Below are 56986 nucleotides of genomic sequence, written 5' to 3'. Positions count from 1 at the left end.
TCGACCTCGTTGACGATGTCGATCGCCTCGTCCAGCGTGCGAGCGGTCATGATGCCGAGGATCGGCCCGAAGTACTCCGTGCGGTGGAAGGCCGACCCGCGGCGGACACCGTCACGGACGCCGGGGCTCCAGAGCATGCCGGAGTCGTCGAGCTTCGCGGGCTGCACCGCCCACGACTCCCCCGCGCCGAGCGTCGTCAGGCCGTCCAGGAGCTTGCCGGCGGCGGGCTCGATGACCGGCCCCATCTGCGTGGTGGGGTCGGTCGGGTAGCCGACGGTCAGCGACGACACCGCGTCGATGAGCTGCGACCGGAAGCGCCGCGAGGTGGCGACGGAGCCGACGAGCACGACGAGGGACGCGGCCGAGCACTTCTGCCCCGCGTGCCCGAAGGCCGAGGCGACGACGTCCTTCACGGCCAGGTCGAGGTCGGCGGACGGGGTGACGATTATCGCGTTCTTGCCCGAGGTCTCGGCGAGCAGCGGCAGGTCGGGCCGGAAGGACCGGAACAGCGAAGCGGTCTCGTACGCCCCGGTGAGGATCACCCGGTCGACGAGCGGGGACGCGACGAGCTGCTGCCCGAGGTCGTTCTCCGACACCTGCAGGAACGCGAGCACGTCGGCCGGGGCGCCCATGGCGTCGAGCGCGGTCTCGATGATCGACGCGAGGACGGCACCGGAGCGCTCGGCGGGCGGCGCGGGCTTCAGCACGACGGCGGACCCGGCGGCGAGCGCGGCGAGGGTGGACCCGGCGGGGATCGCGACCGGGAAGTTCCACGGCGGCGCGACGAGCGTGAGGGCGGCCGGGGTGAAGGACGCGCCGTCGATCTCGTCGAGCTCGGACGCGAGCGAACCGTAGAAGTGCGCGAAGTCGATCGCCTCGGACACCTCGGGGTCGGCCTGGTCGATGGTCTTGCCGGTCTCGGACGCCATCACCTCGACGAGGGCCGCGCGGTTCGCCTCGAGGGCGTCGCCGACGGCGTGGAGTACCGCGCCACGCGCGGCACCGGACCAGGTCCCCCAGACGGCACCGGCTTCCCGGACGCGACCGAGCGCGGTGTCGAGCGCCGTGGCGGAGTCGACCCGCGCCTCCTGGACGGCACGGACGCCGAGCGTCGACGACGCGACCCGGTCCGTGATCGCCGCACCCCACGACCGCACCGCGGCGACCGACGGGTCGCTGTCCGGCGTGTTCTCGAAGTGCCCCGGGCCGGGGCGACCGACGGCTGCGTAGCGGTCCGCGACGCGGTGCGATGCGGGGGCGTCGAGCCCACCGGGCAGTGCGAGGGGGGCGAGCGACGTGCGGAAACGCTCCTCCTCGCGGGCGAACAGGGCGGGCGAGGACACGAGGGAGAACACCGCGGACATGAAGTTCTCCTGCGACGCGCCTTCCTCGAGGCGGCGGATCAGGTAGGCGATCGCAACGTCGAACTCCTGCGGGTGCACGACGGGCGTGTAGAGCAGGAGCGATCCGACGGTGTTCTTGACCGCAGAAGCCTGCCCCTGCGCCATGCCGAGCAGCATCTCGAACTCGATGCCGTCCCGGACGCCGCGCTCCCCGGCGAGCAGCCAGGCGTGCGCGACGTCGAAGAGGTTGTGGCCGGCGACCCCGACGCGGACGTTCTCGATGCGCGACGGCGTCAGCGCCCAGTCGAGCACGCGCTTGTAGTTGGTGTCGGAGTCCTGCTTGGTGTGCCAGGTGGCGAGCGGCCAGCCGTGCACCGACGCCTCGACCTGCTCCATCGGCAGGTTGGCGCCCTTGACGAGGCGGACCTTGATGCCGGCACCGCCGCGGGCACGGCGGGCGGCGGACCACTCCTGCAGGTGCTCCATCGCGGCGAGCGCGTCGGGCAGGTACGCCTGGAGCACGATGCCGGCTTCGAGGCCGAAGAACTCCGGCTCGTCGAGGAGCTTCGTGAAGACCGCGATGGTGAGGTCGAGGTCCTTGTACTCCTCCATGTCGAGGTTGATGAACTTCGCCGGGGACGCCGACGCCGCACGGCGGAACAGCGGCCGGAGCTTCTCGATGATGTCCTCGACCGCGTGGTCGAACGCCCACGGGGAGTGCGGGTGCACGGTGGAGGAGACCTTGATCGACACGTAGTCGACGTCGTCACGGGCGAGGAGCTTGTGCGTGCCCTCGAGTCGGCGGGCCGCTTCGCCCTCGCCGAGGACGGCCTCGCCGAGCAGGTTGACGTTGAGCCGGACGCCGTCGCGCTTGATCTTCGCGATGGCCGGCCCGAGCTTGGCGTCGGTCGCGTCGACGATGAGGTGGCCGACCATGTCGCGGAGCACGCGGCGGGCGATCGGGACGACGACGCCGGGCAGTGCCGGTGCCATCCCGCCGCCGAGTCGGACGAGCCCGCGGAGTGCGGCGGGCAGGAAGCCGGGCGCTCCGGGCGCGATCGCGCGGAGCTTGCGTGCGGCGACGCCGAGGTCCTCGGGGCGGACGACGCCGTCGACGAAGCCGACGGCGAAGTCGAGGCCGGCGGGGTCGGCGAGCACTCCGGCGAGCTGCTTCGCCGAGCCGTCGACCGGGTAGGTCTCGGCTTCGGCGAGCCACTGTCGCACGAGCGCGACGGACTGGTCCGCGAGGGCGTCGTGGTCGGTGGCGGGGTGCTCGTGCAGGGTCGTCATGGCATCAGTGTGGAGCCCGCCATGCTGAAGCGGAAGCAATGTTTCGTGACGGATACCCATCAGCGACACTAAAGTGTCGGCATGCTCGACGTCCGCCGCCTGGTCCTCCTCCGGGAGCTCTCGATCCGTGGCACGATCGCCGCCGTGGCCGAGGCCGTGAACTTCACGCCGTCGGCCGTCTCGCAGCAGCTCTCCGCCCTGGAACGGGAGGCCGGCGTCCCCCTGCTCCGCAAGGCCGGACGGCGGCTCCAGCTCACCCCGCAGGCCGAGGTGCTCGTCCAGGCTGCGGGGCACGTGCTCGACGTCCTCGAGCGGGCGCAGTCCGAGGTCGAGGAGACCATGCCGACCGTGCAGGGTCGGATCCGGGTGGCGGTGTTCCAGTCCGCGGCGCTCGCCCTGATGCCGAACGCGCTGCACGCGATGGCGACCGAGCACCCGGACGTCCGCATCGAGATGGTGCAGCGCGAGCCGGAGACCGCACTGCACGAGACGTGGATCCGGGACTTCGACATGGTCATCGCCGAGCAGTACCCGGCGCACGCGGCACCGCGGCTTCCCGGACTGCAACGCGAGGACCTCACGACCGACGCCGTCCGGCTGGCGTTGCCCCCGGTCGAGACGGCCCTCGCGCCGGTGTCGTCGATCGAGGACGCCGCGGCGCTGCCGTGGGTGATGGAGCCTCGAGGGACCGCGTCGCGGCACTTCGCCGAGCAGGTCTGCCGTCGCTGGGGCTTCGAGCCCGACGTGCGGTACGAGACCGCCGACCTGCAGACGCAGATCCGGCTGGTCGAGTCCGGCAACGCCGCGAGCCTCATGCCGGACCTCATGTGGACGGGGCGGACGACGACGTGCCGGTTGGTGGAGCTGCCGGAGCACCCGCGGCGGACGATCTTCACGGTGGTCCGCGCGGCCGGGTCCTCGTCGCCGGCGGTCCGCGCCCTCCGCTCGGCCCTCGAGCGCGCTGCCGCGGCCGTCGGCGACTGACCGTCGGCGACTGACCCAGCGCGGCCGACCCGAGCGCGACCGACCGGTCGCTCCGTCGCCGTTACCGGACCGAGACGTACCGGGTCGTCAGGATCGTCGGCGCCGCGACACCTCCAGGATGAGGGCACCTCCCGGTGCCCCGCACAGCATCCAGGGGGATCCCATGAAGCAGTCCTGCACCGCCAGTGTCCGACGTGGCGCCGCCATCGGCGCAGCCGTCGCCATCGTCACCGCCTCCTCGGCGTTCGGCATCGGCGCGACGAGCGCGATGGCCGACGAGGCTCCGACACCGCTCACGCCCGCCACCACCGTCACGACCGGCACGTCCGACGGCTCGGGAGGCGCGGCGAGCGACCCGACGTCGGCCACCGCCGACGAGACGGGGACGACTCCCCCCGTGGTCACCGACGACCCCGCCGAGTCGCCCGAGCCGGCCCCGACGTCCGACCCGACCACGGACCCGACCACGGACCCGACAGCAGCACCGGAGCCGTCCGCTCCCACGACCGCACCCGCGGCGAGCGCGCCGGCCGAGGAGGCTCCGGAGCAGTCCGCCGCCGCGGCCCTCGCCTTCCCCGAGGGCACGAGCGCCGACGCCCCGCTGGTCCTCACCGCGACGGTGGGCGACACCGTGTCCCGGACGTTCACCGCGACGGGCGGGTCGGGCACCGTGACGTACAAGGTGCGCGGCGCGAACGGCAGCCCGGTGATCGGCCAGGGCGACTTCAACAGCGACTTCTCGTTCGACGGGACCACCGGCACGCTGTCCGGGTCGCCTCGGTACGCCCTGCGGACCTACACGTTCCAGGTCATCGCCACGAGCGGCTCCGAGACCGCCGTCGAGTACGTCGAGCTCACGGTGAAGCCCGGTGCCCCGGTCGGCGTCACCTTCTCGGTCTCCGCGCAGCAGTCCTCCGGCCTGTGGCAGGTCGAGCCGGACGGCACGATCTGGGAGGAAGCAGTCGGCAAGGGACGAGTCCGCGTCGTCTCCGACGTCCCCGTCGCGACCGGGACGACCCTCTCCCTGGCTGGTCTCGCGGTCGACGCCTACGGCAACCGCGTGACCGGGAGCGACCAGGACGACGACTACCCCCGGTCGACCGTCACGAGCACCGTGGCGTCCGACCGTGCGGTGTGGGACCCGGCGGGTGCGAACCTCGTGACCTTCACCGAGGCGGGCACCCGCACGGTGACCGTCTCCGAGGGCGGCGTGTCCACGTCCTTCACGGTCGTGGTCACCGACGAGCCGTTCGCGTTCGTCGACCCGTCGTCCGCCGACGCCCCGATCGCCATCGCCCCGACCGCGGGCGAGCAGTTCACGCGGACGTTCGACGTGTCGGGAGCGACCGACCCGTCGGACCTCCGCTACGAGCTCCGCGGGGTCCAGGGCGAGCCCTTCGACGACACGTACGCCCGGAACGGGCTCGACCTCGCCATCGACCCGACCACGGGCGTGCTGACCGGGACCGGCACGGCGGCGACGTCGTTCCGCTTCCAGGTCGTCGCGACGAGCGGCGGGCAGGAGGCCGTCGCGAACGTCGAGGTCACCGTCTCGCCCGCGGCCTTCGCGAAGCTCGTCGTCGCGGTCCTGCCGTCCGACCGGGACCCGGAGTCGGAGACCTGGTCGGTCGACGGCGACACGATCACGCACATCACCCCGGACGGCCGTTCGGAGGTCGTCGACGCCGTCCCCGCACGGCAGGGGCGGCGCATGCTCGTGCTCGCGGTGCCGGTGGACGCCTACGGGAACGCGGTCGCCGACCACGACGACCTGACCATCACGAGCGACGTCGCGAGTGACCGGATCGCCTACGACCCGAGCACCGCCGCGACCTGGGTCACGTTCGAGCACGCCTCGTCGCACGTCGTGACCGTCGCGTACCAGGACCGCACGCAGGACATCCGGTTCGACGTCACCCCGACCGCGGCGACGGCGGGAGCCACCACGAACACGGGCTCCGGCCGTCTCGCCTACACCGGCGCGGAGACCTCGGGTCCCCTCGCCTGGGCGCTCGGACTGCTCGCCGCCGGCGGCGGTCTGCTGGTGCACCGGCTGCGTCGCCGTCGCGCCTGAGCCGCGACCACCTGATGGACGGGGGCGCGGTGCCAGATGGCACCGCGCCTCCCGTCACCCCCGGCCCGTCTGTGAGAAACCCCAGGTCAGGACCTGAGTGAACCGGAATGCTTCCGTGATCGAACCGCAATACGGAAGCCACCCGGAGGACGGCCGGCGGACGTACGGTCGTCGCTGACAGGAGCGGATCGCCGCCCTGCACAGAACGACCAGGGGATCTCATGAACACCACCACTCCGTCGCGCCGTCGCGCGGCGTTCGTCACCGCCGCCGCGACCGTCGCCGTCGTCACCGCCGGATGCGGCGCCGTCTTCGGCGTGAGCGCCGCGACCGCGTCGACGCCGTCTCCGACGCAGCACGTCGCCGCCGCGACGCCCGCGCCGCTCGCCTTCACGCAGAGCTCGTCCGCCGCCCACCCGATCGCGCTGACCGCGACCGCCGGCAAGGCGTTCGCGCACACCTTCACCACCAACGCGAAGGCGGGGTCGGTCGCGTACGCGATGGACGAGCCGGCCGGGCTGACGCCGGACTCGCCGCGCGCGTCCGACCACTTCTCGGTGAACACGAACACCGGCGTCCTGTCCGGCACGGGGGTCGAGAGCGGTATCTGGGACTTCCAGGTCGTCGCCCTCCGCAACGGCGTCGAGGCCCACGCGTACGTGCAGCTCACCGTGCTCCCGGGAGCAGCGGTCGGCGTGCGGACGTACGTCTCGCAGCCGAACACGACCGCGCCGATCTGGTACATCGCGCCGAACGGTGTCATCCGGCAACGGCTGACCCCCACGAGCAAGGCGACGGTCGTCAAGACCGTCCCGGCGGTCCGGCTCGAGCAGCTCATCGTCACCGGGGTCGCGGTCGACGCCGAGGGCAACGTCATCAAGGCTCCCGACGAGGGCGGCGACGTGTCCACGGTCACGAGCAACGTCACGTCGGACCACGTCACCCGGACCGGCGCCCAGGACACGATCACGATCAGCGGTGCGTGGTCGCACCGCCTCACCGTGACCCAGGAGCACGCGCACACGTCGTTCACGGTCTCGGTGGCGCACGCCGCGCACTGAGTCGACCACGGGGAGCCGCGGGTGGCGCGCTGAGCAGCACGCCACCCGCGGTTTCCCGCACGCACCCCCAACCCAGGTCACATTTCGTGCTCGGTGCTCCCGATCACGCGCGCGTAACCCTACGATCCGATCAGGCCGAGGATTCTCGGCAGATTCTTACGATCCGGCACCCGACCGGACCTGAACACCTGGGGGAACACGTGCGCCGCAGCACTTCCACCGTCCGACGCGCCTGCGCGCTCGGGACCACCGCCGCGCTCATCGCGCTGACGACCGGTCTCGGCATCGCGACCGCGACGGCAGCACACGCCGAGGGCGCCGACACGTCGGTCCCGACGCAGACCGCGCCGGCCGACCCGACGCCGACCGACGCGCCGACGGACACCACGCCGACGGACGCGCCGACCGACACCGCGACGGACGCGCCGACGAGCACGCCGACGAGCACCACGGCACCGTCCGCTCCCGCACGGAACCAGACACCGTCGGCCGCGTCGTCGGACGCACCGGTCACGCCGCTGGCCGCCGACCCCGCCGTCACCGTCTCCGGCGACACCAAGGTGGGCTCGCAGCTCACGGCGGACACGACCGGGTTCGACGAGGACGGCTCGTTCAAGTACGTCTGGACCGAAGCCGACGCCGGCCCGACGCCGACGACGATCGCCAAGACCAAGACCTTCACGGTCGACCAGACCGAGGCGGGCAAGCAGCTCGTCGTGACCGTGACCGGCGACCTGCCGGGCGGCGGCAAGGAGACCGTGACCTCGGACCCCTCTGCGGTCATCACGCAGGACCCGGTGTTCGTCGACGCGGACGGCAAGCCCATCACCGAGGGCACCGAGGCGGACGTCGACGTGCTGCCCCTCGAGGCCACCGCCGGTGACCCGTTCTCGTACACGTTCCGCGCCCAGGGGTACCCGGCGCCGACGTACAAGCTGGACTGGTACTACGGCGACGAGGAGGACTCCGCCGACTCGATCGTCGAGTCGAAGTCGCAGGCCGACTCCATCGCGATCGGGTACGGTTTCGAGGAGGACGACGACTTCACCGTCGACGACCAGCTCCCCGAGGGCATCACGTTCGACCCGACCACGGGCGAGCTGAGCGGCACCGCCACCCTCGCGTCGTTCTACGACTTCGCCGTCACGGCCACGAGCGGCGACGTCTCGACCACGCAGTACGTCGAGCTGACCGTCGACCACGCCGCCGCGTTCGGCATCACCGCGTTCACGACCGACGAGAAGTCGATCACCGCGCGGGACAAGCGCATCTGGCTCATCCAGCCGGACGGCTCGATCTACACCGTCGACCTGTCGACCGACGAGGACGGCTTCCCCGAGGAGCTCACCCTCACCCCGACCGGCCGTCCCACCGTGGCGCAGGGCGGCACACTGATCGTGTCCGGCTCGCCCGTCGACCGCTTCGGCAACGACGCGTCGGACTTCGACGACGAGGGCAACCCGACGTTCGTCCCGACGGTGACCTCGGACGTCGCCACCGACGTGGTCGCGCCGTACGAGGAGAACGGCGCCGAGGGGCAGGGCGTCTTCGGCGTCACGTTCCCGCACGCGTCGATCCACACCCTCACGGTCGCGAGCGGCGCGCTGCAGCCGCTCTCGTTCGCGGTCGACGTGCGTCCGACCACCCCGACGGTGGCCGTCGTCACGCCCACCACCGCGAAGGGCCAGCTCGCCTACACCGGTTCCGACGCGACGGGTGCCCTCCCCTGGGCCCTCGCGCTCGTCCTCGCCGGCGCCGGTCTGATCGGTGTGCGCACGCTGCGCCGCCGTCACGCCCAGCGCTGACGCCCAGACGCCTCCCGCCAGTCGCGTGCCCGCGTGACTGACGGGAGGCCCACCTCGGCCCCGCCTCGCCCCTCACCGGCGCGGCGGGGCCGTTCCCGTCATCCGGCGGGTGTCGGTCGGTAGCGTGGGGGCCATGCCCACGCTCCTGCACATCGACTCCTCGGCCGACCTCGCGCACTCCCGCTCCCGCGCCCTCACCGCGGCCTTCGCGGACGCCTGGCGTGCACGTGGCCCGGAGTACACGGTCGTCCGCCGCGACCTGCACGTCGACCAGCTCCCCCACCTCGAGACCTCGGCGCTGCACTGGGCCGCCGCGGACCGCACGGACGACGAGGTCGTGGCCCCCGAGGCCGACGCGCTCCGGCAGGAGGTGATCGACGAACTCCTCGGCGCCGACGTCGTCGTGGTCGGTGCGCCGCTGTACAACTACACGGTGCCGTCGACGCTCAAGGCGTGGATCGACCGCATCCACGTGCCGGGTGTCCTCGCCGGTGCCGTGCAGCCGCTCGCCGGGCGTCCGGTCGTCACCGTCGTCAGCCGGGGTGCCACGTACGACGCCGGGACCCCGACGGAGGGCTGGGACCACGGCTCACCGGTCCTGCAGCTCATCCTCGGGACCGCGCTCGGCATGAAGCCGTACCCGATCACCGTGAGTGCGACCCTGGCGGACCGGCTGCCCGACCTCGCGCCGCTCGCCGACCACGCCGCCGCCGAGTTCGCCGACGCGAAGACGACGCTGGAGCGCCTCGCCGCGACGCTCGGCTGACGCGGTCCGCGGCGGCCCGCGGCGGTCCGCGTCGGTCCGCACAACCGAAGTCCATCCGCGCCGCGGCGATCCACGGCGCGGATGCACTTGCGTTGTGCGACGGCGGCGCGAACCACGGCGCCGCGGCCGGCGACGCCGGCGGGGTCAGGCGGGGCGGACCTCGTCCGCGCGACCGAGCAGCGCCGCGTGGAACGCCGTCTGCGTCAGCGCGCTGGCGAGCAGGAACCCCGTCATCGACTCGATACCCCCGCTGAAGGGCACCCGGGACGCCACCTCGTAGAGCGTCGGCGAGGACAGGGCGTCGAGCGCCTCGGCGACGTGCCGCGACCGTTCCTCGCGGTGCCGCGCCAGGGTGCGGGCACGGCCGACGACGTCGCGGAAGCGGTACTCGTGGCCGGGGCAGACCTCGAGGTCGGCGTACCCGTCGAGCCGTCCGAGCGAGGCCAGGTAGTCGCCGAGCGGGTTCGTGGCTGTTCGGCCCCCGAGCCCGATCCCGGAGTTGATGCGGGGCAGGACGTGGTCGCCGGTGAACAGCAGGCCGCCCTCCGCGTCGACGAAGCAGCAGTGCCCGGCGGTGTGCCCGGGGGTCCACAGCGTGCGGATCGTCCGACCGGCGACCGGGAGCACGTCGCCGTCCTCGAGCAGGAGGTCCGCGAAGGGCTCCGCCGTCCGACCGAGCCCGATCCGTCGCCCGCTCCCCCAAGCCTCGACCACGCCGGCGCGCAGGTGCTCCGGCAGCCCCCACGCCGCGATGTCGGCGTCGTTCGCCGCGGCGTCCGCCCGCTCCCGGTGCAGCGCCTCGACCTCGAGCCGGTGCATGGCGACCCGGGCGCCGGTGGCCCGTCGGATCGCCGCCGCGGCACCGAGGTGGTCCGCGTGCAGGTGCGTCACGACGACCAGCCCGACGTCGTCGAGCGACCGGCCGATCGCCGTGAGGCTGTCGCGCAGCACGTCGAGACCGTCGTCGGCGGTCCACCCGGGGTCGATCAGCGCGAGCGAGCCGTCGGAGCCCTCGACGACGTACACGAGCGTCGCGTCGGGCACCCCGAAGCGGAACGGCACGGCGAGGGTCCAGATGCCCGGCCGGACCTCCTCCACGGGCGGCAGGACGCCATCGCGGAGCGCGGCGGCCTGCACGGGGCTGATCGGTTCCGGTGCCGGCGCTGCCGGCGGGGGCACGGTCGTCACGCGACCACCCTACTGAGGTGCGGGTCGCGACCGGGCCGAGCCGCGCCTCCAGGGCCACGGCCACCCGACGACGGAGCGACACCTGCCGGACGGACGCGGCCGCCCGAGTAGACAGGACGCATGGAGATCGCACCGATGCTCGCCAAGGCCGTCCCCACCGTCCCCGAACCCGACAGCGTGCGCGGCGGACTCCGGTACGAGCCGAAGTGGGACGGGTTCCGCGGCATCGTGACCATCGACGGCGACGACGTGGAGATCGGCAGCCGCGGTGCGAAGCCCCTCACCCGGTACTTCCCCGAGCTCGTCGAGGCCTTCCGCGCACAGTTCGGTGGCCGCGAGCACCCCGTGGTCCTCGACGGCGAGGTGATCCTGCGCTCCGGGGACGCCGGCGCGGAACGGCTCGACTGGGAGGCGCTGTCGCAGCGGATCCACCCCGCGGCCTCGCGGATCGCGAAGCTCAGCGCCGAGACCCCCGCGCAGTTCGTGGCGTTCGACCTGCTCGCGGTGGACGGCACGGAACTCCTGGACCTGCCGTTCGACGAGCGTCGGTCGCGCCTGGACGCGCTGTCGCAGGACATGTCCGACCCGCTGTTCGTCACGCGCACCACGCTCGACGTCGACCTCGCCCGCGAGTGGCTGACCACGTTCGAGGGCGCCGGGCTCGACGGTGTCGTCGCGAAGCCCCGGGCGAAGCCGTACGAGCCGAACAAGCGCACCATGCTCAAGGTCAAGCACCACCGCACGGCCGACGTCGTCGCGATCGGGTACCGCGTGCACAAGAGCGGGACCGGCGTCGGCTCGCTGCTCGTCGGGTTGTACGGCGACGACGGCGAGCTCCGGCAGGTGGGCGGCGTGTCCGCCTTCTCGGACAAGCGACGGGTCGAGTTGGTGGACGAACTCGACCGGGTGGTCCTCCGGGATGCGGACGGGAGGCCCGTCACCGGTGACGGGGAACGCTCGCGGTTCTCGTCGGGTCGCGACACGTCGTTCGTCCGGCTGGCGCCGTCGCTGGTCCTGGAGGTGCGGTACGACCAGATGGAGGGCGACCGGTTCCGGCACACGGTCCAGTTCGAGCGGTGGCGTCCCGACCGCGAGGCCGCCTCGTGCGGCTTCGACCAGCTCGAGGTCCCGGCGGCGTACGACCTCGACGCCGTGCTGCTGTCCGATTGACGCTCGACGATTGATGTAGTTAGGCTAACTAGGTAACTTCTTCCATGCGGATGCATCCGCATCGAGCAGACGGGAGCGGGACATGATCATCGACGGCATCAGCGACGCCCACCGCGGGACGTGGTCCCGGTTGACGCGTCTGCACACGGCGAGCGTCTCGCTCCCGACACACACCACGCGCGTGGCCGAGCCCGAGGGCCGCGCCGAGGACTGCGCCGCCGTCTGACCCGTTCAGGGCTTCTTCGCGCGTGACGGTTGCACGCGCGGCGGCTCCCCCGGCATCTTCGGGAAGTCCGGTGGGAAGGGCAGCTCGCCCTCGCCGTTCTCCAGGTCGCGCTCCCACCACGCCAGCAGCGGCGTGATGCTCGCGGGCTCGTCGTGCATCGCCTGCCACGGGTCGCCCGTGGTCCGCAGCCGCTCGGGCACCGACCGGATCGTGAACGCGGTGGGATCGGCGTCGTCGAGTTCGTCCCACGCGATCGGTGTCGACACGGCCGCGTGCGCGAGGGCACGGGGACTGTAGGCACCCGCCATCGTCCGGTCGCGGTTCGCCTGGTTGAAGTCGACGAAGACACGCTCCCCGCGCTCCTCCTTCCACCACGCGGTCGTCACCCGGTCCGGCATCCGTCGCTCGAGTTCGCGCGCGGCGGCGATCACCGCGTGCCGGACGTCGAGGAACTCGTACTCGGGCAGGATCGGCGCGAAGACGTGCAGCCCACGGTTCCCGCTCGTCTTGATCCACGCCGTCAGCCCGACCTCGTCGAGCACCTTCCGGAGCTCGTGCGCCACGGGGACGGTGTCGTGGAAGTCGGTGCCGGGCTGCGGGTCGAGGTCGATGCGGAGCTGATCCGGGTGGTCGGGGTCCCCGGCGCGCGAGGCCCACGGGTGGAACACGACGGTGTTCATCTGCGCCGCCCACACCGCGACGGCCGGCTCGTTCACCACGAGCTGCGGGTGCTGCCGGCCGCTCGGGTACGTGACGGTGACCGCGCGGACGTACTCGGGCGCGCCCTTCGGCGGGTTCTTCGAGAAGAACTGCTCGCCGTCGACGCCACCCGGGAACCGCTGCAGCGAGATCGGGCGGTCGCCGTTCGCCCGGACGAACGCGTCACCGACGGCGACGAGGTACTCCGCCAGGTCGAGCTTCGTGATGCCGGGCTCGGGCCAGAGCACGCGCGAGGGGCTGCTGATCCGGACCTCCCGGTCGCCGTCCGGCCCCGGGACCGTCAGCGTCGTCGCTTCGCTCGCCATGCAGCGGACCGTACACGGGCCGCTGGTAGGGCGCGCCAGGTCCGGCTACATCGTGTTCCAGTGCAGGCGGCCGTTCGCGTCCGGCCCCTTGCCGCCGCACTGGTACGACCGCCCGTTCGCCGCCTGGGCCACAGCGCCGTTCTGCGCGTCGGCGCACAATGCGCCCGGCGTGATCAGGCCCTGCTGTTGGGTCGACGGTGCTGGTGCGGCCGGAGCCTGCTGGGCAGGCACCGGAGCGGTCACAGGGGCGGGCGCGACGTACGTGCCGACTGTCGTGACCTCGGTGACGGGAGCCCGGTTCAGTGCTTCGCGAACCTGCTCCCGCTTCGTTTCGACACCGTCGACCGTCGTAACCCGGTAGACGGTGGTCTTCGCGCCCATGACCCCTGCGGTCGTGACGTGCGACTCGCCCTTCGGCAGCGTCGCGTCCTCGACTGTCGTCCGCGCGAACGGGACGTCCGTCCGTTCGGAGACCTCGGTGACGACGGTCTCCGGCGTCGGGGTGGCGGTCGGCGTCCGGGTCGGCTCGGTCGTGCGGCTCGGCGCGGGCGTCTGCACGAAGCGCTGCGCCTCGGCCGTCGCAGACGGACCGGCAGCGGGCGCGTTCGACACCGCCGCGCTCACCAGCGCTCCGGCGGAACCCACCCCGCCCACCCACACGACTGCAGCGATCGCCACCACCAGGGTGGCCTTCGCCTTGGTCGTCATCGTTCCCCAACGCATCTCGAGTCCCTCTCCGATCGATCCGACGTCCGGTTTTGCGGGAAGGGGACACGCCACCCGTACCCCCAGAACGGGATCGCCGCGCTGCGGGGACACCATGCCGCCGGGTGCACGATGGACGGGTGAACGCGTACCTCGGGGTGGACCTGGCATGGGGACTCGGCACCGCGACCCGCGCACCGAACGAGACCGGACTCGTCGCGATGGACCCCGACGGAGCGATCACCGACGCCGGCTGGGCCCGGGGCGTGGACACCGTCACCGACTGGATCGCCGGACACCTCGGCGAGCGCTCCCTCATCGCCGTGGATGCCTCACTCGTCGTGACGAACCCGACCGGCATCCGCGAAGCCGAACGGCAGGTGGGCCAGCGCTACGGCCGGTGGAAGGTCGCGGCGAACCCGACGAACCTCGCGTCGGCGGCGAGCGCCGGGGCCCGACTGCTCGAGCGGCTGACGGCCCTGGGCGTCGGGTACGTGTCGTCGACCGCGGCGATGCGGGAGCGCACCGGTCCGGCGGTGTTCGAGTGCTACCCGTACACGACCCTCGTCGGGGTCGAGGAGCTCGGCTACGACGTCGAGCGGCCGCGGTACAAGCGTCTCGACCTGCACGTCCCGCCGGCGACGGCCCGGGCACGACGGGCGGAGGCGTTCGACGAGCTCGTGCGTCGGTTGCGCGAGACGCCGCTGGACCCACCGCTCCGGCTCGACACGCATCCGCTCACCCGGGCGCTCGCCGAGCCCTCCGGGATCCACGGGCCGACGCACAAGCACCGGGAGGACCTGCTCGACGGGGCCCTCTGCGCCTGGACGGCCGCGTTCTGGGAGCGGCACGGCGACGACCGCGTGCAGATCCTGGGAGGCGATCCGTGCCTCCCGTCCGACGCCGTGGACGAGGCTGGCCGCCGGCCCGTCGTGGTGGCGCCCGCGCGCCCGTCGCAGCGGCCGACGCGCGGATAGGCTTGCGCGGTGAGCACCACCACCGAACCCCTGCGCATCGGGTTGGTGTCGCTGCACACCTCCCCCGGCGACGAACCCGGCTCCGGCGAGGTCGGCGGCATGAACGTCGTCGTCCGTCACCAGGCCGAGGCCCTCGCGGACCGCGGCCACCACGTCGACATCATCACGCGCCGCTCGTCGCCGACGCAGCCGGACTCGGTGTCGCTCGTCCCGGGCGTCTGCCTGCGGTTCCTGTCGGCAGGGCCGGCCGAGCCGGTGCCGAAGGGCGAGCACGACGCGTTCATCGAGCCGTTCCGCCACGAGCTCGAGCACCTCGGCCCGTTCGACGTGCTCCACTCGCACCACTGGTTCTCCGGCGCGGCCGCACTGCCCGTGGCCCGTGAGCGGGGCATCCCCCACGTGCAGTCCTTCCACTCGATCGCCGCCGACAGCGACACGCCGCTGTCCGAGGGCGAGCGTCCGGAGTCCGACGGGCGGATGGCCGGCGAGCGCATGCTCGCGCACGAGTCCGACGCGGTCGTCGTCGTGTCCTCGGCCGAGGCGGACACCGTCCGCACGCGGCTCGGCGGCGAGACCGGGCGCATCTGGATCGTCCCGCCGGGCGTCGACGGGTCGGTGTTCCGTCCGTCCGCCGCCGGCGCCCGCCGCGCGGACGTCCCGTACGTGGTCGCCGCGGCGCGGGTGCAGCCGTTGAAGGGGCTGGACCTCGCGATCGAGGCGATCGCCGGCATCAGCCAGGAGGCGCGACCCACCCTCGTCATCGCCGGGGACGCCTCGAGCGAGGCGGGTGACTACGTGGACGAACTGCGTCGGCTGGCGGCCCGCCTCGGGATCGCCGACCGCGTGACGTTCGTCGGTCCGCAGTCGCGGGCCGACCTGGCGTTCCTGTTCCGCGGCGCGGCAGCCGTGCTGGTCCCGTCGCACTCGGAGACGTACGGCCTCGTCGCGCTCGAGGGCTCCGCGTCCGGAGTGCCCGTCGTGGCCGCCGCTGCCGGAGGACTGCGTGAGGCCGTGGTCGACGGCGAGACCGGGGTCGTGCTCGAGTCCCGCGACCCGGCCGTCTGGGCGGCGGAGACGGAGCGGATCCTGACGGACGCGTCGTACGCGGCGTCGCTGGCCGCGGCCGGCCGGGAGCACGCGGAGCGCCTCAGCTGGGAGCGCTCGGCCGCCGGGCTCGAGGACGTGTACCGCCGGGTGCTGGGACGCGCGTGACCGGGGGCGGGCGGTTCGACGCGTTCTGGGCAACGCTCGACGCCGTGCCGGTCGCGGACGACGCCGAGGCGCTGTACGACGTGTCGACCGCTGCCGGGCGGCTGCGTCGGGCGAACCTCGAGCGGTACCTCACGACCGTCGGGGCCCGGGCGGACACGCTCCTCGTCGCCGAGGCCCCGGGCTGGCGCGGCATGACGAACACCGGCGTGCCGTTCACGAGCATGCGGGAGCTCGGGCCGGACTACCTCGTCCCACCCGAACCGACCGCGCCGTGGGAGGCCTCCTCCCGCGTCGTGCAGGCTGCCCTGGCGTCGTGGCACGGTGCGCTCCCGATGGCCTGGGCGATCTTCCCGCACCACCCGTTCGCGGCCCCGGACCGGCTGACGAACCGGACGCCGCGGCCAGCCGAGGTCCGGGAGGGCGCGCCCGTCGCGCTCGCGCTGCTCGATGCGATGCGGGCGGGTCCGGCCGGCGACGACGTGCGGGTCGTCGCCGTGGGGCGGAAGGCGCAGGGCGCGTTGGCGCTGGCGGGGATCGACGCCGTGGCGGTGCGGCACCCGGCGCAGGGCGGGGCCGCGCAGTTCACGGAGCAGGTGCTGGCGCTCCGCCGCTGAGCGCGCGGGCGGGCGCGGCGCGCGCGGCGAGACTCGGCTGGGCGGACAGTTTCGCGGCCGATCCCGCACGAAAGTGTCCGCGCAGCCGAGTCTCGGCTCGCGGGGGCGCGGGTGCGGGTGCGGGTGCGGGTGCGGCGCGGGCGCTGCGCGGGCGCTGCGCGGCGCGGCCGCTCGGCGCGGTCGCACAACGCAAGTGCATCGGAACCGGGGATCGGCGTGGTTCGGACGCACTTGCGTTGTGCGACGACGAACGGAACCGGCAGCGCAGCGGGGCGGGGCGGGGCTCAGGCGGAGCGGACCTCGACGCCCTTCGCGGCGAGCCGCTCGACCACGTGCGCTGGCAGCGGTGCCGCGGCGTACACGGTGCCGAGGGCCGGCAGGTCGAGGACGTCGTCCCAGTTCTGCGGGTCGTACCGGTCGTCGGAGCCGTCCCACCCCGGGTGCACGTCCTGCAGGACCTCGAGGTCGGAGTCGACCGTCAGCTCCGTCACGAGCGACAGCTGCGACGGCAGGAGGTCGAGGTCGTCGTAGTACTCGCGCGCCCGGTCGTCCTGCCCTTCGACGTCGAGGTCCTCGTCGCTCTCGTCGTCGTCCCCGGCGTAGGGCTGGAGGACGTCGAGGTCGTAGCAGAGCACGTCGAGCACGAGGAGCTTCGCGTTGAAGTCGGCGAACTCCACGGGTTCCTCGGTCGTGTTCGTCTCGTCGTGCATGGCTGGGAGCGTAGCCGTCGCCACCCGAGAGCGCCCAGGGGCGGTGGCACGTGTCCGACGGAGCACGAGCATGTTGCGATCTGCGGCGATTTGCCTGTGAGACTGGACAGGATGACCCGAAGCGGAACAGGCTGACGCATGGCCACCACCAACACAGAGCGCCCGCAACAGGAGCAGCCAGAGCTCCGGCGGGTCATCGGTCCCAAACTCCTCCTGCTCTTCATCGTCGGGGACATCCTCGGCACGGGCGTCTACGCGCTCACGGGTCAGGTCGCGGCAGAGGTCGGCGGAGCAGCGTGGCTCCCCTTCCTCATCGCGTTCGCCGTGGCGCTGCTGACAGCGTTCTCGTACCTCGAGCTCGTCACGAAGTACCCGCAGACGGCCGGTGCGGCGTTGTACGTCCACAAGGCGTTCGGCATCCACTTCGTCACCTTCATCGTGACGTTCATCGTGATGTGCTCGGGGATCACCTCGGCGTCGACGGCCTCGCGGGCGTTCGCGGCGAACCTCGGCGCCGGCTTCGGGTTGGAGCTGCCGAACGCGGTCGTGATGCTCATCGCGATGGGCTTCATGCTCGCGGTGATGGCGATCAACTTCCGGGGCGTCAGCGAGAGCGTGAAGACGAACGTCGTCCTCACCCTGGTCGAGCTGTCCGGTCTCGTGATGGTGATCCTCATCGGCTTCTGGGCGATCGCCGGCGGCAACGCGGACTTCTCGCGCGTGGTCATGTTCGACACGCCGGAGGACAAGTCGCTCCTGCTCTCGGTGTCGACCGCCACGTCGCTGGCCTTCTTCGCCATGGTCGGGTTCGAGGACTCGGTGAACATGGCCGAGGAGACGAAGGACCCCTCCCGCATCTTCCCGAAGGTCATGCTCACCGGGCTCGGCATCACCGCCGTGATCTACGTGCTCGTGTCCATCTGCGCCGTGGCGGTCGTGCCGATCGGTGAGCTCGCCGGCAACGAGACGCCGCTCGTCACCGTCGTGCAGACGGCCGCGCCGGACTTCCCGATCGCCGACCTGCTGCCGTTCATCTCGATGTTCGCCGTGGCCAACACCGCGCTGATCAACATGATGATGGCATCGCGACTGCTGTACGGCATGAGCAAGCAGGGCGTCCTGCCCGGCTTCCTCGGGAAGGTCTCCCCGGCCCGCCGCACCCCGTCCACCGCGATCGTCTTCACCACGCTCATCTCGCTGCTGCTGATCGGGTGGGTCTCGCTCGACCCCGACTCCCCCATCGTCGTCGTGCTCGGCGGCACCACCTCGCTCCTGCTGCTGTCGGTGTTCGCCGTCGTGAACGCGTCGGTGCTGGTGCTGCGCCGCGACAAGGTCGACCACAAGCACTTCCGGGCGGGTGTCATCGTGCCGATCATCGGTGTCGTCACCTGCCTGTGGCTCGTGCTGCCCTTCTCGTCCGGCCGCGACCCGCAGCAGTACCAGATCGCGGGGGCGCTGCTCGCGCTCGGGATCCTGCTGTGGATCGTGACGTGGTTCACCCACGGGCGGAAGCAGACCGAGAAGGCGCCCACCGGCCTCGTCACCGAGCCGACGAAGGTGCAGCGTCCGAACGAGCCGGCGCAGACGCACGACCACGACCACCGCGACGTCTGACCCACGGACGACCGAGCCGGTCCTCGGACACCCCCGATCGGGCGGGTGCGGTTCCCAGGCGGCGCACGTAGCCTCTTCGTGCTCCGCCTGACCCGCCCCGCTCGAGAGGACCCGCCATGCGCCGCGTCGGCATCACCCTCGCGTCGGTGTTCGGCGCGGGCGTCGTCGCGATCGGCATCGGCGTGGTGGTGGTCATCGTCATCGCGGTGAACTCGCTGACGGGTGCCGCCAAGGGTGTCGTCGCGGGCCCGACCCCGACCTGCCCGGACGTCGCGACGAGGACGATCGGCGGCATCGTCGTCCCCGCGGGCCCCGTCGGCGGGTTCTGCCAGGACCGCCTGGTCAACGCCGCGTACGTCATCAGCGCCGCACAGGCCATGGGCATCGGACCGCACACCCAGGCGGTCGGCGTGATGACCGCCATCGGGGAGTCGAGCCTGGTGAACCTCGACCACGGGGACGCCGCCGGACCCGACAGCCGCGGGCTCTTCCAGCAGCGGGACAACGGCGCCTGGGGCACGTACGAGCAGCGGATGGACCCGTACACCGCGGCGTCGATGTTCTACACGAAGCTCGTGAAGATCCCGGGGTGGAAGACCATGACCCCGACCCAGATGGCGCACGCCGTCCAGATCAACTCGGACCCCGACCACTACGCGAAGTTCTGGCCCGAGGCGAAGTCCGTCGTCGAGGGCCTCACCGGGGAGACCGTCCCCGACACCGCACCCCAGGGCTGACCAGCACGTCACGAGGCGAGCGGGAGCGGACCGTCGTCCACCGGCTCGACCGGCTCGACGTCGTCGAGCGACACGATCGCGACGCCGCCGGTGTGCACCGCGACCTGCGCACGGAGCCGGACGTGGTGCTCCTCGAACGCGCAGGCGCACGCGTCGACCCACTCCCAGTCGACCGGGAACAGCCGGGACTCCCCCGGGCGCTCCCAGACCAGCACGACCTCGGCGGCGCCGACCTGCACGAGGACGTCGCCGACCAGCGCGGCGAAGTCCTCGACGTGTTCGTCGGGTTGCCACGGCAGGTCGGAGATCGGCATGACGAACGACACCGGCACGGCCCGTTCGTCGAGGAAGAGCACCCAGCACTGCCGGGTGATCGGGCGTTCGACGAGGGCGGTCACGAGGTCCACCACGTCGTCGTCGGTGCGGGCAGGGGTGCGGATGAGGCGGTCGAGCATGTCGGTGTCTGGCATGCCCTCAGCGTCGCCGACACCACCGCACCGTACGGCGACCAGACGCCCATCTGTGGACGACCGCCGCACGGGGCCGCCCTGTGGAGGAACGACCCTCAGATGCCGTGGGTGATCGCGCTGTCGACGAGCAGGATCGCGCCGAAGAACACCGCCACGACGGCCGCGATGCCGACGAGGGCGAACGGCCACGAGAGCCGCCGCCGCACGAGTCGCAGCACGCACACCACGAGCGCCGCGACGAGCACGAGGGCGACGAGCACCGGCCCGACGTAGACGACCGCACCGCCGAGCGTCTCGTCGCAGGAGTTGCCGGGAGCGCCGCACGAGCTGAACGCCAGCGACAGGAACACGATCCCGCCACCGGCGACCACCGACTCCGCTGCCAACAGCACCAGCAGCACGACCGTGGCGACCACGTCCGCGACGCGACGGCCGCCTGCCAGGGGGTGTCGCGCCTCCCGTCCGAAGGCCGCCGGACCGGATCCGAGCGGATCCGCGACCACGGGGGCTTCCATCACCCTCGCCGCCCGCGCGTGGACCAGAGGGCCCAGGCGATGAGGACCGGCTGACCGAACAGGCGGCCGATGCGCTTGACGTCCGTGTCGAGCCCGAAGGCGTCGCGGCGGTTCAGCCACTGGGAGATGTTCCCGGGGAAGATCGCGGTGAAGAAGAGCGCGGCGATCGTGCCGACGAAGCGACGCGAGCGACGGGGTGCGAGCACCAGGGCGCTGCCGAGGCCGATCTCCGCGATGCCGGAGGCCAGGACCGTGGTGTCCTCGTCGAGCGGGACGAAGTCGGGCACCTGGGCGCGGAAGTCCTGCCGGGCGAAGGTGAGGTGGCTCGTGCCGGCGAAGACGAGCGCGAGGCCGAGCAGGACGCGGAGGAAGGATCGCATGCCTCCATCGTGCCCGTGCCGGACGTCCACCGCACGCGCCGCACGGCGTGCCGGACGGCCACCGCCCCGCTAGGTTCGGACGCATGGGAACAGCCGCCCGCGACCACGAGCCACCCGCAGCACCCGCCGTCGTGGCCGCGCTGCTCGGTCCGATGGCGCTCTACATGGGGTTCATCGTCCCCGCGGCCTCGATGGGGCGGCACGTCGTGCTCGGTGCGGTGTTCGGCATCGTGTGCATCGCCAGCGGCTGGCGCGCACTGTCGATCGCACGACGGAGCCAACGAGGCGTGCGTGTCTGGTCGTGGATCGGGATCGTCCTCGGCGTGCTCGGGCTCGTGATGCTCGTGTGGCAGCTGCTCGTCATCGTGACCGGGGGCGCCTTCCCCTCCCCGTTCTGGACGCCGTACGCGCACCGCTGACGCGGCCCCTCACCACCCGAGCGTGCCCGGCGCCCCCTTGAACGGTCCGACCACCCGCGAGGTGATCCACCCGCCGTAGAAGTCCCCCTCCTGCGCCTGGACCACCTCCCCGCCGACCTCGCACGAGTCCATCGCCGAGGGGTAGATCGCCACCCGGTCGCGCAGCTGCTCGTAGCCCGGCTCGGGCGTCGGGTAGTTCCACGCCGCCCGCGGAGCGACCACGTCCCCACCCACCACGTCGAAGTACCGCGCGCGCCCCTTGAACTCGCACATGCTCGACCCCTCGGCCGGCCGGAGCTCGAGGTCGGCCATCGGCACGTAGTACACCGGCGGGTGCGAGGTCTCGAGCACCCGCACCGCGTCCGTCGTGTCCACGACCACCTCGCCGCCGAGCCGCACGACCACGCGTTCGGGCACCGACTCCACGGCGGGAGGCCGCGGGTAGTCCCACACGGACTCCTGGCCGGGGGCGGGCTCGGTACGGTTCGGTCGGCGCATGGGTCACGTCTACGCCGCCTCCCTGCCCGCAGGCCTGGAGGCGCGGCTCGCCCCCGCCCCGCCGGCCCGCCCCGTCCGTGGTCGCCCGGGGCGCAGGGCGCGGCGGACGCGCAGCCCCCGCAGGGTGCAGAGTGGGCGCGTGACGACGACGACACGCACCCTCTTCCGACGGAAGCCGATCGAGACGATCGACGACGAGACCGGTGGCGACGGCGGCCTGAAACGGCACCTCGGCCTCTGGCAGCTCACCGCGATCGGCATCGGCGGCATCATCGGCGCGGGCATCTTCACCCTCGCCGGCACGGTCGCGAACGGCGTCGCCGGCCCCGCGGTCCTCATCAGCTTCCTCGTCGCCGGTGTCGCGAGCGCCGCAGCGCGCCCTGTCCTACGCCGAGTTCGCCGGCCTCATCCCGAAGGCTGGCAGCGCGTACACGTACGGCTACGCGGTCCTCGGCGAGATCGTCGGCTGGTTCATCGGCTGGGACCTGCTGCTCGAGTACACCGCGATCGTGGCGGTGGTCGCGATCGGGATCTCCGGCTACGTCGGGTTCCTCGTCGGCCAGTTCGGCATCGACCTGCCCGCCTGGATGCTCGGCGCGCCGGGCACGGGCGACGGCCACGTGATCGACGTGTTCGCGATCATCCTGTGCCTGCTCACCGCGTTCGTCCTCACCCGCGGCATCCGCAGCGCCGCACGGTTCGAGTTCGTCGCCGTCGGCATCAAGGTCGCACTCGTCGTGCTCATCGTCGTGCTCGGCGTGTTCCACATCAACAGCGCGAACTACTCGCCGTACTTCCCGTTCGGCTTCGGCGGCGTGATGACGGGCGCCGCGACGGTGTTCTTCGCGGTGTTCGGCTACGACGCGATGTCCACCGCCGCCGAGGAGTCCACCGACGCCCGCAAGCACATGCCGAAGGCGATCCTGCTGTCGCTCGGCATCTCGATGGTCCTCTACGTCCTCGCGACCCTGGTGCTCACCGGGATGCAGAAGTACACCGACATCGACCCCGCCTCGGGCTTCTCGTCCGCCTTCGCCTCGGTCGGCCTCGGCGGCGTGGCCAACATCATCGCGATCGGCGCCATCGTCGGCATCATCACCGTGCTCGTGACCTTCATGCTCGGTGCGAGCCGCGTCTGGTTCTCGATGAGCCGCGACGGCCTCATGCCGAAGTGGTTCGCGAAGACCGACCCGAAGCGCCACGTGCCGACCCGCGTCACGTGGATCCTCGGCATCGCGTCGGCGATCCTGGCCGGCGTGCTCCCGATCGGGGTCGTGGCCGAGCTGACGAACATCGGCATCCTGCTCGCCTTCGTGGTGGTCTGCTCCGCCGTGATCGTGCTGCGCTACCGCCAGCCCGACCTCGACCGGCAGTTCCGGCTGCCGTTCATGCCGGTGATCCCGATCATCGGCGTCATCGCGTCGCTGTGGCTCGTGACGTTCCTGCAGTGGGAGACGTGGGTGCGCTTCGCGGTCTGGTTCGCGATCGGCCTCGGCGTGTACTTCGGCTACTCCCGTCGGCACAGCAAGCTGGCGACCGGCGAGGCGACGGGCAAGCCGATCGTCTGACCGGACGGGCTACGCGTCCCGGCGGTGCTTCCCCTTCGCCGCCGTCGGGTCGGCCATCGGGTGGTTGCGGAACCACCGCAGCAGCTCCCGGGAACGGCCGGAGTCGGCGCTCTGGTCGCCCGAGGTGAGGAAGTCACTGAAGCCCTCCGGCGTCGCAGCGCCCTCGACGTCGCGGTCGTACGCCATCGACCACTCCGGGAAGCGCCGGGTGTGGATGGACTCCTCGGCGAGGAGCCGCACCTCGTCGTGGCGCTCGTCCGCGAGGATCCGCTGGTACGTCGACAACACCTGCTCGTACGGTCCCTCGAGCAGCTGCATGAACCGCCCGTTGCGGTGCACGAGCAGCCCGGTCAGACCGTCGGCGGTGTTCCGGGCACGGGCGTGGGCGAGCACCTCGTCGAGGGCGTCGTCGTCGAACGGCTCCGTGGCCGCGCTCATGTAGACGAGTGACTGCAGCATGCCGTCGATCCTGCCCGCTCCCGCGCGCCCGCGACTCCCCCAGAACGGGACGCCGGACGTCCTACGACCGGACCTCGCGCATGTTCTGGGCCTGCCACCCCTCGGGGATCGACGCACGGAAGGCCTGCAGCGCCTCCTCGTAGGTCTGCCCGGTCGCCTCGTGCGGCCGGGTCTCCTTGGAACGGGCGATCGCACGCACGGTGGTCTCGCCGGTCGCCTTGCTCGTGACCGCGTTCACCTGCTGCAGCTCGAACCCGTGCAGGTCCAGGGCCTCGACCGCCGCCGTGCGCGCCGCCTCGATGTTCTCGCCGCTGCCCTCGGCCTCCGTCGTCGCGGTCGAGCGCAGTTCTCCTCGCAGTGTCGTCACCCACCCAGTATCGCGGCCCCCGGACAGGGTCTGTCGCACGCGGGCGCCGCACGCCATCATCGGGAACGCCGATCCGGAGGAGTCCCATGCGCCGCACCACCCTCACCGCCGCACTCGTCGTCAGCGTCGCCGCCGTGGTGTCGTCCCTCGTCGGTGTCGCGCCGGCGCAGGCCGCCGGGATGCCCGCAGCGGTGAAGGCGCAGTACGACCACCAGTACGGCACGTTCACCCCGTTCACGAAGTCGGGCAGCCGGAACGCCACGATCGTGCTCCCGCAGAACGCCCGCAGCGGCATCATCGTCGCGACCTTCACCCCGGCGGATGCCGAGCACACCGAGTTCGAGGTGCACGAACTGAACAGCAAGGGCGGCCCGACCGGTTCGAACCCCATCGGCCAGGGCGGCAAGTACACGGGCCGCGTCGCCTACGGCACCGACTCGTGGCGGAAGCCCGCCGCGCTCAAGGTCGAGGCCAGGGGGCAGTGGATCCTGCGGTTCAGCCAAGTCTCGAGCGCCCCCGCCCTGACGACGTCGGGGCACGGCGACAACGTGATGCTCTACTGGGGCTCCTCCGCCGCCCGGCAGTTCCGGTGCACGACGACTCGTGTCGCGACGTGCATGCTCCGCGAAACCCTGCTCCGCAACGACTACGAGACCATCCCCGCCAGTGACAACGGCTCCGGCAAGGACCTCTCGAAGCGGATCACCCTGTCGAAGGGCCCGTCCGTCCTGCAGCTGAACGCCGGCAGCACCTGGTCGATCCGCTGACCCGGCGAGCGCCGGAGGTCGGTGGCACCTGGCACGATTGACCCGTGCCAGCCGCCCCGATGATCGACGCCGTCGACGTCATCCGTTTCGTCGGGCCGCAGGCGTTCGGCCGCGCGCGGGACCTCGTCCGGGCGGGCCTGGTCGACGACGTCGTCTGGCACGACGACGACGGCACCGTCACCGCAACGGTGTCCGGCTCCGCCGACGACCCGTACGAACTCCGCATCGAGACCACCCCGGCCCGCGGCGAGTTCGTCCGTCCGGTCCGCAGCACCTGCACCTGCCCGCTCGGCGGCGACTGCAAGCACGTCGCCGCCGCCCTGCTCACCGTCAACGCCCGCGCACTCGCCGCGGCCGCCGGCCCGAAGCCGGAACAGCCGGCTCCGCCGCCCTCGGACTGGAGGCACGACCTCGCCCGCCTCGCCGGCGACGACGAGCAGGTGGCCGAGCCGCAGGGCACCCCCATGGGTCTGCAGTTCGAGTTGCGTGACGCGGTCTCCGCCCGGCTCGCCTCGCGTGCGCGAGCCGCCGGTCGCGCGCTGCCGACGGCCTCGCGGTCGGTGCGACTCGGCGTCCGCCCGGTGACCCGCAGCGACGCCGGCAACTGGGTTCGGGGGCAGCTGACGTGGGGCACGCTCCCCTACTCGATGAACCGGCTCGGCCTCTCCTCCGAGCAGCACGCCTGGTTCGTCCAGTTCGCCGCGCTCCACCGCGCCGGACAGCTCGCCGGGCTCCCGGGCGAGGCCGACTGGATCCACCTCGACGACTTCGGCAGTCCGCTGCTCTGGCCGCTCCTCACGCAGGCCCCGGCCCTCGGCATCGCGTTCGTCACCGGCAAGCGCGAGGACGGTGCCGTGCTCGGTGCCGAGGCGCGTGTGCTCCTCGACGTCGCCCGGCAGGACGGCGGGCTCGTGATCGGTGCGAGCGCGATCCTCGACGGCCGACCGGCGGCTCCCGGCACGGCCCGGACGATCGGCGACCACGGCGTCTACGTCTTCCGCGAGAGCCCCGAGTTCCACGTCGCGTTCGCCCCGACTACCACCCCCGTGCCGGAGGACCAGCGGCGCATGCTCGTCGACGGCGCCCGGATCACCGTTCCGGAGCCCGAGGTCGCCGAGTTCCTCGCCGACTGGTCCCCACGACTCCGGGGTGCGCTCGGCCTCGTCAGCGCCGACGGCTCCGTCGAGCTGCCCGAGCGCACGCCGCCCGAACTCGTGTTGACGACGACGTTCGAACCGGCCCGGGCGCCCAGCACGGACGACCGCGTGCACCTGCAGTGGCGCTGGCACGTCGACGGGCGGAAGGACCCCGTCGCGCTGCACGGACCCCTCCCGGAGCTCTCCGGGCTGCGCGCGGCCGACGACCCGGCCGGCCCGACCGGACCCGGCGGCGGACTCGGGTGGTTCGAGGACGGCACGATCGACGGCGCCGACGTCGCGGTGTTCGCGAACGAGCTGTTGCCGGAGCTGCCGTCGCTCGGCGTCCGCACCGTCGTGCAGGGCGAACGCGTCGACTACGAACGGCTGACCGGTCGGCCGCACATCCGCGTGACGACCATGCCGTCGGACAAGCACGACTGGTTCGACCTCGGCATCTTCGTGTCGGTGAACGGCAAGCAGGTGCCGTTCACGCCGCTGCTCCGGGCGCTCGCGAAGCGGGACCGGCGGATGAAGCTCATCGACAACTCGTACCTGTCGTTGTCCGACCCCGCGTTCGACCGGCTGAAGGAGCTCATCGACGAGGCGCGCGACCTCGACGAGTGGGAGCCCGACCAGCCGATGACCGTCACGCCGCTGCAGGCCGGGCTGTGGTCCGAGTTCGACCAGTTGGCCGACGAGACCTCGCACGACGAGCGGTGGGAGGCGATCGCGGCGGGGCTACTCGGGGCGACGCCACCGGAGTCGGTGCTCGTGCCGGACTCGGTGCACGCCGAGCTCCGGCCGTACCAGCACACCGGGTACGCCTGGCTGTCGTTCCTGCTGTCGCACGGGGTCGGCGGGGTGCTCGCGGACGACATGGGTCTCGGCAAGACGCTGCAGGTCCTCACGACGATCGCCGCCGCGCGGGAGTCTTCGCCGGACGCGCCGCCGTTCCTCGTCGTCGCGCCGACCTCGGTCGTCGGCAACTGGGCGGCCGAGGCAACCCGGTTCACGCCGTCGCTGCGCGTCACGACGATCGGCGCGACGACGCTGAAGGACCCCGGGCTCGTCGCACGCGCTGCTGCCGCGTCGGACATCGTGGTGACCTCGTACGCGCTGCTCCGGCTCGACGCGCAGGCGTACACGGACCTGCCGTGGGCGGCCCTCGTCCTCGACGAGGCGCAGTTCGTGAAGAACCCGCAGTCGCAGACGCACCGGGTGGCGGTCGACCTCCGCGCGCCGGTGAAGTTCGCGATCACGGGCACGCCGCTCGAGAACGGGCTGACGGACCTCTGGGCGCTGTTCCACATCGTCGCGCCCGGGCTGCTGTCGTCGTGGTCGCGGTTCGGGGACGACTACGTGAAGCCGCTCGGTTCGCCGGACCTCCGCGGCGCCGCCCGCCAGGAGCTCACAGCGCGGCTCCGACGGCGGATCCGGCCGCTCATGCTCCGGCGGACGAAGGAGAGCGTCGCCGCCGACCTCCCGCCGAAGCAGGAGCAGGTCGTCCGGGTGACGCTCGACCCCGCGCACCGGACCCTGTACGAGACGACGTTGAACCGGGAGCGCCTGAAGGTCCTCGACCTCATCGACGACCTCGCGAAGAACCGGATGATCGTGTTCCGATCGCTGACCCTGCTGCGGATGCTCGCGCTGTCGCCGGCGCTGGTCGACGGTTCGCGAGAGGACCTGTCCTCCGCGAAGCTCGACCTGCTGCTCGACGAACTCGAACAGCTCGCCGCCGAGGGTCGCCGCGCCCTGGTGTTCAGCCAGTTCACCTCGTTCCTCCGCATGGTGGCCAGCGCCCTCGACGACCGGGGCGTCGGCTACGAGTACCTCGACGGCTCGACGAGGCGCCGCCCCGAGGTCATCGACCGCTTCCGGAACGGCACCGCCCCGGCGTTCCTCATCTCGCTCAAGGCCGGTGGCTTCGGGCTGACCCTGACCGAGGCGGACACCGTGTTCGTGCTCGACCCGTGGTGGAACCCGGCCGCCGAGAACCAGGCGGTGGACCGGACGCACCGCATCGGCCAGACCCGGTCGGTGAACGTGCAGCGGTTCATCGCCGAGGACACCATCGAGGAGAAGGTCCTCGCGCTCGCGGCGAAGAAGGCCGAGCTGTTCGCGACGATGATCGACGACGACGCCCTCTTCGCCGAGGACCTCACGGCCGACGACATCCGCTCCCTGCTGGCCTGACGCGGCCGAGGGTCAGCGCGCGAGGGCGTCGATCGCGGCGACCTCGTCGGACGACAGCTCGATCCGGGCACCGGCGGCGTTCGACCGGATGCGCTCGGGGTTCGACGACTTCGGGATGACGACGAACCCGTGAGCGACGTGCCAGGCGACGATGACCTGCGCGCTGTCCGCGTCGTGTGCGGTGGCGATGTCGACGAGCGTCGGGTCCTGCAGGTTGCTCGCCTTGAAGGGGCTGTAGCCCTCGAGGACGACCCCGCGGGACGCGAGCCCGTCGGCCACGGCGCGGTCGAACTCGACGGGGCTCCACTTGATCTGGTTCACGGCCGGGGCAGTCCCCGTGGCAGAGGTGATCTCGTCGATCTGCGTGAGGGAGTAGTTGCTCACCCCGACCGCCTTCGTGAGGCCGTCCGACTGCGCCTGGACGACCTGCTCCCACACGTCCGGGCGTGCCTCGCCGTTCGGCGGCCAGTGCACGAGCCAGAGGTCGAGGTGGTCGAGACCGAGCTGGTCGAGGCTCTCCTCGATGGTCTCCCGCACGCGGTCGGCGTTGTCCGGCGGCAGCTTGGTCGTCACGAAGACCTCGTCGCGGGCGAGTCCGGACTCGGCGACGGCCTTCCCGACGCCGCGCTGGTTGCGGTACCCGGTGGCGGTGTCGATGTGGCGGTACCCGGCCGCCAGTGCTTCGCCGACGGCGGCGGGCGCCTCGGCGTCGGGGATCTGCCAGGTGCCGAAGCCGAGGAGCGGCATCGACCCACCGGTGACGGACACGGACGGGTTCGCGTAATCGGTCATGCACCCGTGTCTACGCCGTGCCCGCGGAACGGTTCAGAGCGAGGCGGTCCACTCGGCGACGGTGACGACCTCGGCCTGCCGCGGGAAGACCTTCTCGGTGAGGACGCGGTGGACCTCCGCGTCGCCGTCGGCACACGCGTCCGAGAGGACCGTCAGCCCGAAGTCGAGGTCGGCCGCCTGGCGCAGCGTCGAGAGGACGACGCCGCTCGTGGCGATCCCGGCGAGCACGAGGTCGCGGACCTCGAGGCCGCGGAGCAACACCTCGAGGTCCGACCCGGCGAAGGCACTGACGCGGAGCTTCGTCACGACGAGGTCGTCGTCCCCGACCCCGAACGCGCTGTGCACATCGGTCGATCCCGGAGTCTGGGACCCGATGCGCTCCCGCATCCCGCCGAACATCTTGTTCGTACGCGCGGCCTCGGGTGCGCCCGGCCGGAACGCCACGCGGACGAAGACCACGGGGATGCCGCGCTCCCGGGCGGCCGAGACCGCTGCCGTCGCCGCAGCGAGGGCCTCGTCCGTGCCGAGTCGTTCGACGATGCTGTTCTGGTAGTCCATGACGAGGAGTGCGGTGCCCACCTCGTGGACGCTACTCCGGCGGGCCGGGCGGCCGACCCTCCGCCGGGGTCCGGAGCGATGTCCGACGTGTCCGGCATCATCGTCGGTGCACCACACCACCGCACCACCAGGAGCTCCACCCACGCATGACGTCCCGCCGACGCCGCACCCGCACCAGCCTCACGTCCGTCCTCGTCGTCCTCGCACTCGCCGTCGGCGGGTACGCCCTGCACACCGCGGGCATCATCGCGCCCGACGCCGAAGCCGCACCGGCGACGACCAGCGCGCCCACGGGGACCGACGCCCCCACCATCGAGACGGAACCGGGCGCGCCGGGGACGACCCGCGCCTCCCGAACCGACGCGCCGAGCGCGAACGACGCCGACGCCGCAACAGCAGCCACCGCACGGGCGGAACTCGCCGCCCTGCCGGTCAAGGGCAAGGCCCCCGCCACCGGGTACGACCGGGTCGGCGACTTCGGCACCGCCTGGCTCGACGTCGACCGGAACGGCTGCGACACGCGCAACGACGTGCTGGCGCGGGACCTCTCGGCGATCACCCGCCAGGGCGCCTGCCGGGTGCTCACCGGGACGCTCGTGTCGCCGTACACCGGGGCGACGATCGGCTTCGTGCGCGGCGAGAGGACCTCGACCCTCGTGCAGATCGACCACGTCGTCGCACTCGAGAACGCCTGGCGGACCGGGGCCCAGCAGCTCTCGCAGCGTGAGCGGGAGTCGCTCGCCAACGATCCGGCGAACCTGTTCGCGGTGGACCAGCACTCGAACGCGCAGAAGCGTTCCGGCGACGCCGCGACCTGGCTGCCGGCGGACAAGTCGTTCCGGTGCACGTACATCGAGCACCAGGTGGCGGTGAAGACGAAGTACCGCCTGTGGGTGGCCCCGGCCGAGCACGACGCGATGGCGCGGATCCTGCGGACCTGCTGAGCACGGCCGCAAGACAACAGGTGTAGCCTATCTCCCGTCGATGCGAATGCATCGTTCGGACTCGCTGCTCCACCGCGGACCCCGAGCCCTTCACCGTCGAAGACCTCAGGAGGCCTCCCCATGACCGCAACCAGCTCCCCCACGACCCGCTTCACCGACCGCGTCGTCCTCATCACCGGCGGCGGCTCCGGCCTCGGCCGTGCGACCGCCGTCCGTCTCGCCGCCGAGGGCGCGAAGCTCTCCCTCGTCGACCTCTCCGCCGAGGGACTCGAGGCCTCGAAGGCCGCCGTGCTCGAGACCGCCCCCGACGCCGAGGTCCTCACCACCGTCGCCGACGTCTCGGACGAGGCCCAGGTCGAGGCCTACGTCACCGCCACCACCGAGCGCTTCGGCCGCATCGACGGCTTCTTCAACAACGCCGGCATCGAAGGCAAGCAGAACCCGACCGAGTCGTTCACCGCCGCCGAGTTCGACAAGGTCGTCTCGATCAACCTGCGCGGCGTGTTCCTCGGCCTCGAGAAGGTCCTGAAGATCATGCGCGAGCAGGGTTCCGGCATGGTCGTCAACACGGCGAGCGTCGGCGGCATCCGCGGCATCGGCAACCAGTCCGGCTACGCCGCCGCCAAGCACGGGGTCGTCGGTCTCACCCGCAACTCCGCCGTCGAGTACGGCCGCTACGGCATCCGCATCAACGCCATCGCCCCCGGCGCCATCTGGACGCCGATGGTCGAGAACTCGATGAAGCAGCTCGACCCGGAGAACCCCCGCAAGGCCGCCGAGGAGTTCATCCAGGTGAACCCCTCCAAGCGCTACGGCGAGGCGCCCGAGATCGCCGCCGTGGTGGCCTTCCTGCTGTCCGACGACGCCTCGTACGTCAACGCCACGGTCGTCCCGATCGACGGCGGGCAGTCCGCCGCGTACTGAGTCACGCAGCCCGGCGCGCGGCCACCTCGACGTGCGCTGGGCATCGGCCTGGAGGCGCGGCGCACCCCCGCCCCGCGTGGCAGGCTGCGGACATGGCTGAGCAACTCACGGTCCCGCAGGCGTTCGCGCTCCTCCAGATCGAGTCCGACGGGCGGAAGTCCACGGACGTGCAGACCCTCGACGCCGGGCTCGCCGGTGCCGTCCTTGCGGACCTCGCCCTGCGGGGCGTCGTCTCGCTGCAGGACGGCTTCGTCACCGTCGTGAACGGTGCTGCCACCGGCGACCCGGTCCTCGACGGCGTCGTCGGCACCATCGCGGCCGCCGACAAGCCCCGCAAGGCGAAGTGGTGGATCACCCGCATCGGCAAGCGACCGCTGCGCGATGACGTGTTCGCCGGGCTCATCGAACGCGGCCTCATCACGCTCGAACAGGGGAAGACGCTCGGCATCTTCCCCACCACGAAGTACCCGGAGCGCGACGGTGGCCCCGAGGGGCTCCTCCGCGCCGGCATCGGCGACGTCCTCGCCGGGCGCGCCGAACCCACGCCGTTCGCCGCCGCCGTCATCGGCCTGCTCGACGCGACCAGCACGCTCCGCAAGCAGTTCGGCAAGGTCGACCGGGCACTCGTGAAGGAGGTCACCTCGGGCGGCTGGGCCAGCCCCGCGGTCAAGGCCGTGCTCGAGGACATCCAGACGGCGGCGATCATGGCGACGGTGGCGGCGAGCACCGCCGCGACGACGGCGACGATCTCCTCGAGCTGAGCCCGACCGCCGGCGTCGGCGCAGCGCCAGCACGTTTCGTTCCGGGCCCGTGACCGTTCCGGTTCACGATCCCCGGTTTCTCCGAACCAGAACGGTCAACCATCGGGCGCGGTCCCCGGTCGCCGTGCTGCGACGTCGTGACGACCCCGTCGGCCGTGACAGCATGGTCGACGACCCCGGGAGGGAACCCGCATGAGCACCAACGACCAGACCGGATCAGCTTTCGGCCGCGGCGTCGACAAGACCCCACCGACCGCCGCCGCCGAACTCCGGCGGCGCATGGCGACCTCGCCGGCCGGCTTCCTCCGCAGCGCCGCGTGGGTGCCTTGGCGACCCGCGGACGCTCCGGACGGCGGAAGCGTCGCGCACGTGGTCATCCGGGAGAAGCCGTTCGTCCCGGTGTTCACCGACCCCGCCGAACTCGCCGCCGGTCTGCCCGACACCGAGGGCCGCCCGGTGTCGATGTCCGAGCTCGTCACGGCGCTGCCGGAGGAGTTCGGCATCGTGGTCGACCCCACGAGTGCCGCCGAGGCGAACTTCCTGCACGCCGACGTCCTCGCGGGCATGCGCGCGCAGATGCAGAGCGGTGTCCACCTCGACGAGGACCCCGACCAGGGCTGACCCCGTCGCCTAGCGGCTGCTCGGACCGGGCTCGACGAGCTCGATGAACCGGGACAGCAGCGACAGCCCGGCGATCGAGGGCGGCAAGCCCGTCGCCAGCGCTGGCGAGTACACGAGGTACGCCGCCCACTTCGCCCGCGACAACGCCACGTTCAACCGGTTCGGCATGAGCAGGAAGTCGAGCCCGCGCGGGATGTCGGCGGCGCTCGACGCCGCGAGCGACACGATCGACACGACGGCCTCGCGCCCCTGGAACAGGTCCACGGTGCCGACCTGCGTCCCCCGCAGTCCTGCACGGTCGAGGGCGTCACGGATCACCGCACCCTGGGCGTTGTACGGCGCGACGACGATCACGTCCTCGTCCGTCAGCACGCGTTCGGTGTCACCGTCCACCCACCGCCGACCGACGACGTCCTGCGCGAGGGCGACGACCCGAGCCGCTTCCTCCACCGAGGACGTGGTGTTCCCCGTGTGCACGATCGGCTCCGGGTGGACGCCCGCGTCGATGCCGTCGAGGTGTCGCCCGGACACCATCGACGCGAGCTGCCCGTCGTATGACAGCGCCGACACCGACGCCGTGAGTGCCGGCTCCATCCGCCGGGTCCGCGCCAGGAAGTACCCGAACGCGTCCGGCAGCACGTGTTGGCCGTCGGCGAGCCAGCCGAGCGCCGACTCGTCGACGGGCTCCGGGTGGGACCCCTGCGACACCTGCGGCAGCTGCTGCGGGTCCCCGAGGAGGAGCAGACGCGTCGCCGCGATCGAGGACGCGATCGTCGGCGCGAGGGAGAACTGCCCGGCCTCGTCCACCACGAGCAGGTCGAGGGATCGGCGCGGGATCGTGCCCTCGTTCGCGAAGGTCCACGCGGTCCCGCCGACGACCCCGCCCCTGCCGGTCTCGACGCAGGACGACAGGAACGCAGCCACGGCGGCGTTGTTCTTCACGGGCGTCCACGGTGCCGACTCGACGTCGTCCGGGTCCGCTCCTGCTCGGGGCACCTTCACCACGCGGTCGGCGGGCACCCCGGCCTGCACGACCGACGCCAGGAAGTTCTCCGAGGTCGCGTGCGACTGCCCGACGACCCCGACGCGCCAGCCGTACTCGCGCACGAGCCGCGCGACGACGTTCGACCCGACGTACGTCTTGCCCGTCCCCGGAGGGCCCTGGATCGCCAGGTACGACCGGTCGAGGCCGAGCAACGTCGCGACCACGGCCGACACCGTGTCGTCCCCCTGCACGGGCACGATCGGCCCCCGCGGCGGGACCCGGCGGAGCAGGTCGAGCGCCGGATCGGGCAGCATCGCGGGCAGGGCGCCGAGGACTTCTTGTCCCCACTCCGCGATCGCCTCGGGCTGGGGCTTCGCCCGCGGTGGTGCCGCCGGTGCGAGGGCGACCGGGAAGTCCTCGTGTGGCGAGCCGCCGACCGGCAGGCTCTCCTTCACGAGCACCTCGAAGCCGTCACCGTCCTCGAACGCGTCCAGCACGACGGCGCGAGCCGACGCGCCCTTCGAACCCGGCGCCGGAGCGGCGATCGACGGCGGGAGTGGGTCGTCGTAGACGAGGTGGGGCGTGCCTCCTGGACGGAGCCGCGAACCGGGCGCGAGCGTCCCCGACAACCGGATCTCTCGGGACTGCGACCGGGCACGCGGCAGCGTGTCCCATTCGCGCTCGACCGACGCCCGCTCGACGACCAGCACGTCACGGGTGTCCGCCCACTCGTCCACCGGGTTCCGCAAGCGGTCGAAGTGGTCCTGCCAGAACGTCTTCGCCTCGCGCCGGTGGTAGTCGATCGCGGCTGCGGCGAGCGCCAACGCGGTTTGGTCGGGCGTGCGGTCGAGGGCGTCGACCCCGTCGAGCTGCGCGGCGAGCGCCGTGTACACGGGGTTCGGTTCGCGGTCGACCGGGATCGGCGGGAGGAGCTCGTCCGGCTCGGCAGCGACGGGCGCGGACGAGGACGCGCGCGCTGTCGCTCGGAGCGACAGGAGCCAGTCGCGGAGCCGGAGGGTCGACCGGCAGTCGTAGGCGTTGTAGTCGGCGACCTCGTCGAGCATGTGCTGCCCGGCGGTGGCGTCACCGTTCCGGAGCTCCTCGATCGCGTCGACGTACGCTGTGATGCTGTCCGCCGCGTTCGTCACATCGCTGAGCCGCAGGTCCGAACCCATGTACAGCGGCTCGAGCTTCTTGATGGAGTAGCTGCGGCTGCCGACCACGAGCGCCTTGCGCACGATCGGGTACAGGTCGACGAGGACCCCGGCGCGGAGCAGGTCGTCGACGGCTTCTTCCCCGACGCCGTGCCGGGCAGCGAGGGACAGCAGGTGCGTCCGCTCGTACGCCGCGTAGTGGTAGATGTGCATCCCCGGGTACTGCTGCCGCCGAGCCTCGATGAAGGCGAGGAAGTCCAGCAGCGCCTGGCGCTCGTCGCGGATCGTGTGCGCCCAGAACGCCGTGAAGCGCGCCTCGGGGTCGACGAGCCCGAACAGGTAGTCGAGTCCCCAGTGGACGCCGTCCTCGGTGTGGAGCGGGTCCCCCTCGAAGTCGAAGAACACGTCGCCCGGGTCCGGCGTCGGGATCGCGTCGAGCGCTCGGGCGTCGAGCACCTCGAAGAGCGGCTTGGTCGTCCCGGTCGCCTGGGCACCGTCGGCTGCGGTCCGCGCGTGCTCGGTGTCGACCTGGAGGCGCGCCTGACGCACCAGCCGCGCTTGCGTCCCGCGCGGGAGACCGGGCACGGCCGTGGTCCGGTCCGCCAGCTCGTCGATCGTCCGCACCCCCTGCCGGATGAGCTTCGTCCGCTGGTCGAGTCGCATGCCCGCGACGAGGACCAGGTCACGGTGCTCGGCGACCTGTGTCGTGCACACGTCGCACCGGCCGCACGACGAGTACCGCGGGTCGGCCCACTGCAGCGGCTCGGTCTCGGTCATCCGCTCAGCGATCACCCGATGGAGCTCGGCGCGCTGCGTCCGGTACACCGGTGCGATGTCGGCGAGGTCGTGCGTGGTGGTCGTCCGGTCGCCGAGCACGAGGTGGACCTGCTCGCCGGTGGGGATGCCGTGCGCCTGCATCTGCTCGGCGTACGCGGCCAGCTGCAGCAGCGCGCTGATCTTGGCGTGGCGGGCGAGCTTGGTGTCGTACACCTCGTACTGGCCGCGCTCGTTCCGCATGATGAAGTCCGCGAAGCCGATGAAGCCCGGGGCCTCTGCCGTCGGCGGCGCGAAGAAGGTCGGTTGGTAGAGGACGTCGGCGCCGTCGTGCATCGCTGCCCGTGCGGCGGAGGCTGCCGTCGGGTACTCGGGCGGTGCAGGGCGGTCGAACTCGACGACGTCCCGCGTGTCCTTCAGGATGGCGAGGTAGTCGAGCTCGTGCTGGTCCCCCAGGCGTGCCGTGCGCTCGAGCATGTCGTCGTGCGACTCGGGCAGGGGCTCGCCCCGGCCGAGCTTCACGTCCATGCGCCGGAGGAACGCCCACTCGCAGGCCGCCCACGTCGAGAGGTCGCTCGGGCTGAGCAGGACCTGCCCGTCGCCGCCGATCTGCATGCGTCTCCCCGTCTCCTCGGTGCCCTGCGAGCCTAGGCCCGCCCGCCGACACCACCATGCCCGAGCGAAATATGCTTTGCAAAATTCTGGTACTGCAGTCCATAGTTCTGTTGAACCCGCGACCGTCGCGGCTCCGTCGAAGAAGGGGAACCACATGACACGTCTGCGGAACACGATGATCGGGCTCGCTGCGACCGGCGCGCTGATCGCCGGAGGGGTGTTCGTCACCCCAGCAGCCAACGCAGCGGAAGCATCACGCACCGAGACGGACGTGATGCGCGAAGCGACGAGCCTCACTCCCACGCAGATCGAGCAGGCCATCGTCGAAGCGCGCGCGGTGGGCGCAGTCACGAGCACCGTGGCGACACCGGACGGCACGGTGACGACGATCGACCTCGGGGACGGGTTCGTCTTCGACCTCGTGACGGCGCCGACGACGCAGCGGATCGGTGCCGGCAGGGACTCCAAGGGAACCTTCGTGAGCTTCAACGCCACCGACCAGAACATGATCATCAGCGGCTCCGCGTTCGCACTCGGCGCGGCGGTCTGCGCCGTGAGCGGCGGGACGTTCTGCGTCGCCCTCGGGGCGATCCTGACGGCTGCCACGGTCGCGATCACGGGCAGCGGCGCGATCCGCTGCGGGACGAAGCAGCTGCGCGTCTACCCGTTCGCTGGCGGCAAGGTCAAGCCGCGATGCGCCTGAGGCGTGCGAGCGCTGTGCGCCGGTTCGTCACCAGCCTGCCGTTCGCGCTGATCACCAGCGTGATCCTGGTCGTCCTCGGTTCGGTGTCGGCGACGTCGCCCGCGACCGCCGACCACTGGTACGGACCAGCACTGGCTGCGATCGCGTTGTTCCTCGCGATGGTCTCCACCGGCAGCGCGATCCGCCGCCGGAGGAACCGTCGGCCCTGAGCGACGACGACTGACGGTCAGATCGTCAGGCCACTGCGGCGCGGACGAAGCGCGGCCCCTCGTAGCCGTCCCGGGACACCCACGCCGTGAAGTCCGCGAGCGACCGCACCCAGTGCCCACGCTCCCCGTACAGCGCCTGGTAGACGACCACCGGCTCCTCGGTCTCGACGTCCCGCGCCACGAGCACCACCTCGTACTCCCCGCCCTTGAAGTGCCGGTACCGTCCAGGCGTCACGTCGTCGACCATGCTCCCGATGCTAGGGCCGCCGCGGTCCCTAGACTCGGCTCCATGACCGAGCCGGCACGCACCGAACGTGGCCTCGACCGCCTCGTGAACTTCTCCGACGCGACCGTCGCCATCGCGATCACGATCCTGATCCTCCCGCTCGTCGACCTGGCCGGTGAACTCAGCGGGGGTCGGGGCGCCGGCGATCTGCTGCAGGAGCACTGGCCGGCGCTCCTCGAGTTCTTCATCACGTTCTGGGTCATCGCCCGCTTCTGGACGCTGCACCACCAGGTGTTCGAGCACGTCCGCTCGTACAACATCCGCGTGATGCAGCTCAACTTCGTGTGGCTCGTGAGCATCGCGTTCCTGCCCTTCGCCGCGAACCTGCTCAACACCGAGGTCGAGGGCGACCGGGTCGCACACGCCCTCTACCTGGGCAGCATGGTCGTGACGAGCCTCACGCTGACCGCGATCGAGTGGGAGCTCCGCCGCTCCCCGGAGTTGCTGTCCTCGCCGCTCGGCGACTGGCGGAAGGGCCCGATCGCCGCCGTGCTGCTCGCCCTCGCGCTCGTCCTCTCGATGATCTTCCCGTCGATCGGCCTGTACTGGGTGCTCCTCCTGGTCCTCCAGGGCACGCTGGGCCGACTGCTGCCGAAGCCCCGCACCTGACCCGACCGGACCGGACGCCGCGGCCCAACCGCCGTGACGCGTCACACACGGTCATGTCGGCGCTCCCGGCCGCCCGAGGACGTACCGTCGCGACATGACCGTCGCCGCAGCAGTCGCCGTCCTCGTGGGAGTCCTCGCACTCGCCACGGCCCTCGGCCTGCTCCTGCGCGTGCGGACCGGCCGGGCCCGCCCCACGCGGACGAACGACACCCGCACCACCACCGCCAATCCGACGACCGCCGACCTCGCCCCTGCCGAGGCCTTCGGCACCGAGGCCACCCTCGTCCAGTTCTCCACGCCCACCTGCGCCCGCTGCCCGGCCACCCGTCGCCAGCTCGACGCCCTCACCGCCGAGCACCCCGGCGTCACCCGTCTCGAGATCGACCTCGCGGAACGCCCCGAGCTCGCCCGACGCTTCGCCGTCATGCAGACCCCCACGGTTCTACTCCTCGACCGAGGCCGCGCGGTGCACACCCGGTTCGGCGGTCCGCCACGACCCGCCGAACTCACCGCAGCCCTCGACACCGTCCTGGCAGCAGCAAGAGCAGCAACAGCCCCAGCAACGACCCCCGGAGACGAGTCCCCATGACCGCCACGAACGACCCCGCCCGCGGCATCGATCCCCGTTCACCGAGGTTCGGCGCCGCCATCACGACCGTCCTCCTCGCGGCGACGATCGTCCTCACCCTGATCCCCGCGACGTGGCCGATCGGCATCGCACTGCTCGCCGTCATCGTCGTGTTCTTCGCCATCGGCGGCATCGCCGGCATCCGCCGCCATCCCTACGGCGTGCTCTTCCGCCGGCTCGTCCGCCCGAGGCTCGGCCCGCCCGCCGAGCTCGAGGCCCCGGAACCCCCGACCTTCGCCCAGCAGGTCGGCCTCGTCATCACGGCCCTCGCCCTCGTGCTCGCCCTCGTCGGCGTCCCGTACGCGGCCCCCGTCGGTGCGGCGATCGCACTCGTCGCCGCGTTCCTCAACGCCGTCTTCGACGTCTGCATCGGCTGCCTCCTCTACGTGTGGCTGGTCCGCGCAGGCGTCTTCCGCCAGCGGTCCGCGGTCTGATCACGGGCCTGGAGGCGCGACCCGCCCCCGCGACGCAGGTCGCGTCGTCGAGGTGATCCGCGCCTCCTGGCACCCGTGCCCCGTCTCGTAGGCTGACCGCATGGGGGACCACACCACACCACTGCTCAAGAAGGTCGCGACCTACCTCGCCGACCACGGGAACTCCGGCGCGGCCGACATCATCCCCGGCTACGCGCCCCCGACCAGCTCCCGCCCGAGCCGCCGGATCGAGGTCGGCGGACGCCTCACCCTCACGCCCGGGGTCCTCTGGTTCCACGCCCACCCGCTCAACTTCGCCCGCTCCGACTTCGGGATCCCCGTCGAGGAGATCGCCCGACTCGACGACGTGTCGAGCGGCCTGCGGAAGAAGGTCCGGATCACCCTGCGGAGCGGGATCGAGCCGACCTTCCTGATGTGGGGCATCCCCCGGTTCATCGAGGCGGTCGAGCAGGCGCGCAGCGCGCTCTGAACGGACGGACTGGAGGCGCGGCTCGCCTCCGCCCCACAGGTGGCGGCGGAGGATCCCCCCACGACATCCTCCGCCGCCACGACTCGAGCGCGCGACGGCTCAGTGCGTCGCGAGCGCCTGCTCGGTCAGCGCGACCAGGTCGTCCGCGCGCAGGCTCGGCCACCCGTGCAGGAGCTCGCGCCACTCGCCCGGCAGCGCGGCCGCGCCGTACAGCGCACCCGCGAGCCCACCGGCGATCGCGGCCACCGTGTCGGTGTCGTTCCCGGTCCGGACCGCGCGGACGAGGGCGTCCTCGAGCGACGAACTCCGCTTGACCGCCGAGTACGCGGCCTGCATCGCGGACACCACCCACCCGTTCGAGTCCGTGAAGTCGACCGGCTCGGAGTGCTCTGCCGTGACGAGCCGGTCCACCCACAGCCGACGCTTCTCGAGGTCGAGCAGGTCGAGGCCCCGCAGCACGTCGAGCTCGCCGGTGAGCACCGCGTGCCGGATCGCCACGCACCAGAGCACGCACGCGTCCCCGGCGTCCGACTCGTAGTGTGTGAGGTCGCTGATCGCCCGGGCGGCCTCGGCGAGCCGGAGTTCCTCGTCGGCCGCACCGGTCAGGTACCCGAGCACGAGCGGTGCCGTCCGCATGAGCGATCCGTTGCCGGCCGACTGCCCCTTGTACTCGTGTTCCTGCCGGGCCGCAGCGCGTGCGTCGGAGGCGACCCGCGCCTCCAGACCCGTGAGGACGTTGCGCGTCTGGATGCCGACGTCGGGCGCGGTGACCGCCCACGCTGCCCAGGCCGCGACGAGGCCGTCGAGCGCTTCCTCGGAGGCCGGGTCGCCGCCGCGCGCGAGCGTGCGGAGGATCGGGACGGCCATGCTCGTGTCGTCCGTCCACTCCCCCGGAGCCCAGCCGAACGAGCCGCCGCCGGCCATCCGGATCGGGGTGGGTTCGGGGACGGCGGGGCGGAACTCGTAGCCCGCGCCGAGCGCGTCGCCCGCGGCGGAGCCGATGACGGCGCCGATCGCGCGGTCGGTCTGTTCGGTGGTCAGCACGGCTGCCTCCTCAGGTTTGCGCGGAATTGCGCAAACCCGAGTCTGCACGATCGTCGCAGTTTGCGCAAGTGTGCGTAAACTCGCTGCCATGGCGAACCAGTACCGCGACGCAAGCGGCAAGCGGCTGACCGACTACCCGCGGCCGTCCGTCGCCGTCGACACCGCGGTGCTGACGGTGCCGACCGGGGGCGACCTCTCCGTCCTGCAGGTGCGCGATGCGACCGACGGCGACTGGCGACTGCCGGGGACGTTCGTGCACGAGGGTGAGCGGCTGGCCTCGGCGGTCCTGCGCTCACTGTCGGACAAGGCCGGCGTGACGGGGCTGGCGCCGACGCAGCTGCACGTGTTCGACGACCCCGCGCGGGACGACCGGGGATGGGTGCTGTCCGTGGCGCACCTCGACGTGGTGCCCTTCGCCGCACTGTCGTCGCTGAACCCGTCACAGGCACGGCTGGTCCCGGTCGACACCGCGACGGGGATGGTGCACGGGCACGACGACATCGTGGCGTTCGCGGTGGCCTCCTTGCGGGCGTCGTACGCTGCGGCACCCGATCCGCGAGGCCTCCTGCCCGAGCCGTTCACGATGTCGGAACTGCGGCACGTGCACGAGGCCGTCCGTGGCGAGCGACTCCTGCCCGACTCGTTCCGCCGGGCGATGCTGCCGCTGCTCGTCGACACGGGGTCGCGCGCTGCCGCGGGCCCGGGCAAGCCGGCGACCCGGTACCGGCGCGCCTGAGGTCGCCTGCTTGGTGAGCAGAACTGGTCGGGTCCGAGGCCGCGACCCGACACTTTCTGCTCACGGAACGCGCCGACGAAACACGAAAGTAACTTGCAGTACTGGCCAGTGTCGGTGCAATGCGCTTTCATGGAGCGCATGACGATCGCTGACCGTACCGACCGCGCCGACGCGTTCGCCCTCGTCCGGACCCAGTCCGGCGCGATGCCGACGAGCATGCGCGCGATCGCCGATGCCGTCCTCGACGACCCCGGCACCGCGGCCACCACGAGCGCCGCCGAACTCGCCGACCGTGCCGGGGTCTCCCCCGCGACCGTCTCCCGCTTCGCCCAGCACCTCGGGTTCGCGAACTTCGCCGCACTCCAGCGCAGCATGACCCGGGCTGTCGAGCGCGGCATCCACGAGCGCCGCGAAACCGAGATCCACGCGGGTGTCAGCGTCGACGACGACGTCACCACCGTGATCGCGAAGGTCACCGAGGACGTCCGCGCCGTGATGAGCGACACCCGCGCCACGCTCGACCCGTTCACCCTCGAAGCCGCAGCGGTCCGCATCAGCGAGGCCCGGCGGGTCGTCCTGTACGGCGTCGGCGCGAGCGGCATCGTCGCCCGCGACCTCCACCTCAAGCTCGAACGCATCGGCATCGCGAGCTCGATCGCGGACGACCCGCACAACGCCCTGACCCTCGCGAGCGTCCTCGGCCCGAAGGACGTCCTCGTCATCACGAGCCACTCCGGCACCACGGTCGAGGCACTCGAGGTCGCCGCCGTCGCGCGCGGGAGCGGCGCCACCGTCGTCGCGATCACCGGCCACGCCACCTCGCCGCTGACCCACCACACCGACCACGTCCTGCTCGGGGTCGCCGGCGCCGAGAGCGACCTCCGTCCCGCCGCCATGGGCAGCCGGATGAGTCAGCTCGCCATCGTCGACGCCCTCTTCATCGTCGTCGCCCAGCGCACCGACGAACGCTCCCGCCCGCTCCTCGCCCGCAGCCGCCACGCGGTCCGTACGCATCACCGTTCCTGAATCGAGCACCATGCACCACCACGACGACCTCCGCGAGGAGCTGCAGCACCTCGCGACCGAGGCCACCGATTCGTCCCTCGACGACATCGACCTCGTCTCCACCCTCGAGGCTGCCCAGCGCATGAACGCGCTCGACCGCAGCGTGCCCGCGGCACTCGAGCCGTGCCTCCCGGCCATCGCCCTCGCTGCCGACTCGATCGCCGCAGCGTTCTCGCGCGGCGGCCGCCTGATCTACGTCGGTGCCGGCACGCCGGGCCGGCTCGGCGTCCTCGACGCCAGCGAGTGCCCGCCCACCTTCGGCACCGACCCCGCGCAGGTCGTCGGCGTCATCGCCGGCGGTTCCGTCGCCCTCACCACCGCCGTCGAGGGCGCCGAGGACGACGAAGCAGCCGCCGTCCGCGACCTCGACGCGCTCGGCCTGACGGCCGACGACGTGGTCGTCGGGATCAGCGCGTCCGGCAGGACGCCCTACGTCATCGCGGCCATCCTGGAGGCGCGGCGCAGGTCCGCCTTGTCCGTCTCGGTCGCGTGCAACCCCGACTCGGCCGCGGGGCGGGAAGCCGACATCGCCATCGACGTGGTCGTCGGTCCCGAGTTCATCGCCGGGTCGACCCGCCTGAAGGCGGGGACCGCGCAGAAGCTCGTCCTCAACATGCTCACCACGCTGGCGATGGTGCGCAGCAACAAGACGTACGGCAACCGGATGGTCGACGTGCGTGCGACGAACGAGAAGCTCATCGCGCGGTCGTTCTCGCTCGTGCAGGACGTGACCGGGGCTGCGTCCTCCGACGTCGCTGCTGCCCTCGATGCTGCCGACGGCGAGGTGAAGACGGCCATCGCGATGATCCTCACCGGGTCGTCGGCGTCCGTCGTCCGTTCTCGGCTCGCTGCTGCTGACGGTTCCTTGCGCGCCGTTCTTTCCTGATTTCTCTCGTTCGTCCTTCCTTCCCCCGAGGAGCACCATCAATGACCGATGCACAGCAACTCGCACAACAGATCCTCGACACCGTCGGCGGGTCCTCGAACATCGCCGACGTCGAGAACTGCATGACCCGGCTGCGGGTCGAGGTGGATTCTCCTTCCTCGGTTGATCTGCCCGCTCTCCAGGCCACCGAGGGCGTCATGGCCGCCATCGCGGCCGGCTCGAACCTGCAGATCGTGCTCGGGCCGGGGTTGGTGGACCGCGTGGCTGACTCGCTCGAGTCGTTGCGTGCTGCTCCTGTTCCGGGTGTGTCCTCGGCTTCGGTGTCGCCCGAGGAGCTGGCGGCGCGGGGCGCGTCGATCAAGGCATCCGCCCGTGCCCGCTCCGACGGCCGCACCATGCGCGCCATCCGTCGCATCTCGGCCATCTTCATCCCACTCATCCCCGCGCTGATCGCCTGCGGGCTCATCGCCGGGATCAACGGCATCCTGACGAACCTGGGGTGGCTGCCCGGGGTGACGCCGTTCCTCGGCGTGCTGTCCTCAGGCTTCCTGTCCCTGCTCGCCGTGTTCGTCGGGATGAACGCCGCGAAGGAGTTCGGCGGGACGCCCATTCTCGGTGGTGCCGTCGGCGGCATCATCGTCGCCGCCGGGGTCGCGAACGTCACCGTGTTCGGCGAAACTCTGGCGCCCGGGCAGGGCGGTGTACTCGGAGCGCTGGCCGGCGGCATCCTCGCCGCCTACGTCGAGCGCTTCATGCGGAAGGTCACGCCCGACATCATCGCGCTCATCGTCGTGCCGACCGTCACCGTGCTCGTCGCCGGCTCCGTGACGCTCGGCATCCTGATGTCCGTCGCCGGCGTCGTCTCCGTCGCCATCGGAACCGCGGCGACCTGGCTGCTCGCGAACGGCGGGGCCTTCGCCGGGTTCATCCTCGGCGGACTCTTCCTGCCGCTCGTCATGACGGGCATGCACCAGGGACTCATCCCGATCCACGCCACGCTCATCGAGCAGACCGGGTGGACCGTGCTGCTCCCCGTGCTGGCGATGGGTGGTGCCGGGCAGATCGGTGCGTGCATCGCGCTGTGGGTGCGGTTCCGGTCGAACGCCTCACTCGTGCGGACCATCCGCGGGGCGCTGCCGGCAGGGTTCCTCGGGGTCGGCGAGCCGCTCATCTACGGGGTGACGCTCCCCCTCGGGCGGCCGTTCATCACGGCGTGCATCGGTGGGGCGTTCGGTGGCGGGGTCGTCGGGTTGTTCGACCAGCTCGGGCACTCCGTCGGGGCGATCGCCATCGGGGCGTCGGACCTGTCGCTCATCCCGCTGTTGAACGGGTCCTCCGGGTACGGCTGGGCGTTACTCGGGTACGGGTCGGGGCTCGTGGTGGCGTACGTCGTGGGGTTCGTGGCGACGATGGTGTTCGGGGTGTCGGGGTCGGTGCGGGCTGATCTCGAGGCCCTATCTTCCTCGGCCGACCAGACTCTTTCCTCGGAGCTGCCGCGAGCGGCACTCATGTTCGCCAAGTCGTGAGTTTCGACTTGCCACTGAAGCCCCTGAAGGAGTCGCGTGATTGCGATCGATCGCGGACGACTCGGAGCGCACGCGCGGTCGACTCGCGTCGTAGCGCGGCTCAAGCGGGACGCTGCCGAGCCCTCAAGGTAGTCAGCTAGTGGCAGGGCTGCGGTATGTTCGATTGATTCCAAACTGCAACGACCTTCCGCCAGTTCAGCTCGAGGCGACTCCTGCGCCAACAGTTCGAGTTGCAAGCCCCGTGCCTCGTGTTGGAGCAACGACACTGGTCGAGGGCTAGCGTGGCGGCCACGCAGGGTGATCTAGTCTCGTTCTGTCGGTGGCCTCTGGTTCGATACAGGCACTGGCAGGAACACGGAGGTCACATGGGCAAGGCGCCGACCGTCATCAGTCTCTTCAGCGGAGCGGGCGGCCTGGACATCGGCTTGGAGCAAGCCGGATGGAACATTAGCGCGGCGACGGACTTCGCCCCGCATGCGATGGAAACCCTGCGACGATCTCAAGATGCCGCAATCCCCATCGCCGGCCGCAGATCGACATATATGAGCAAGACTAACCTCATCGAAGCGGACGTAGTCGATCTTTCCGCCGCGGATCTCCGACCTCACAGGGCAAAACCAGATTGGCGTCCAGACCTGGTGGTCGGTGGGCCTCCTTGCCAACCATGGTCCTCAGCTGGACTACAGAGAGGCTTAGATGATCCGCGTGGACAGCTGATCGCTCACTATCTTCGGCTAATCGAAGAGCTCCAACCAAAGTTTGTTATCTTCGAGAATGTTCGAGGGCTGCTTACCGCGCGAGGCGCTACACATACTCCCGGCGAAGTTCTTCGGAGCATCCAGGACGACCTTTGGGGCATCGGATACGCATCCAAGGTCACCACTCTCAACGCCGCAGATTTCGGAGCTGCTCAACGTCGCGTGAGGGTTATTTTGGTTGCCACCAGCGATCACACTTTGCCCAGCTTCCCCACGCCGACCAATGACCGCTTCGGCAGGGACGGCTTGCCCTTTTGGCGGTCGCTGGGCGAAGCTCTTCAGGAGCTCCCAGTCCCTGACGAGACAGATGTAGTCCGACCGACCGGTTCCCGGGCTGGCGCTCTGCGCGCTCTACAGCCGGGAACGGGGATTAAAACGGCCGGCAAAGTGATGGCGAACCGACCATCTGGACACTGGGGCTATCGGCAAGACGCATTCCTTGCAGACCTATCCCTGCCGTCCCGAACTATCCGAGCAGCCGGCACTCCCGATTGGGTCCGCCTCGCGAATGATACAGACCTCCGCCGTTTGACTTGGAGGGAATGCGCGGCACTACAGGGCTTCCCCACCGATTGGAGGTTTGCCGGGACTAGAAGTCAGCGATTTCAGCAAATCGGTAACGCCGTTCAAGTCAACATGGCGAAGGCTGTAGGAAGGGAAGTCTTGCAAGCACTGCGCTTAGGTGAAGCACCTCAGCGTCCAGTATCGGAGGATTGGTCGCCAACTCTACTGGAGCGAGTGCGCTACACCATTGCCGAGCACCACACAAATGGTCATCTGAGAGCTCGTCAGCCCGACAGGATCCGGGCATCATGAGGAGGTTTCTCGCCGCACCGCAGTGGTCAGACGGCGACCTGCAGCGCGGCAGAGACCGCGCTGAGCGCGAATTCACCTCGAAACGCCGTGCGGAAGGTCCCGATGCGTTTGAAAGAACCTACTGGGAGCTACGTCCACGGGTTGACGAACTCTTGAGGGGGTCCGACAACTTGCGAGCCTTGAATGGAGACGTTTTCAGGCGGGATCCAGACGCGTGGCAACCCTCGCGGTATCTGACCGGCCCGCCGATCAGCCAAGAGGACTTGTGGACCCTCACGGGGGGCACGAAGTTCAGGCGCGTCCCAAATCGACTTGCAGACGACACCGCCGAAGCATTGAACCTCGTCATTGACCCCGTTCGATTTCCTTGGGTAAGCCAAAATCGGGATCCCCAGCCTTCAGAGCGAGAGCACGCGATCTCAGCTACGACTCTCCTCTGGGCCGCACAACACCTTGGTACGGTTCGCCGCGGTTCAGCTTCGAAGATCCAAGAAAAACTCACTGGAGAGACTCTTAATCTTGCGGGTTTGACTTTTGACGCACAGCGCGCTCCGATCGAACTCCTCGACGATATCGACCGCGGAAGCTATTCGAAAGAGCGTCATGTACACGGAGCCAAGTGCGACGTTCCGTCGCGACTATTCGACGGACGCATGTTCCTCCTCGAATGCAAGGTCTCGAATGGGCCAAAAAACGGCTGGAAGCGGGTGAACAGGGAGGTTAGAGGCAAAGCAGACGGTTGGACGACCTACTTTGGCGCGCAGTCGGTGACAGGAGTCGTTCTTTCTGGCGTTTTCGACTTATCCGCTCTGAAAGCTGCACGGGACGCAGGAGTTGTCGTTTTCTGGGAGCATGATTTGAACCCACTTTTTGACTTCGCTGTCTCGGCAAAGTAGCGGCGCATCGAGCAAGAGGTGAAAGGCGTGATAGTCAACTCGCCAACGCTCCCCGCGGCCTAGTGGTGCGGATCATGGTGTTGTAGACACTGGGCGGCCGTGAAGGAGCGGGCCCGTTGCCGGCCGGATGAAAATGCTGACAACCGTTCCGGCTTGCACGGACCGGGCCTGCTGCAGGTGTCGTCGACTTGTTTTTTTAGGCCGCGAGTAAGATCTGCGGGTTGATATTGCTTCTCGATGGGTATTGCATTCCCGATGTCGATGTTTCCGGATCGATCCAGTGCATGACCGCGAGCTGGAGGTGGTCGCTGCTCAAAACTCGCCGACGAACTTGCGCCAGGACTGCACACCAACGTTGGGGTCTGCCCCGCCACCGCAGCAATCATCATCTGCGCCTGGTCGCACGCGGGCCGAGTCAAAGAAGGAGCTGCGTTCGCCGCACTCGGTGGCGTCGCACCCCTCCCGGCATCGTCCGGCAACACAACCCGACACCGCCTGAGCCGATCCGGTGACCGCCAGCTAAACCGAGCCATCGACGTCATCGCCAGAACCCCACGAGCTGCGACCCGACACCCGCGCCTTCGTCGACCGATCTCGAACCAGCGGGTGAAGCAGCCGCAACGTCCGCCACAACTTCAAGCGCTAGATCAGCCGCCAGATCTTCCGCCCGCTCAACGCCAGCACCGCCTGACAGCAGACATAGAAACATCATTTGGGAAGTGCGCCTCCGAGAGATGCGCCGCAGCACGCCGGAAGATCTTATTCTCCTGCTTCAGCAGCCGGGTCCATTTCCGCAACTCCCGTAGCGCGGCGTTCTCGGAACTCATGTCGCCGGGCGGGACTCCGTCATCGATGTCCACGCGGCGGGGCGAGTTCGTGACGGTTTCCTCGGAGATCGCGAAGTCCTTCTCGACCTGATGCAACGGACCTCACCCCTACGAGCGACCGCGACAATATCGCCTCGGAACTGCTCGGTACACGGCTTTGCCATGATCAGCATCCTTCCACCGGAGAACGCATCCTCAGAGGTCAGGAGTCAACCGAGCCCGCAGCAGTCCCCTCAGCTGCAAGATACCTGCGCCGTTGCACCTAGCTGAGGCTGAATTATCAGCAAAGCGTTGCACCCGCCAACGAATATCATTTTCAGAAGAGAGCATTCCCGTCGACCTTCGTCGGAGGCTGCCGCATCCAGGCCGGCGGCTGCGGGAGGTCCGAGGCGTCGATGAGTGGGCCACCAAGGACCTCATTAAGGAGTTCGACTCCCACAGGCTGAAGCCGGATGGTCTCGCCGAGCACGGTGACAATTTCGAGAAGTTCAGCACTCCACTCAGTAGGCCAGACATCGGAGCGTATGAAGTCGAGCGGGGATTTGCTCGATGCAGCTCTGCCGCCGGGTTTCAGCATTCGATAGCCGAGCCATTTCGGGATGATCTCCATACCGGTCACCTCGTACTTCCATATCTCCGGGGCAAGCCCTGCAAGAAGTCCATCGGCGACTCGCAGCTCGCGTTTGGCGGCGTCGTACTTGATCTCAGACCTGTCCGCCGGCGGACGCGTCGGCTCGGGCTGCCAACGCGCCGCTGGGACCGGCAGCTCCGATCGGCCAGCCACAAAACGCTCCCCGAACGTTTGGAGCCACAGCAGGTGCTCACCATGATCGGCCATTGCGGCGAATAACTCGGGATCGGCTGACAGGGGGACCCTTGCTCCGGGCGTCGCCAGAGCCTCCTTGAACCGGCCCGTGTAGTCGGTCCCGGCAAGCACCCCGTAGATGTAAGCGAACAATCGTTCCGGCGCTACTTCGGGCGACTCGGGAACGATCATGCGGTGTGCGATCGTGACGTTCTCGAGCAGCGCGGGATCGGCGTTCGGAGTCCCCTTGGCGTCTCGATAGAGTGGCAAGACATCCTTGCCCCCGAACGAGCCGCGGTACACCGCCATGTCCGGGACGGCAGTTGAAGCAGTCAGCGCGGGCCCTGGCCCGACCGCATAGCTCGCCAGGGTTGCGAGAAACACCTGCCGATTCGAAACCGACTCCCACAGAGAAGGACGCTCAAGCTCGGCAACCCGGGGGTCTGCGAGTGCCCATTGCCTGTCAAAAGATCGGTACTGGTAACGCTCAATTGCAGGAATTTCCGCGTCTGATCCTAGGTCAGCGAGGCGCTTTGTGCCACTAACGCGCGTGAAAATGTTCCGCCCCGTTGGCTTTGTGGAAAATGCCTTTGCCCGCTCAGTCAAGTCGGACGTACCAACGAGCGACATCCATCGCTGTCGAAGAACTTCGGCCGACGGGTTGTTTGGCCACGTACGGCTGAACTTGCATCCCGCAATTTGCCAAGGTAGGAGATCAACGAGCGCGGGGAAGGCCAACCACTCGGCGCCGCCCGTCGGTGGCACCAACGGTGCGTGCCAGTCAGACCCCGCATCCTCAGTCTCAAGTGCAGTGTCCCCAGTAGCGAGGCTCGATAGCTTCGCGAGCTTGTCGGAGCGGGTCCCCCAGAAGCTTGCGTAGCGAACGGCTGCCGGCGTACTTCTATCGCCGCGCCCGCGTCGCACAAGCGTGACAATCGCATTCGGCGAGGTGATGTCAAAGACGTTCTCGTCGCGAAGCGTTCCTTGCCCGTCGCCGTGCAGATCTAGCACGATGATCTCGTCGGCGACCTCCCGTGCTAGGCGACGGAGACCGAGCCAGCCAGGGCCAGTGAGCCACGACGAGGCAGTGATCATCGAGACGACTGCTGGCCCGGTGTTTTCCTCGAACACCTTCCATATCGCGAGCCGCCAGAAGTATGCATAGAGGTTATACAGGCTCGCGTGGTGGCTGAAAATCGTATTCTGCTTAGCGTCGTCGAAGATATCGTCAAATAGGGACCGGAATCCGGTCGCCGTCGTACCACGCGTTTTCGACGTTATGAACCCGCCAGTTCCCTCGCTTTCGACTCGGTCCCACGGGGGGTTGCCAATCAGCACGTTGTGATGACGGTCGAACTTCACCTGATCAGCGAGTCGCCCCTCAGCACCGATTGGATCGTCGAGACTAACGAGCCCGCCTGCTCGCCGCGCGCCCAGCGTATCGCCGAGGAAGATCGGAAGGCGTGACTGCTCGCGGAGACCCTCAGGTAGATCGAGCGAGACCTTCAGGTGGCTGACTGCATAAGAGGCCAGCGAAATCTCCACGGCGGATGCATGCTTGAGCGCTGCCTCTACGGCCCCGGGCCCAGCGTTCTTTTTCGCCTGCTCAAGCCACTCAACGAGAAAGGTGCCAGTGCCGTTCGCCGGGTCGAACATCGAGACAACCGCGTCGCTCGGGCTGACATTCACCGGGATCTCGGTGTCAGGGTGCACCCGTACGTAGTCGGCCCACGTCGTTGGGTCGGCAACGCCGAGCGGCAAGCCGAAGGACTTCAACGCGTCATCGACTGTCTTGACGATGTAGCGAACTACCGGCTTCGGCGTGTAAAAGGCGCCAAGGTCGCGCCGCTGATCTGGATCGTACTGCGCTAAGAACTCCTCGTAGAAATAGACCACCGGATCGTCACGCTGGTTGTCAGCCCCGAAGTCAGCGAGCAGCTCGTCGACATCTGTCGTGGCGAGCTGTTCAGTAAGGTCTGAGAGTCCGAGTTCATCAACGTCGAGCAAACCATCCGCCTCGTCGCGGAAGCGCGAGTAGATCGCATCGAGGAACTCGTTGTCGAACTTCATCACAGAGAGCGACCGCTCGGTCTTAAAGTCCTCGGGATGGGCGATACTCGCGGTGAGCAGACCATAAACCATCGTCTGTGCATACACGTCAGCGAAGCGCACCTCAGTAATGTCGCCGATTAACCGCTCCTTAACGTCATGATATAGCGACTTCATCGGGCCGCTCTCAGTCTCCACCGCGAGGAGCGATTTCACCTCGTCGCGGACATCTTGGGCGACCTCGGCCATGCGCGTCGAGAGCGCCTTGGCGTTGCGAATGCCTTCCCGGTACGCGGCGAACCCCGCCGCCTGATCCGGCTCGACGATGAGACGCGGCCCTTCCTCTTCAACCCAGGTCAGCTCGGAGAGAGCGCGCTGAGCGAGCAGGCTGAGCCGGGCCTCAGTGGGGTTGTCGTTCCAGCTGAGTACCCGTAGGAGGCGCTTGCCGTTGCGCTCCTGGAAGTTGACAACGTGGAGGACCGCCTCGTCGCCATCCGCGAGGCAGAAGAAGAGAATGTCGTGGAGATTCCAGGTCGGCGTCTTACCACCCGCCTTGCCCCGCCTGCTCGTGATAAGCCGCTGAACAAGGCGGCGCACCGCTCCAATCGGGAGTTGCCCGCCCTCAAACTGCAGGTAGAAGGTCCCGAAATCCTGCTTCGCAGTGAGTGGTGGGATCTGCGATATGCGCGAGAGCCGCGCGACGTGGTCAGGGTCGAGGTGAAGTTCCTCGGGACTCCAATCGATGAGGACTTCTTCTGGCTCCAAAGCCGTGTCATAGAGAGGCCATCCGAGGCCCTCCCATAGCAAATGCATGAGATCCGAGAGCGACTGCGGGGCGGTCTGTATCAGCGAGCGGAGTCGCACATCGTCTGTCATTACTGCACCTCAATCCAGGCCAGGGTCTCCGGCGTCGGGGCGTCGAGCGGGAGTTGAACGTCTTTGCGGAGCTGCTTTGTCTCGTCACGCTCGAACTCGCGGAGCGAGGCGAGCAGCCCGCCCTTCGCGCGGAAGGGCTTCGCCTTGTCATCGGGCTTTGCCTCAATCGCGGCGTCGATCGCGAGCAGGCCACGCTCAATCCCCCCTTCGGTCTTCAGCACCCATTCGATGCGCCCGGGGCTGAGGCTCCACTCCGGCTCGGCATTCTCTTCCGGCTTGACGAGCACCGGGACGCGGCGCACGGTGAAGAGGCCCGCGGGCTCGCCCTCCTTCGCGACGGAGATGCCGTCGGGCAGCCGGTCGATGAGGTCCGGCAGCGATGGATCGTCCTTGACAACGCCAAGCCACTTGAGCCGCAGCTCTTCGATTGGGGCGATTTCGCCCTCGTACTCGTCTTTGAACGCCTGGAAGACCTTGACGTCGTCGTAGAGATCGGACTCGTCAATGAGCTTACCGCCAGGGATACCGAGGGTCTTCGAGATCATGAGGGTCTTGCCCTGAACGCGGCCGTAGAGGGCGAGGAGACTCTCGATTTCCTCAGGTGGAAGGAAGTTGCGAATCTGGATGTGGCCGCGCTCACTCTTCGCGAGCCGGTGCTCCTTGATGAGCTCGGCCTCGATCGCCGGGTTCATCCGGCGGTCGACGCGGCCGATGCGTTGCATGAGGCGAACCGGATTCCAGTGAATGTCGTAGTTGACGAGAAGCGAGCCGTCCTGGAGGTTGACACCTTCGCTGAGCACGTCGGTAGAGACGAGCACCCGGAGCGGCGCGAGTTGCTTCCGGTCAGCGCGGCTGACCTTGTTGTAGAAGGGTGCGAAGCGCTTGATCATCGCGTATCGATCGTTCCCGCGTGTGCCGTCGATCCGGTCGACATCGGCGAGCCCGTCGGCGCGGAGCCGCTCCTCCAAGTACCGGGCTGTGTCAGCGAACTCGGTGAAGACGATGACGGGTCGGGTTCGAAACTCCTCAGTGAAGACCTTCTTGTCGAAGACCTTCTTATCCTTCTTTTCCTGCTTCGTCGGCCCGAGGAGCAGCGTGCGGAGTTGCAGGTACTTGTCATCAATCCCGGGCCCCAGCGAGTACAAAATCCATGAACCTCTGGAGCTGATCAAGGTCGCCGAAGGCAGCATCGACCATGTCATCGAGCTTGTAGCTGCCGCCGACGAGGTTGTACTCGAGCTCTTCGAGTTCCTCCTCGGTGAGGTCCTCTTCGTGCCAGACCTCGTCGAGCGTCGCCCGGTACGTGTCGTGGATTTTCTGCAGGGTCGGCTCATGGGCGACGCGCCAGGTGGCGAGCTTCGCCTCGTTCACCGCGTCCCCCTTCGTGTTGACGTCGAGCCAATTGAGCACCTTCGCGGAGAGGTCGAGGCACGAGCCGGCGAAGGCGGCGAGGCTCGACTCGAAGCGCTTGAGGAAGATCGTGCGGATGAGTGCAACGACCTGCCGCTGCCGGTTCTCGGCGATCGTGTCAATGTCCTTATCGGTCGAGAAGGCCAGCGGGTAGTACATCGGCAGAACGAAGAGGGGAGTCGCGCGACTGAAAGCGGCCTGGATCTCCTTGAACAGCGGCGCGTACAGCAGGCCGAATTCGTAGGGCACAACCTTCGGCACCTGCGTGTCCGGGAAAACCACCTCGGTGCCGCCGGCGAGCTTCGCGCTATCGACCGCGTACTTACGGCTGTTCTGGTGGATGATCGCCTGAAAGAGTTTGTCCTTCGCCATGAGCGCGTCGATCGCGGCGTGGTCCGGAATTGCGTTCTTGAATGGCTTTTCCAAGTCGATGATGTACTTCCGCAGAGAGTTCACGCCGATGCTCGCAAAGTGGTTGTCGGCATCGACGCCGGTGAAGAGCTCCGCCTCGTGGACGAGGTCAAAGAAGGTGTTGTTGATCGGCGTCGCGGTGAGCAGGAAAACGGTCTTGCCTTTGCATATCTCTTGCATCCGCCACCAACGGGAGCCCCACGGGTTCTCCTCGGTCGGCTTCGCGCCGTGGTTTCGGAAGTTGTGCGCCTCGTCAATGATGACGATGTCGGCGCGCTTAGCGAGATGCTCGATTTCAGCCGCGCCCTTGTTTGTCGTGAGGTCGGTGTGCGCACGGACGAGGACGTTCGAGAACTGACCACCGAATAGCTCCGGGAGCTTCTCTTTGAGCTCCGGGTCCCAGACGGCGTCCTTACCAGTCTTTGTGGCCATAATCAGGACATTCTTTTTCTGTCGAACCGCGAAGTATTCGGTGAGCATGAGACCCACAAAGGTCTTCCCAAGACCGACACCGTCGGTGAGGAATCCACCGCCCCATTGCTTCGACATCTCGATGAGCGAATGGAATGCCTCCTGCTGGTAGGGCGCGAGCATCGGATAGATCGCGGACTCGGTCGCCTCCCAGCCCTCGTCGCTCGGGTCTGCGTTCGCGGTCAGCGCCTGCAGCGCCTTCGCGTAAATCTCAAAAGGCGTGAAATCGCGGACATTGTGATCAAGGACGGCGAGCAGTTCGGGATTCACCGGGGTCGCCTGCGCCCAGTGGCCCTCGTACCAGGCCTGCAGCTCGACGGTCTCGGTACCGCGAATGGCGGACGTTGAGCTCGACGTTCTGCGTCAGGCCGGGGCGGGTGAAGTTCGAGGAGCCGACGAGCGCCTCGGCACCGACAACGGGGTTCCGGGCGTGGGTGATGTACGCCTTCGCGTGGAACTTCCTCGGCTTATAGACGCGGATCTCGACCTTGCCGCTGCGGATGCCATCGACCACGGCGTCGATGCCGGTGAGGAAGGCGTCGCCAGACTGCCGCTCTACCTTGATTGAAGTGTCGAGCGCCGCCGCGACGGCATCGGCGGTCGAGCGGCTCGTCTCGCCGCCGATCAGCAGGCGGATCTTGTCGACCTTCTGCCACTCGCCGTCGAGGGCGAGGAAGGCGCCGATCTCGAAGTGCCCAGTAGCGATGTCGATCGAGCTGCTCAGCTCACACCATGCGCGGACGTACTGGAGTGCCTTCCAATCGTCGTTCGTGTTGTCAACGATGAAGCTGTCAGGCGCGGCCATATCGTTCTGCTCTCCTTAGCCCAGATGCCCTGGGAACCAGCCAGCCGGTGTCACCGTCGCAACGCGCTCAGTCCCCTGCTCATCTTCAGTGATCAGCGCATCGCCGTAGGTGGTCACCCGCAGCGACGCACGGTCCTTCACCTTAGTGGCGACGTCTGACTTTAGCCGCGCGCCGCCGTCGGCATCGACGACGTCCGGCCATCGGTGGCGTAGAAGTGCGGCGTGAAGAACCCACGGGCTACGTCGCCAGCCGTGTCAGGGCCGAGATAGCCGAGCAGTCGCGCAGTTGCGCCGATGAACCCGCCAACCGCCCCGTCGGTGTCGATCTATAGCTCGCGACGGCGCGGCTCGACTGCAGTCCAGGCTCGTGCCTCGTCAGCGAAGTCGCCGGTGACGCTAGATCGTACCGATTCCATCGTGTCACGGTGCATGACGTCGCCCGCACGAGTAATGCAAAGGTGCAGCTCCGGAATCGGGACGATCCAGGTTCCGCCGAGGCTCGGTCGTGGCAAGCCGTCCGGGGCATCGAGCGGTGCGGGCTCGACAACGATAAAAACCGGTTCGAGCGCATTCGGCATGGCGTCCGGCGGATAGCGTCCGGTGCGGAGGTCGCTCAGGTGCCCGATCAGCGCGCTGATGCGTCCAGCAACATGCATCTCGCCGGTCCGCACAAACCCGGGCGCTAAACGGCTGCGTTCTGTATCGCCAACGGCTTGCGAGCCTTGTTCAACCGTGCCGAGGCCAACGCGGTGCTGGACGCGAGAAACGTCCGCCGTCCGTGCAACGATGTCCTCGATTGCAAGACCCGAGCGTGACTCACCCCGAAGGATGACCCACATGACCGACGCCGACGAATCCGACGTGACGCTCGAAGCCGAGGTGGCCGCGGACGATGTCGACCGTGACATCGCGAAGGCTGTGTCCGGCCGCCGAGCCGTCGCACGCCAGTACGTCCGCTGGCTCCGTCGCCGCAATCCGTCCGCGACTCCCGCAGAGATCGTCCTGATGCTCGAGCGCCAGTACACGACCGCCATCACGACGGCCGGTGCCGCGATTACGGTCGGCTCGATCGCAGCGGACATCGCGATCGCGATGATCCCGGTCGCTGGACCCGCGGTCGCTGGTGCCAAGAGCGCGAGCGCGCAGGCTGCGAAGGCCGGGACGAAGGGGGCAATGAAGCTCGCGGCGAAGAACCTCGCAAAGAGCGCCGCGCAAACCGGTGCGAAGGGCGCCGCTGCACGACTCCTGCCCGCCGGCGATCAGCAGCTGCAGTTCGAGATCACCGCGGTGTTCGGCCTTGCTCTCGCGGATCTGCACGGCATGGATCTCGATAAGGACCAGGCGCAGGCCCTCGTCCTCGGCCTGACCAACGAACGCGTGAGCCAGCAGCAAATCGCGACGATGGCCAGTGACGTCGCGGAGGTCACCACTGACGGCACCGTCACCACCGGGCAAAAGATCGCTGCCGGCCGAGACGACTGGTCACACTGGGCAACGACGCTGTCGGACGCACTGCCGGGCGGCGCTGCACAGACCCTGGTCCGGACAATCCAGACCGGTGAGCTCGACCCCGTGCGTGAAGGTCTGACCGGCAAGCAGCGAGCCACGGTGGAGTACGGCGTCGGCGCGATCACCGGAGGCGTCGCCCGTTTCGTGTTCGGCCGTGACGTCGTGAAGTCATCGCGGACCGCCTTCCCGGAGGTACCTGATGACTTCCCCGACCACCTCGCGCTGACAGTGAAGACCGCCGGCGATGACGACGAGGGATCGGAAAATCGTGCGCTCGCCGCGCTTGAGGATGCTGCTCGCTCGACCGGCACGTGGGTGACCGGAGCCGCCGGGGCAGTCGGGACCGGAGTT

Annotated in this window: 53 protein-coding genes and 2 pseudogenes (2 of these 55 only partly in view); 34 read left to right on the top strand and 21 right to left on the bottom strand. The window is 69.8% G+C overall.

Annotation, left to right across the window (positions count from 1 at the left end; translation table 11 throughout):
• Positions 1–2633: the 5' portion of a bifunctional proline dehydrogenase/L-glutamate gamma-semialdehyde dehydrogenase gene (locus QE359_RS11255; protein ID WP_309779229.1), read on the bottom strand. Its footprint begins 829 nt before the window's first position; 2633 of the gene's 3462 nt are visible here — the first part of the coding sequence; its start codon is at positions 2631–2633; its stop codon lies beyond the left edge, outside the window.
• Positions 2634–2714: 81 nt separating this feature from the next.
• Here QE359_RS11255 and QE359_RS11250 point away from each other — a divergent pair, with 81 nt between their 5' ends.
• The 5 genes from QE359_RS11250 to QE359_RS11230 all read left to right on the top strand — a co-directional run bounded on the left by QE359_RS11250 (position 2715) and on the right by QE359_RS11230 (position 9323).
• Complete coding sequence (locus QE359_RS11250; RefSeq protein WP_071301834.1) at positions 2715–3617, top strand: LysR family transcriptional regulator; 903 nt, start codon at positions 2715–2717, stop codon at positions 3615–3617.
• 163 nt (positions 3618–3780) lie between these two features.
• The gene (locus QE359_RS11245) at positions 3781–5691 is read left to right on the top strand and encodes a hypothetical protein (protein ID WP_309779227.1); all 1911 of its coding nucleotides are present in this window, start codon (positions 3781–3783) and stop codon (positions 5689–5691) included.
• A 221-nt stretch (positions 5692–5912) separates the two neighbouring features.
• Positions 5913–6752, top strand: coding sequence for a hypothetical protein (locus tag QE359_RS11240; protein WP_309779226.1), 840 nt, complete (start codon positions 5913–5915; stop codon positions 6750–6752).
• Positions 6753–6952: 200 nt separating this feature from the next.
• Entirely contained in the window at positions 6953–8557 is a 1605-nt protein-coding gene (locus tag QE359_RS11235) for a putative Ig domain-containing protein (RefSeq protein ID WP_309779225.1), read from the top strand.
• A 133-nt stretch (positions 8558–8690) separates the two neighbouring features.
• Positions 8691–9323 (top strand): NAD(P)H-dependent oxidoreductase, encoded by a 633-nt coding sequence (locus QE359_RS11230; protein WP_309779224.1) that lies wholly within the window; start codon positions 8691–8693, stop codon positions 9321–9323.
• A gap of 144 nt (positions 9324–9467) precedes the next feature.
• Here QE359_RS11230 and QE359_RS11225 read toward each other — a convergent pair whose 3' ends face one another.
• A complete protein-coding gene (locus QE359_RS11225; protein ID WP_309779223.1) occupies positions 9468–10511 on the bottom strand; it encodes an MBL fold metallo-hydrolase in 1044 nt (347 codons plus the stop codon).
• 120 nt (positions 10512–10631) lie between these two features.
• Here QE359_RS11225 and QE359_RS11220 point away from each other — a divergent pair, with 120 nt between their 5' ends.
• Positions 10632–11681, top strand: a complete 1050-nt coding sequence (locus tag QE359_RS11220; RefSeq protein WP_229086123.1) for an ATP-dependent DNA ligase — start codon at positions 10632–10634, stop codon at positions 11679–11681.
• An 82-nt stretch (positions 11682–11763) separates the two neighbouring features.
• A complete protein-coding gene (locus tag QE359_RS11215) occupies positions 11764–11907 on the top strand; it encodes a hypothetical protein (RefSeq protein WP_175473622.1) in 144 nt (47 codons plus the stop codon).
• 5 nt (positions 11908–11912) lie between these two features.
• Here QE359_RS11215 and ligD read toward each other — a convergent pair whose 3' ends face one another.
• Positions 11913–12932, bottom strand: a complete 1020-nt coding sequence (gene ligD, locus QE359_RS11210; RefSeq protein WP_309779222.1) for a non-homologous end-joining DNA ligase — start codon at positions 12930–12932, stop codon at positions 11913–11915.
• A gap of 45 nt (positions 12933–12977) precedes the next feature.
• A complete protein-coding gene (locus QE359_RS11205) occupies positions 12978–13655 on the bottom strand; it encodes a G5 domain-containing protein (RefSeq protein WP_309779221.1) in 678 nt (225 codons plus the stop codon).
• 122 nt (positions 13656–13777) lie between these two features.
• On the opposite strand from QE359_RS11205, the gene QE359_RS11200 reads away from it, so the two are divergent.
• The 3 genes from QE359_RS11200 to QE359_RS11190 are packed head-to-tail and all read left to right on the top strand — an operon-like array spanning position 13778 to position 16440.
• On the top strand, positions 13778–14614 hold the full coding sequence (locus QE359_RS11200; RefSeq protein WP_309779220.1) for a DUF429 domain-containing protein: 837 nt from the start codon (positions 13778–13780) through the stop codon (positions 14612–14614).
• Between the two features lie 9 nt (positions 14615–14623).
• Positions 14624–15826 carry a glycosyltransferase gene (locus tag QE359_RS11195; protein WP_309779219.1) on the top strand — a complete coding sequence of 401 codons (1203 nt, stop codon included), beginning with the start codon at positions 14624–14626 and terminating at the stop codon, positions 15824–15826.
• Positions 15823–16440 (top strand): uracil-DNA glycosylase, encoded by a 618-nt coding sequence (locus QE359_RS11190; RefSeq protein WP_309779218.1) that lies wholly within the window; start codon positions 15823–15825, stop codon positions 16438–16440. Before QE359_RS11195 ends, QE359_RS11190 begins: the two co-directional genes overlap by 4 nt.
• A gap of 284 nt (positions 16441–16724) precedes the next feature.
• On the opposite strand, the gene QE359_RS11185 is transcribed toward QE359_RS11190, so the two are convergent.
• Complete coding sequence (locus QE359_RS11185) at positions 16725–17150, bottom strand: DUF6892 domain-containing protein (protein ID WP_071296665.1); 426 nt, start codon at positions 17148–17150, stop codon at positions 16725–16727.
• A 138-nt stretch (positions 17151–17288) separates the two neighbouring features.
• On the opposite strand from QE359_RS11185, the gene QE359_RS11180 reads away from it, so the two are divergent.
• Both QE359_RS11180 and QE359_RS11175 read left to right on the top strand, forming a co-directional pair.
• The gene (locus tag QE359_RS11180) at positions 17289–18764 is read left to right on the top strand and encodes an APC family permease (RefSeq protein ID WP_071301823.1); all 1476 of its coding nucleotides are present in this window, start codon (positions 17289–17291) and stop codon (positions 18762–18764) included.
• Positions 18765–18880: 116 nt separating this feature from the next.
• Positions 18881–19501, top strand: coding sequence for a hypothetical protein (locus tag QE359_RS11175; protein WP_309779217.1), 621 nt, complete (start codon positions 18881–18883; stop codon positions 19499–19501).
• Between the two features lie 8 nt (positions 19502–19509).
• On the opposite strand, the gene QE359_RS11170 is transcribed toward QE359_RS11175, so the two are convergent.
• From QE359_RS11170 to QE359_RS11160, 3 genes are all read right to left on the bottom strand, one after another.
• Positions 19510–19971: a hypothetical protein gene (locus QE359_RS11170; RefSeq protein ID WP_071296662.1), complete on the bottom strand. Its 462-nt coding sequence runs from the start codon at positions 19969–19971 to the stop codon at positions 19510–19512.
• 95 nt (positions 19972–20066) lie between these two features.
• Entirely contained in the window at positions 20067–20387 is a 321-nt protein-coding gene (locus tag QE359_RS11165) for a hypothetical protein (RefSeq protein WP_139219841.1), read from the bottom strand.
• A 98-nt stretch (positions 20388–20485) separates the two neighbouring features.
• Complete coding sequence (locus QE359_RS11160; protein WP_309779216.1) at positions 20486–20866, bottom strand: hypothetical protein; 381 nt, start codon at positions 20864–20866, stop codon at positions 20486–20488.
• A gap of 83 nt (positions 20867–20949) precedes the next feature.
• Between QE359_RS11160 and QE359_RS11155 the strand changes: the two genes are divergently transcribed.
• Entirely contained in the window at positions 20950–21285 is a 336-nt protein-coding gene (locus tag QE359_RS11155) for a hypothetical protein (RefSeq protein ID WP_309779215.1), read from the top strand.
• A 9-nt stretch (positions 21286–21294) separates the two neighbouring features.
• On the opposite strand, the gene QE359_RS11150 is transcribed toward QE359_RS11155, so the two are convergent.
• Positions 21295–21783 (bottom strand): DUF427 domain-containing protein, encoded by a 489-nt coding sequence (locus tag QE359_RS11150; protein WP_309779214.1) that lies wholly within the window; start codon positions 21781–21783, stop codon positions 21295–21297.
• 139 nt (positions 21784–21922) lie between these two features.
• Between QE359_RS11150 and QE359_RS11145 the strand changes: the two are divergent.
• Positions 21923–23351: pseudogene (locus QE359_RS11145) on the top strand (amino acid permease).
• Between the two features lie 9 nt (positions 23352–23360).
• Here the strand turns inward: QE359_RS11145 and QE359_RS11140 are convergent.
• Together QE359_RS11140 and QE359_RS11135 are read right to left on the bottom strand one after the other, a co-directional pair.
• Positions 23361–23810 (bottom strand): BLUF domain-containing protein, encoded by a 450-nt coding sequence (locus QE359_RS11140; RefSeq protein WP_070418580.1) that lies wholly within the window; start codon positions 23808–23810, stop codon positions 23361–23363.
• 61 nt (positions 23811–23871) lie between these two features.
• Entirely contained in the window at positions 23872–24177 is a 306-nt protein-coding gene (locus QE359_RS11135) for a hypothetical protein (RefSeq protein ID WP_309779213.1), read from the bottom strand.
• An 86-nt stretch (positions 24178–24263) separates the two neighbouring features.
• Here QE359_RS11135 and QE359_RS11130 point away from each other — a divergent pair, with 86 nt between their 5' ends.
• The gene (locus QE359_RS11130; protein ID WP_309779211.1) at positions 24264–24944 is read left to right on the top strand and encodes a hypothetical protein; all 681 of its coding nucleotides are present in this window, start codon (positions 24264–24266) and stop codon (positions 24942–24944) included.
• A gap of 44 nt (positions 24945–24988) precedes the next feature.
• Positions 24989–28279 (top strand): DEAD/DEAH box helicase, encoded by a 3291-nt coding sequence (locus QE359_RS11125; RefSeq protein ID WP_309779210.1) that lies wholly within the window; start codon positions 24989–24991, stop codon positions 28277–28279.
• Positions 28280–28291: 12 nt separating this feature from the next.
• Here QE359_RS11125 and QE359_RS11120 read toward each other — a convergent pair whose 3' ends face one another.
• Positions 28292–29071 (bottom strand): aldo/keto reductase, encoded by a 780-nt coding sequence (locus QE359_RS11120; RefSeq protein ID WP_309779209.1) that lies wholly within the window; start codon positions 29069–29071, stop codon positions 28292–28294.
• A gap of 33 nt (positions 29072–29104) precedes the next feature.
• On the bottom strand, positions 29105–29650 hold the full coding sequence (locus tag QE359_RS11115) for a cysteine hydrolase family protein (RefSeq protein ID WP_070418575.1): 546 nt from the start codon (positions 29648–29650) through the stop codon (positions 29105–29107).
• Positions 29651–29775: 125 nt separating this feature from the next.
• Between QE359_RS11115 and QE359_RS11110 the strand changes: the two genes are divergently transcribed.
• From QE359_RS11110 to QE359_RS11095, 4 genes are all read left to right on the top strand, one after another.
• Positions 29776–30573, top strand: a complete 798-nt coding sequence (locus QE359_RS11110) for an HNH endonuclease family protein (RefSeq protein ID WP_309779207.1) — start codon at positions 29776–29778, stop codon at positions 30571–30573.
• 120 nt (positions 30574–30693) lie between these two features.
• On the top strand, positions 30694–31497 hold the full coding sequence (locus tag QE359_RS11105; protein ID WP_309779206.1) for an SDR family oxidoreductase: 804 nt from the start codon (positions 30694–30696) through the stop codon (positions 31495–31497).
• 92 nt (positions 31498–31589) lie between these two features.
• Complete coding sequence (locus QE359_RS11100; RefSeq protein WP_309779205.1) at positions 31590–32258, top strand: GPP34 family phosphoprotein; 669 nt, start codon at positions 31590–31592, stop codon at positions 32256–32258.
• 192 nt (positions 32259–32450) lie between these two features.
• Positions 32451–32879 (top strand): SseB family protein, encoded by a 429-nt coding sequence (locus QE359_RS11095; protein WP_071296652.1) that lies wholly within the window; start codon positions 32451–32453, stop codon positions 32877–32879.
• A gap of 9 nt (positions 32880–32888) precedes the next feature.
• Here QE359_RS11095 and QE359_RS11090 read toward each other — a convergent pair whose 3' ends face one another.
• On the bottom strand, positions 32889–36407 hold the full coding sequence (locus tag QE359_RS11090) for a TM0106 family RecB-like putative nuclease (RefSeq protein ID WP_309779204.1): 3519 nt from the start codon (positions 36405–36407) through the stop codon (positions 32889–32891).
• 154 nt (positions 36408–36561) lie between these two features.
• On the opposite strand from QE359_RS11090, the gene QE359_RS11085 reads away from it, so the two are divergent.
• Together QE359_RS11085 and QE359_RS11080 are read left to right on the top strand one after the other, a co-directional pair.
• Positions 36562–37110, top strand: a complete 549-nt coding sequence (locus QE359_RS11085; protein ID WP_309779203.1) for a hypothetical protein — start codon at positions 36562–36564, stop codon at positions 37108–37110.
• 14 nt (positions 37111–37124) lie between these two features.
• Complete coding sequence (locus tag QE359_RS11080) at positions 37125–37319, top strand: hypothetical protein (protein ID WP_309779202.1); 195 nt, start codon at positions 37125–37127, stop codon at positions 37317–37319.
• A gap of 25 nt (positions 37320–37344) precedes the next feature.
• Here the strand turns inward: QE359_RS11080 and QE359_RS11075 are convergent, their stop codons facing one another.
• Positions 37345–37566, bottom strand: coding sequence for a DUF1653 domain-containing protein (locus tag QE359_RS11075; protein WP_309779201.1), 222 nt, complete (start codon positions 37564–37566; stop codon positions 37345–37347).
• Positions 37567–37608: 42 nt separating this feature from the next.
• Between QE359_RS11075 and QE359_RS11070 the strand changes: the two genes are divergently transcribed.
• From QE359_RS11070 to QE359_RS11055, 4 genes are all read left to right on the top strand, one after another.
• Positions 37609–38214 carry a TMEM175 family protein gene (locus QE359_RS11070; protein ID WP_070418568.1) on the top strand — a complete coding sequence of 202 codons (606 nt, stop codon included), beginning with the start codon at positions 37609–37611 and terminating at the stop codon, positions 38212–38214.
• 94 nt (positions 38215–38308) lie between these two features.
• Positions 38309–38803 carry a thioredoxin family protein gene (locus tag QE359_RS11065; protein WP_309779200.1) on the top strand — a complete coding sequence of 165 codons (495 nt, stop codon included), beginning with the start codon at positions 38309–38311 and terminating at the stop codon, positions 38801–38803.
• Positions 38800–39276 (top strand): DUF4395 domain-containing protein, encoded by a 477-nt coding sequence (locus QE359_RS11060; protein ID WP_309779199.1) that lies wholly within the window; start codon positions 38800–38802, stop codon positions 39274–39276. The genes QE359_RS11065 and QE359_RS11060 overlap by 4 nt, the downstream gene beginning before the upstream one ends.
• A gap of 100 nt (positions 39277–39376) precedes the next feature.
• Positions 39377–39745 (top strand): hypothetical protein, encoded by a 369-nt coding sequence (locus QE359_RS11055; protein ID WP_309779198.1) that lies wholly within the window; start codon positions 39377–39379, stop codon positions 39743–39745.
• 99 nt (positions 39746–39844) lie between these two features.
• Here the strand turns inward: QE359_RS11055 and QE359_RS11050 are convergent, their stop codons facing one another.
• Positions 39845–40789: an ADP-ribosylglycohydrolase family protein gene (locus tag QE359_RS11050; RefSeq protein ID WP_309779197.1), complete on the bottom strand. Its 945-nt coding sequence runs from the start codon at positions 40787–40789 to the stop codon at positions 39845–39847.
• Between the two features lie 88 nt (positions 40790–40877).
• Here QE359_RS11050 and QE359_RS11045 point away from each other — a divergent pair, with 88 nt between their 5' ends.
• The 7 genes and pseudogenes from QE359_RS11045 to QE359_RS11025 form a co-directional block, all read left to right on the top strand.
• Entirely contained in the window at positions 40878–41525 is a 648-nt protein-coding gene (locus QE359_RS11045; protein WP_309779196.1) for an NrtR DNA-binding winged helix domain-containing protein, read from the top strand.
• 138 nt (positions 41526–41663) lie between these two features.
• A complete protein-coding gene (locus QE359_RS11040; protein WP_309779195.1) occupies positions 41664–42551 on the top strand; it encodes a MurR/RpiR family transcriptional regulator in 888 nt (295 codons plus the stop codon).
• A 10-nt stretch (positions 42552–42561) separates the two neighbouring features.
• Positions 42562–43476, top strand: a complete 915-nt coding sequence (murQ, locus tag QE359_RS11035; protein ID WP_309779194.1) for an N-acetylmuramic acid 6-phosphate etherase — start codon at positions 42562–42564, stop codon at positions 43474–43476.
• A 41-nt stretch (positions 43477–43517) separates the two neighbouring features.
• Complete coding sequence (locus QE359_RS11030; RefSeq protein WP_309779191.1) at positions 43518–45002, top strand: PTS transporter subunit EIIC; 1485 nt, start codon at positions 43518–43520, stop codon at positions 45000–45002.
• Positions 45003–45367: 365 nt separating this feature from the next.
• Positions 45368–46576 carry a DNA cytosine methyltransferase gene (locus tag QE359_RS19115; RefSeq protein ID WP_396127731.1) on the top strand — a complete coding sequence of 403 codons (1209 nt, stop codon included), beginning with the start codon at positions 45368–45370 and terminating at the stop codon, positions 46574–46576.
• Positions 46573–47472, top strand: a complete 900-nt coding sequence (locus tag QE359_RS19110) for a XamI family restriction endonuclease (RefSeq protein ID WP_396127730.1) — start codon at positions 46573–46575, stop codon at positions 47470–47472. The genes QE359_RS19115 and QE359_RS19110 overlap by 4 nt, the downstream gene beginning before the upstream one ends.
• 357 nt (positions 47473–47829) lie before the next feature.
• Positions 47830–48004: pseudogene (locus QE359_RS11025) on the top strand (transposase); the annotation flags it as partial.
• Between the two features lie 611 nt (positions 48005–48615).
• Here QE359_RS11025 and QE359_RS11020 read toward each other — a convergent pair.
• From QE359_RS11020 to QE359_RS11000, 5 genes are all read right to left on the bottom strand, one after another.
• Positions 48616–52029, bottom strand: coding sequence for a type ISP restriction/modification enzyme (locus QE359_RS11020; RefSeq protein WP_309779189.1), 3414 nt, complete (start codon positions 52027–52029; stop codon positions 48616–48618).
• Positions 52029–53174, bottom strand: coding sequence for a C-terminal helicase domain-containing protein (locus tag QE359_RS11015; RefSeq protein WP_309779188.1), 1146 nt, complete (start codon positions 53172–53174; stop codon positions 52029–52031). Before QE359_RS11015 ends, QE359_RS11020 begins: the two co-directional genes overlap by 1 nt.
• Positions 53149–54591 carry a DEAD/DEAH box helicase family protein gene (locus QE359_RS11010; RefSeq protein WP_309779187.1) on the bottom strand — a complete coding sequence of 481 codons (1443 nt, stop codon included), beginning with the start codon at positions 54589–54591 and terminating at the stop codon, positions 53149–53151. The genes QE359_RS11015 and QE359_RS11010 overlap by 26 nt, the downstream gene beginning before the upstream one ends.
• Entirely contained in the window at positions 54563–55126 is a 564-nt protein-coding gene (locus QE359_RS11005; RefSeq protein ID WP_309779186.1) for a phospholipase D-like domain-containing protein, read from the bottom strand. Before QE359_RS11005 ends, QE359_RS11010 begins: the two co-directional genes overlap by 29 nt.
• A gap of 326 nt (positions 55127–55452) precedes the next feature.
• On the bottom strand, positions 55453–55965 hold the full coding sequence (locus tag QE359_RS11000; protein WP_309779185.1) for a hypothetical protein: 513 nt from the start codon (positions 55963–55965) through the stop codon (positions 55453–55455).
• Between QE359_RS11000 and QE359_RS10995 the strand changes: the two genes are divergently transcribed.
• Positions 55964–56986: the 5' portion of a hypothetical protein gene (locus tag QE359_RS10995; protein ID WP_309779184.1), read on the top strand. The gene runs 204 nt beyond the window's last position; 1023 of the gene's 1227 nt are visible here — the first part of the coding sequence; it begins with the start codon at positions 55964–55966; its stop codon lies off the right edge, out of view. The genes QE359_RS11000 and QE359_RS10995 overlap by 2 nt on opposite strands.

Source organism: Curtobacterium sp. SORGH_AS_0776, from assembly GCF_031453355.1.
Classification (GTDB): domain Bacteria; phylum Actinomycetota; class Actinomycetes; order Actinomycetales; family Microbacteriaceae; genus Curtobacterium.
This window is presented reverse-complemented; position numbering and strand designations above follow the sequence as displayed.

Coding starts and splice junctions, on each gene's coding strand:
- QE359_RS11230 (WP_309779224.1), top strand. CDS start 8,691: ATGCCCACGCTCCTGCACATCGACTCCTCGGCCGACCTCGCGCACTCC.
- QE359_RS11030 (WP_309779191.1), top strand. CDS start 43,518: ATGACCGATGCACAGCAACTCGCACAACAGATCCTCGACACCGTCGGC.
- QE359_RS11250 (WP_071301834.1), top strand. CDS start 2,715: ATGCTCGACGTCCGCCGCCTGGTCCTCCTCCGGGAGCTCTCGATCCGT.
- QE359_RS11170 (WP_071296662.1), bottom strand. CDS start 19,971: ATGCCAGACACCGACATGCTCGACCGCCTCATCCGCACCCCTGCCCGC.
- QE359_RS11055 (WP_309779198.1), top strand. CDS start 39,377: ATGGGGGACCACACCACACCACTGCTCAAGAAGGTCGCGACCTACCTC.
- QE359_RS11100 (WP_309779205.1), top strand. CDS start 31,590: ATGGCTGAGCAACTCACGGTCCCGCAGGCGTTCGCGCTCCTCCAGATC.
- QE359_RS11085 (WP_309779203.1), top strand. CDS start 36,562: ATGACACGTCTGCGGAACACGATGATCGGGCTCGCTGCGACCGGCGCG.
- QE359_RS19110 (WP_396127730.1), top strand. CDS start 46,573: ATGAGGAGGTTTCTCGCCGCACCGCAGTGGTCAGACGGCGACCTGCAG.
- QE359_RS11060 (WP_309779199.1), top strand. CDS start 38,800: ATGACCGCCACGAACGACCCCGCCCGCGGCATCGATCCCCGTTCACCG.
- QE359_RS11110 (WP_309779207.1), top strand. CDS start 29,776: ATGACGTCCCGCCGACGCCGCACCCGCACCAGCCTCACGTCCGTCCTC.
- QE359_RS11160 (WP_309779216.1), bottom strand. CDS start 20,866: ATGCGATCCTTCCTCCGCGTCCTGCTCGGCCTCGCGCTCGTCTTCGCC.
- QE359_RS11045 (WP_309779196.1), top strand. CDS start 40,878: ATGGCGAACCAGTACCGCGACGCAAGCGGCAAGCGGCTGACCGACTAC.
- QE359_RS11130 (WP_309779211.1), top strand. CDS start 24,264: ATGCGCCGCACCACCCTCACCGCCGCACTCGTCGTCAGCGTCGCCGCC.
- QE359_RS11065 (WP_309779200.1), top strand. CDS start 38,309: ATGACCGTCGCCGCAGCAGTCGCCGTCCTCGTGGGAGTCCTCGCACTC.
- ligD (WP_309779222.1), bottom strand. CDS start 12,932: ATGGCGAGCGAAGCGACGACGCTGACGGTCCCGGGGCCGGACGGCGAC.
- QE359_RS11070 (WP_070418568.1), top strand. CDS start 37,609: ATGACCGAGCCGGCACGCACCGAACGTGGCCTCGACCGCCTCGTGAAC.
- QE359_RS11095 (WP_071296652.1), top strand. CDS start 32,451: ATGAGCACCAACGACCAGACCGGATCAGCTTTCGGCCGCGGCGTCGAC.
- QE359_RS11105 (WP_309779206.1), top strand. CDS start 30,694: ATGACCGCAACCAGCTCCCCCACGACCCGCTTCACCGACCGCGTCGTC.
- QE359_RS11240 (WP_309779226.1), top strand. CDS start 5,913: ATGAACACCACCACTCCGTCGCGCCGTCGCGCGGCGTTCGTCACCGCC.
- QE359_RS11205 (WP_309779221.1), bottom strand. CDS start 13,655: ATGCGTTGGGGAACGATGACGACCAAGGCGAAGGCCACCCTGGTGGTG.
- QE359_RS11005 (WP_309779186.1), bottom strand. CDS start 55,126: ATGGCCGCGCCTGACAGCTTCATCGTTGACAACACGAACGACGATTGG.
- QE359_RS11090 (WP_309779204.1), bottom strand. CDS start 36,407: ATGCAGATCGGCGGCGACGGGCAGGTCCTGCTCAGCCCGAGCGACCTC.
- QE359_RS11150 (WP_309779214.1), bottom strand. CDS start 21,783: ATGCGCCGACCGAACCGTACCGAGCCCGCCCCCGGCCAGGAGTCCGTG.
- QE359_RS11155 (WP_309779215.1), top strand. CDS start 20,950: ATGGGAACAGCCGCCCGCGACCACGAGCCACCCGCAGCACCCGCCGTC.
- QE359_RS11215 (WP_175473622.1), top strand. CDS start 11,764: ATGATCATCGACGGCATCAGCGACGCCCACCGCGGGACGTGGTCCCGG.
- QE359_RS11175 (WP_309779217.1), top strand. CDS start 18,881: ATGCGCCGCGTCGGCATCACCCTCGCGTCGGTGTTCGGCGCGGGCGTC.
- QE359_RS11040 (WP_309779195.1), top strand. CDS start 41,664: ATGACGATCGCTGACCGTACCGACCGCGCCGACGCGTTCGCCCTCGTC.
- QE359_RS11120 (WP_309779209.1), bottom strand. CDS start 29,071: ATGACCGATTACGCGAACCCGTCCGTGTCCGTCACCGGTGGGTCGATG.
- QE359_RS11075 (WP_309779201.1), bottom strand. CDS start 37,566: ATGGTCGACGACGTGACGCCTGGACGGTACCGGCACTTCAAGGGCGGG.
- murQ (WP_309779194.1), top strand. CDS start 42,562: ATGCACCACCACGACGACCTCCGCGAGGAGCTGCAGCACCTCGCGACC.
- QE359_RS19115 (WP_396127731.1), top strand. CDS start 45,368: ATGGGCAAGGCGCCGACCGTCATCAGTCTCTTCAGCGGAGCGGGCGGC.
- QE359_RS11180 (WP_071301823.1), top strand. CDS start 17,289: ATGGCCACCACCAACACAGAGCGCCCGCAACAGGAGCAGCCAGAGCTC.
- QE359_RS11185 (WP_071296665.1), bottom strand. CDS start 17,150: ATGCACGACGAGACGAACACGACCGAGGAACCCGTGGAGTTCGCCGAC.
- QE359_RS11220 (WP_229086123.1), top strand. CDS start 10,632: ATGGAGATCGCACCGATGCTCGCCAAGGCCGTCCCCACCGTCCCCGAA.
- QE359_RS11000 (WP_309779185.1), bottom strand. CDS start 55,965: ATGTGGGTCATCCTTCGGGGTGAGTCACGCTCGGGTCTTGCAATCGAG.
- QE359_RS11245 (WP_309779227.1), top strand. CDS start 3,781: ATGAAGCAGTCCTGCACCGCCAGTGTCCGACGTGGCGCCGCCATCGGC.
- QE359_RS11020 (WP_309779189.1), bottom strand. CDS start 52,029: ATGACAGACGATGTGCGACTCCGCTCGCTGATACAGACCGCCCCGCAG.
- QE359_RS11140 (WP_070418580.1), bottom strand. CDS start 23,810: ATGCTGCAGTCACTCGTCTACATGAGCGCGGCCACGGAGCCGTTCGAC.